This is a genomic window from Cedecea neteri NBRC 105707 = ATCC 33855 (assembly GCF_001571265.1).
Classification (GTDB): Bacteria; Pseudomonadota; Gammaproteobacteria; order Enterobacterales; family Enterobacteriaceae; genus Cedecea; species Cedecea neteri.
Window position 1 is genome coordinate 1 of record NZ_BCTL01000026.1, and the last position, 56,986, is coordinate 56,986.

Annotated in this window: 55 protein-coding genes (1 of these 55 cut by a window edge); 29 read left to right on the forward strand and 26 right to left on the reverse strand. The window is 51.5% G+C overall.

Going from position 1 to position 56,986, the window contains the following annotated elements; translation table 11 throughout:
* Positions 1-100: 100 nt before the first annotated feature.
* Both mobB and mobA read right to left on the reverse strand, forming a co-directional pair.
* On the reverse strand, positions 101-625 hold the full coding sequence (gene mobB, locus CNE01S_RS11925) for a molybdopterin-guanine dinucleotide biosynthesis protein MobB (protein ID WP_061276237.1): 525 nt from the start codon (positions 623-625) through the stop codon (positions 101-103).
* A complete protein-coding gene (mobA, locus tag CNE01S_RS11930) occupies positions 607-1,191 on the reverse strand; it encodes a molybdenum cofactor guanylyltransferase MobA (protein ID WP_072279137.1) in 585 nt (194 codons plus the stop codon). Before mobA ends, mobB begins: the two co-directional genes overlap by 19 nt.
* 73 nt (positions 1,192-1,264) lie before the next feature.
* Between mobA and CNE01S_RS11935 the strand changes: the two genes are divergently transcribed.
* From CNE01S_RS11935 to dsbA, 3 genes are all read left to right on the forward strand, one after another.
* Positions 1,265-1,534, forward strand: coding sequence for a YihD family protein (locus CNE01S_RS11935; protein ID WP_045780867.1), 270 nt, complete (start codon positions 1,265-1,267; stop codon positions 1,532-1,534).
* A gap of 76 nt (positions 1,535-1,610) precedes the next feature.
* Positions 1,611-2,597 carry a serine/threonine protein kinase gene (locus CNE01S_RS11940; RefSeq protein ID WP_061276239.1) on the forward strand — a complete coding sequence of 329 codons (987 nt, stop codon included), beginning with the start codon at positions 1,611-1,613 and terminating at the stop codon, positions 2,595-2,597.
* Positions 2,598-2,624: 27 nt separating this feature from the next.
* Positions 2,625-3,248, forward strand: a complete 624-nt coding sequence (dsbA, locus tag CNE01S_RS11945) for a thiol:disulfide interchange protein DsbA (RefSeq protein ID WP_061276241.1) — start codon at positions 2,625-2,627, stop codon at positions 3,246-3,248.
* Between the two features lie 15 nt (positions 3,249-3,263).
* On the opposite strand, the gene yihG is transcribed toward dsbA, so the two are convergent.
* The gene (gene yihG, locus CNE01S_RS11950) at positions 3,264-4,172 is read right to left on the reverse strand and encodes a 1-acylglycerol-3-phosphate O-acyltransferase, YihG family (RefSeq protein WP_061276243.1); all 909 of its coding nucleotides are present in this window, start codon (positions 4,170-4,172) and stop codon (positions 3,264-3,266) included.
* Between the two features lie 446 nt (positions 4,173-4,618).
* On the opposite strand from yihG, the gene polA reads away from it, so the two are divergent.
* Positions 4,619-7,405 (forward strand): DNA polymerase I, encoded by a 2,787-nt coding sequence (gene polA, locus CNE01S_RS11955; RefSeq protein WP_061276245.1) that lies wholly within the window; start codon positions 4,619-4,621, stop codon positions 7,403-7,405.
* Between the two features lie 164 nt (positions 7,406-7,569).
* Positions 7,570-7,617: a small protein SpfP gene (gene spfP / locus CNE01S_RS26055; RefSeq protein ID WP_071892919.1), complete on the forward strand. Its 48-nt coding sequence runs from the start codon at positions 7,570-7,572 to the stop codon at positions 7,615-7,617.
* A 120-nt stretch (positions 7,618-7,737) separates the two neighbouring features.
* Here spfP and yihA read toward each other — a convergent pair whose 3' ends face one another.
* Positions 7,738-8,373, reverse strand: a complete 636-nt coding sequence (yihA, locus tag CNE01S_RS11960; protein ID WP_038477245.1) for a ribosome biogenesis GTP-binding protein YihA/YsxC — start codon at positions 8,371-8,373, stop codon at positions 7,738-7,740.
* 449 nt (positions 8,374-8,822) lie between these two features.
* Between yihA and yihI the strand changes: the two genes are divergently transcribed.
* Both yihI and hemN read left to right on the forward strand, forming a co-directional pair.
* Positions 8,823-9,335: a Der GTPase-activating protein YihI gene (gene yihI, locus CNE01S_RS11965; RefSeq protein ID WP_061276248.1), complete on the forward strand. Its 513-nt coding sequence runs from the start codon at positions 8,823-8,825 to the stop codon at positions 9,333-9,335.
* Positions 9,336-9,525: 190 nt separating this feature from the next.
* Positions 9,526-10,899 (forward strand): oxygen-independent coproporphyrinogen III oxidase, encoded by a 1,374-nt coding sequence (gene hemN / locus CNE01S_RS11970; RefSeq protein ID WP_061276250.1) that lies wholly within the window; start codon positions 9,526-9,528, stop codon positions 10,897-10,899.
* Between the two features lie 46 nt (positions 10,900-10,945).
* Here hemN and glnG read toward each other — a convergent pair whose 3' ends face one another.
* The 3 genes from glnG to glnA all read right to left on the reverse strand — a co-directional run bounded on the left by glnG (position 10,946) and on the right by glnA (position 15,089).
* The gene (gene glnG, locus CNE01S_RS11975) at positions 10,946-12,361 is read right to left on the reverse strand and encodes a nitrogen regulation protein NR(I) (protein ID WP_061276252.1); all 1,416 of its coding nucleotides are present in this window, start codon (positions 12,359-12,361) and stop codon (positions 10,946-10,948) included.
* An 8-nt stretch (positions 12,362-12,369) separates the two neighbouring features.
* Positions 12,370-13,419 carry a nitrogen regulation protein NR(II) gene (glnL, locus tag CNE01S_RS11980; protein WP_038477234.1) on the reverse strand — a complete coding sequence of 350 codons (1,050 nt, stop codon included), beginning with the start codon at positions 13,417-13,419 and terminating at the stop codon, positions 12,370-12,372.
* A 260-nt stretch (positions 13,420-13,679) separates the two neighbouring features.
* Complete coding sequence (glnA, locus tag CNE01S_RS11985) at positions 13,680-15,089, reverse strand: glutamate--ammonia ligase (RefSeq protein WP_061276254.1); 1,410 nt, start codon at positions 15,087-15,089, stop codon at positions 13,680-13,682.
* Between the two features lie 376 nt (positions 15,090-15,465).
* On the opposite strand from glnA, the gene typA reads away from it, so the two are divergent.
* From typA to fabY, 5 genes are all read left to right on the forward strand, one after another.
* Positions 15,466-17,292: a ribosome-dependent GTPase TypA gene (typA, locus tag CNE01S_RS11990; RefSeq protein WP_008457395.1), complete on the forward strand. Its 1,827-nt coding sequence runs from the start codon at positions 15,466-15,468 to the stop codon at positions 17,290-17,292.
* A gap of 150 nt (positions 17,293-17,442) precedes the next feature.
* Positions 17,443-18,039, forward strand: a complete 597-nt coding sequence (gene yihX, locus CNE01S_RS11995; RefSeq protein ID WP_039299067.1) for a glucose-1-phosphatase — start codon at positions 17,443-17,445, stop codon at positions 18,037-18,039.
* On the forward strand, positions 18,036-18,908 hold the full coding sequence (locus tag CNE01S_RS12000; RefSeq protein ID WP_061276256.1) for a virulence factor BrkB family protein: 873 nt from the start codon (positions 18,036-18,038) through the stop codon (positions 18,906-18,908). The genes yihX and CNE01S_RS12000 overlap by 4 nt, the downstream gene beginning before the upstream one ends.
* Positions 18,905-19,342: a D-aminoacyl-tRNA deacylase gene (gene dtd / locus CNE01S_RS12005; RefSeq protein ID WP_038477220.1), complete on the forward strand. Its 438-nt coding sequence runs from the start codon at positions 18,905-18,907 to the stop codon at positions 19,340-19,342. The genes CNE01S_RS12000 and dtd overlap by 4 nt, the downstream gene beginning before the upstream one ends.
* Positions 19,343-19,379: 37 nt before the next feature.
* Complete coding sequence (gene fabY, locus CNE01S_RS12010) at positions 19,380-20,321, forward strand: fatty acid biosynthesis protein FabY (RefSeq protein WP_061276257.1); 942 nt, start codon at positions 19,380-19,382, stop codon at positions 20,319-20,321.
* Between the two features lie 13 nt (positions 20,322-20,334).
* Here the strand turns inward: fabY and CNE01S_RS12015 are convergent, their stop codons facing one another.
* Positions 20,335-22,017 (reverse strand): AsmA family protein, encoded by a 1,683-nt coding sequence (locus CNE01S_RS12015; RefSeq protein ID WP_061276259.1) that lies wholly within the window; start codon positions 22,015-22,017, stop codon positions 20,335-20,337.
* Positions 22,018-22,139: 122 nt separating this feature from the next.
* Positions 22,140-23,531, reverse strand: a complete 1,392-nt coding sequence (locus tag CNE01S_RS12020) for a nucleobase:cation symporter-2 family protein (protein ID WP_061276261.1) — start codon at positions 23,529-23,531, stop codon at positions 22,140-22,142.
* 229 nt (positions 23,532-23,760) lie between these two features.
* Between CNE01S_RS12020 and gltS the strand changes: the two genes are divergently transcribed.
* Entirely contained in the window at positions 23,761-24,963 is a 1,203-nt protein-coding gene (gene gltS / locus CNE01S_RS12025) for a sodium/glutamate symporter (protein WP_061276263.1), read from the forward strand.
* Here gltS and recG read toward each other — a convergent pair.
* Genes recG through gmk form a run of 5 tightly spaced genes read right to left on the reverse strand, consistent with a single transcriptional unit; the run spans position 24,960 to position 30,831 of the window.
* Complete coding sequence (recG, locus tag CNE01S_RS12030; protein WP_061276265.1) at positions 24,960-27,041, reverse strand: ATP-dependent DNA helicase RecG; 2,082 nt, start codon at positions 27,039-27,041, stop codon at positions 24,960-24,962. The genes gltS and recG overlap by 4 nt on opposite strands.
* Before the next feature lie 3 nt (positions 27,042-27,044).
* Positions 27,045-27,734 (reverse strand): tRNA (guanosine(18)-2'-O)-methyltransferase TrmH, encoded by a 690-nt coding sequence (trmH, locus tag CNE01S_RS25595; RefSeq protein ID WP_061276267.1) that lies wholly within the window; start codon positions 27,732-27,734, stop codon positions 27,045-27,047.
* A 4-nt stretch (positions 27,735-27,738) separates the two neighbouring features.
* Positions 27,739-29,859: a bifunctional GTP diphosphokinase/guanosine-3',5'-bis pyrophosphate 3'-pyrophosphohydrolase gene (spoT, locus tag CNE01S_RS12040; protein WP_061276269.1), complete on the reverse strand. Its 2,121-nt coding sequence runs from the start codon at positions 29,857-29,859 to the stop codon at positions 27,739-27,741.
* Between the two features lie 18 nt (positions 29,860-29,877).
* Entirely contained in the window at positions 29,878-30,153 is a 276-nt protein-coding gene (rpoZ, locus tag CNE01S_RS12045) for a DNA-directed RNA polymerase subunit omega (protein ID WP_008457417.1), read from the reverse strand.
* A gap of 54 nt (positions 30,154-30,207) precedes the next feature.
* A complete protein-coding gene (gene gmk, locus CNE01S_RS12050; RefSeq protein ID WP_039299088.1) occupies positions 30,208-30,831 on the reverse strand; it encodes a guanylate kinase in 624 nt (207 codons plus the stop codon).
* 256 nt (positions 30,832-31,087) lie between these two features.
* Between gmk and ligB the strand changes: the two genes are divergently transcribed.
* Complete coding sequence (gene ligB, locus CNE01S_RS12055) at positions 31,088-32,779, forward strand: NAD-dependent DNA ligase LigB (RefSeq protein ID WP_061276380.1); 1,692 nt, start codon at positions 31,088-31,090, stop codon at positions 32,777-32,779.
* On the opposite strand, the gene CNE01S_RS12060 is transcribed toward ligB, so the two are convergent.
* Positions 32,773-33,390, reverse strand: a complete 618-nt coding sequence (locus CNE01S_RS12060; RefSeq protein WP_061276271.1) for a trimeric intracellular cation channel family protein — start codon at positions 33,388-33,390, stop codon at positions 32,773-32,775. The genes ligB and CNE01S_RS12060 overlap by 7 nt on opposite strands.
* Positions 33,391-33,576: 186 nt before the next feature.
* Here CNE01S_RS12060 and CNE01S_RS12065 point away from each other — a divergent pair, with 186 nt between their 5' ends.
* Complete coding sequence (locus tag CNE01S_RS12065) at positions 33,577-33,966, forward strand: hypothetical protein (RefSeq protein ID WP_061276273.1); 390 nt, start codon at positions 33,577-33,579, stop codon at positions 33,964-33,966.
* Between the two features lie 36 nt (positions 33,967-34,002).
* Here the strand turns inward: CNE01S_RS12065 and CNE01S_RS12070 are convergent, their stop codons facing one another.
* Positions 34,003-34,866: a YicC/YloC family endoribonuclease gene (locus CNE01S_RS12070; protein WP_061276275.1), complete on the reverse strand. Its 864-nt coding sequence runs from the start codon at positions 34,864-34,866 to the stop codon at positions 34,003-34,005.
* Positions 34,867-34,991: 125 nt separating this feature from the next.
* On the opposite strand from CNE01S_RS12070, the gene rph reads away from it, so the two are divergent.
* Entirely contained in the window at positions 34,992-35,708 is a 717-nt protein-coding gene (rph, locus tag CNE01S_RS12075) for a ribonuclease PH (RefSeq protein ID WP_008457427.1), read from the forward strand.
* Positions 35,709-35,772: 64 nt separating this feature from the next.
* The gene (pyrE, locus tag CNE01S_RS12080) at positions 35,773-36,414 is read left to right on the forward strand and encodes an orotate phosphoribosyltransferase (RefSeq protein WP_061276277.1); all 642 of its coding nucleotides are present in this window, start codon (positions 35,773-35,775) and stop codon (positions 36,412-36,414) included.
* Between the two features lie 34 nt (positions 36,415-36,448).
* Here the strand turns inward: pyrE and slmA are convergent, their stop codons facing one another.
* The 3 genes from slmA to coaBC all read right to left on the reverse strand — a co-directional run bounded on the left by slmA (position 36,449) and on the right by coaBC (position 38,813).
* On the reverse strand, positions 36,449-37,045 hold the full coding sequence (slmA, locus tag CNE01S_RS12085; RefSeq protein ID WP_039289144.1) for a nucleoid occlusion factor SlmA: 597 nt from the start codon (positions 37,043-37,045) through the stop codon (positions 36,449-36,451).
* A gap of 120 nt (positions 37,046-37,165) precedes the next feature.
* Positions 37,166-37,624, reverse strand: coding sequence for a dUTP diphosphatase (gene dut, locus CNE01S_RS12090; protein WP_034808728.1), 459 nt, complete (start codon positions 37,622-37,624; stop codon positions 37,166-37,168).
* Positions 37,602-38,813, reverse strand: coding sequence for a bifunctional phosphopantothenoylcysteine decarboxylase/phosphopantothenate--cysteine ligase CoaBC (gene coaBC / locus CNE01S_RS12095; protein ID WP_096754216.1), 1,212 nt, complete (start codon positions 38,811-38,813; stop codon positions 37,602-37,604). Before coaBC ends, dut begins: the two co-directional genes overlap by 23 nt.
* 165 nt (positions 38,814-38,978) lie before the next feature.
* Here coaBC and radC point away from each other — a divergent pair, with 165 nt between their 5' ends.
* The 4 genes from radC (at position 38,979) to mutM (ending at position 41,173) form a co-directional block, all read left to right on the forward strand.
* Positions 38,979-39,656 (forward strand): RadC family protein, encoded by a 678-nt coding sequence (gene radC, locus CNE01S_RS12100; protein WP_061276382.1) that lies wholly within the window; start codon positions 38,979-38,981, stop codon positions 39,654-39,656.
* Positions 39,657-39,870: 214 nt separating this feature from the next.
* Positions 39,871-40,107, forward strand: coding sequence for a 50S ribosomal protein L28 (gene rpmB / locus CNE01S_RS12105; protein ID WP_008457442.1), 237 nt, complete (start codon positions 39,871-39,873; stop codon positions 40,105-40,107).
* 20 nt (positions 40,108-40,127) lie between these two features.
* Positions 40,128-40,295 carry a 50S ribosomal protein L33 gene (gene rpmG / locus CNE01S_RS12110; RefSeq protein ID WP_002436700.1) on the forward strand — a complete coding sequence of 56 codons (168 nt, stop codon included), beginning with the start codon at positions 40,128-40,130 and terminating at the stop codon, positions 40,293-40,295.
* A gap of 68 nt (positions 40,296-40,363) precedes the next feature.
* Entirely contained in the window at positions 40,364-41,173 is an 810-nt protein-coding gene (gene mutM, locus CNE01S_RS12115; protein ID WP_061276281.1) for a bifunctional DNA-formamidopyrimidine glycosylase/DNA-(apurinic or apyrimidinic site) lyase, read from the forward strand.
* Here mutM and coaD read toward each other — a convergent pair whose 3' ends face one another.
* Positions 41,174-41,653: a pantetheine-phosphate adenylyltransferase gene (gene coaD / locus CNE01S_RS12120; RefSeq protein WP_061276283.1), complete on the reverse strand. Its 480-nt coding sequence runs from the start codon at positions 41,651-41,653 to the stop codon at positions 41,174-41,176. It lies immediately after the preceding gene.
* Positions 41,654-41,661: 8 nt separating this feature from the next.
* Positions 41,662-42,939 (reverse strand): lipid IV(A) 3-deoxy-D-manno-octulosonic acid transferase, encoded by a 1,278-nt coding sequence (gene waaA / locus CNE01S_RS12125; protein ID WP_061276285.1) that lies wholly within the window; start codon positions 42,937-42,939, stop codon positions 41,662-41,664.
* 428 nt (positions 42,940-43,367) lie between these two features.
* Here waaA and rfaQ point away from each other — a divergent pair, with 428 nt between their 5' ends.
* From rfaQ to CNE01S_RS12155, 6 genes are all read left to right on the forward strand, one after another.
* A complete protein-coding gene (rfaQ, locus tag CNE01S_RS12130) occupies positions 43,368-44,384 on the forward strand; it encodes a lipopolysaccharide core heptosyltransferase RfaQ (protein WP_425430215.1) in 1,017 nt (338 codons plus the stop codon).
* Positions 44,385-44,395: 11 nt separating this feature from the next.
* Positions 44,396-45,520 carry a glycosyltransferase family 4 protein gene (locus tag CNE01S_RS12135; protein ID WP_061276287.1) on the forward strand — a complete coding sequence of 375 codons (1,125 nt, stop codon included), beginning with the start codon at positions 44,396-44,398 and terminating at the stop codon, positions 45,518-45,520.
* Positions 45,513-46,310 carry a lipopolysaccharide core heptose(I) kinase RfaP gene (rfaP, locus tag CNE01S_RS12140; protein WP_061276289.1) on the forward strand — a complete coding sequence of 266 codons (798 nt, stop codon included), beginning with the start codon at positions 45,513-45,515 and terminating at the stop codon, positions 46,308-46,310. Before CNE01S_RS12135 ends, rfaP begins: the two co-directional genes overlap by 8 nt.
* A gap of 89 nt (positions 46,311-46,399) precedes the next feature.
* Entirely contained in the window at positions 46,400-47,782 is a 1,383-nt protein-coding gene (locus CNE01S_RS12145) for an O-antigen ligase family protein (RefSeq protein ID WP_061276291.1), read from the forward strand.
* The gene (locus CNE01S_RS12150) at positions 47,779-48,795 is read left to right on the forward strand and encodes a glycosyltransferase family 9 protein (RefSeq protein WP_061276293.1); all 1,017 of its coding nucleotides are present in this window, start codon (positions 47,779-47,781) and stop codon (positions 48,793-48,795) included. Before CNE01S_RS12145 ends, CNE01S_RS12150 begins: the two co-directional genes overlap by 4 nt.
* Before the next feature lie 236 nt (positions 48,796-49,031).
* Positions 49,032-49,979: a glycosyltransferase family 9 protein gene (locus CNE01S_RS12155; RefSeq protein WP_245874343.1), complete on the forward strand. Its 948-nt coding sequence runs from the start codon at positions 49,032-49,034 to the stop codon at positions 49,977-49,979.
* Between the two features lie 39 nt (positions 49,980-50,018).
* Here CNE01S_RS12155 and rfaC read toward each other — a convergent pair whose 3' ends face one another.
* Genes rfaC through rfaD form a run of 3 tightly spaced genes read right to left on the reverse strand, consistent with a single transcriptional unit; the run spans position 50,019 to position 52,982 of the window.
* Positions 50,019-50,984 (reverse strand): lipopolysaccharide heptosyltransferase RfaC, encoded by a 966-nt coding sequence (gene rfaC / locus CNE01S_RS12160; RefSeq protein ID WP_061276297.1) that lies wholly within the window; start codon positions 50,982-50,984, stop codon positions 50,019-50,021.
* Positions 50,984-52,033 carry an ADP-heptose--LPS heptosyltransferase RfaF gene (rfaF, locus tag CNE01S_RS12165; RefSeq protein ID WP_061276299.1) on the reverse strand — a complete coding sequence of 350 codons (1,050 nt, stop codon included), beginning with the start codon at positions 52,031-52,033 and terminating at the stop codon, positions 50,984-50,986. The genes rfaC and rfaF overlap by 1 nt, the downstream gene beginning before the upstream one ends.
* Before the next feature lie 16 nt (positions 52,034-52,049).
* Positions 52,050-52,982, reverse strand: a complete 933-nt coding sequence (gene rfaD, locus CNE01S_RS12170) for an ADP-glyceromanno-heptose 6-epimerase (RefSeq protein WP_061276301.1) — start codon at positions 52,980-52,982, stop codon at positions 52,050-52,052.
* A 215-nt stretch (positions 52,983-53,197) separates the two neighbouring features.
* Between rfaD and kbl the strand changes: the two genes are divergently transcribed.
* Both kbl and tdh read left to right on the forward strand, forming a co-directional pair.
* Entirely contained in the window at positions 53,198-54,394 is a 1,197-nt protein-coding gene (gene kbl / locus CNE01S_RS12175; RefSeq protein ID WP_061276303.1) for a glycine C-acetyltransferase, read from the forward strand.
* Between the two features lie 10 nt (positions 54,395-54,404).
* Positions 54,405-55,430: an L-threonine 3-dehydrogenase gene (gene tdh, locus CNE01S_RS12180; protein ID WP_061276305.1), complete on the forward strand. Its 1,026-nt coding sequence runs from the start codon at positions 54,405-54,407 to the stop codon at positions 55,428-55,430.
* Positions 55,431-55,469: 39 nt separating this feature from the next.
* Here tdh and CNE01S_RS12185 read toward each other — a convergent pair whose 3' ends face one another.
* Both CNE01S_RS12185 and envC read right to left on the reverse strand, forming a co-directional pair.
* Entirely contained in the window at positions 55,470-56,360 is an 891-nt protein-coding gene (locus tag CNE01S_RS12185) for a divergent polysaccharide deacetylase family protein (RefSeq protein ID WP_245874494.1), read from the reverse strand.
* Between the two features lie 48 nt (positions 56,361-56,408).
* Positions 56,409-56,986: the 3' portion of a murein hydrolase activator EnvC gene (envC, locus tag CNE01S_RS12190; protein ID WP_061276309.1), read on the reverse strand. Its footprint extends 685 nt past the window's final position; the window shows 578 of its 1,263 coding nt (coding positions 686-1,263); the start codon falls outside the window, past its right edge — the gene reads right to left on this strand; its stop codon occupies positions 56,409-56,411.

Genomic DNA, 56,986 nt, shown 5'->3' on the forward strand with positions numbered 1-56,986 from the left:
CTGCCAGGCATCAAATAAAACAGAAAACCTCAGCCTGACGGCCGGGGTTTTTTGCTTTTTACAGATTTTAAAACGCCGCAAGCGGCATCTTTTCAGCCCGTTATTGCTGTTTTGCCCACTCATAGATGAAATCAGCCACCCCTTCTGCATTATTAATATCCAATACAGGTACGGAAATGGCCAAAGGTACGTTACTGGCTACAGCGATGACACAGGGATCGATCTCTAATTCTTCCGCTTTATGACCCGTTTCCTGCCTGAATAGCAGGATTTTCGCCACCGGCTCGTGTTTAAAACCCTCGACAAGAATAAGATCCAATCTGCTGCTGTCCATCCTTGAGGCAAGGTAATGCAGATCCAGGTCCGGCACTTCGGGTGTTTCCGTCATTAACGCCCAGCGCTTCTGGCTGGCAACGATGGTTTGCGCTGCGCCAGCTTTGCGTAGCTCATAGCTATCCTTACCCGGTTTATCCACATCCATATCATGATGCGTATGTTTGATGAGCCCTGGCCTGATGCCTTTAGAGAGTAACGATGGGATTAGCTGCTTTAGCAATGTGGTTTTTCCTGTCCCGCTCCAGGCCGCTATTGCCAGCAGAGGGGGGGCTATTCGTTTTTCTGCCATCGTGAAAGCTCATCGAGAGTGTTTATATTGGTAAAACATGTGGCCTGGCCATCGAAAGAGACTGAATGCCCGCCAACGCTAAGTAAAAACTGCATCACTCGCCTTTCGCCAGCGAGCAGATATTCTCTCAATGGCAAACAAAGCGAATGATGAAGCATTGCTACGCCGGGGTGATCTCGTTGCCCATCATTGGCCCAGATTGCCAACGCGTTACCACGCGCTTGCCAAAGTTTGCAGGCAAGATCGGCGGGAATATTGGGAGTATCGCAAGGGCAAAATAGCAGCCACTCGCTTTCTGTTTGCTCCATAACGGCTAACATACCGGCCAGCGGTCCTTGATAGTCAGCAATAGCGTCCTGGATAACCTGAGCTCCACTTTTCCGGTAAATCTCGAGATTCCTGTTGGCGCTGATAACCACATCACCTACCTGTGGTTTTAATACCATGAGGACATGCTGGAAAAGTGGCTGGCCGTTAAGCGGGGCTAATCCCTTATCATTGCCGCCCATTCTGCTTCCCCTGCCACCGGCTAACACAACGCCGGTGACCTTTGTTAATCGCTGCACGAATATCGCCTCTTTTAATGTGGGTTTGAGCCTGCTAACGTGTTGCTTTTCACATGTGATAAGGAACACCAACATGAAATGTAAGCGCCTGAACGAACTTCTTGAGCTGCTTCAGCCCGCCTGGCAGAAAGAGCCAGATCTCAACTTGATACAATTCTTGCAGAAACTGGCCGCTGAGTCAGGCTATCGCGGTGAACTGACCGATCTCACTGACGATGTACTGATCTACCACCTTAAAATGCGTGATTCTGCAAAAGATGACGCTATTCCGGGTCTTAAAAAAGACTATGAGGAAGACTTTAAAACGGCTCTGTTACGCGCACGTGGTGTGATTAAAGAGTAAAAGCTTGTAAGTCGAGACACTTAAGCGGTTTTGAAATGTTATCCTGAAGTATTCGTATTTACTTCCGGTTGCCGGGATGACAGACAGCGCTTTTAATTTCCAGACTCTACATCCGGATACTATCCTCGATGCTCTTTTTGAACAGGGCATTCGGGTTGATTCGGGGCTGACGCCGTTAAACAGTTTTGAAAACCGCGTTTATCAATTCCAGGATGAAGATCGCCAACGGTTTGTGGTGAAGTTTTATCGTCCACATCGCTGGTCAGCGGCGCAAATTGAAGAAGAACATCAATTTGCGCTGGAGCTTCAGGCTGATGAAGTGCCTATGGCTGCTCCCCTCCGTTTTGCTGGAAACACACTCCTGCAGCATCAGGGGTTTATGTTTGCCGTGTTCCCAAGCCTGGGAGGACGACAGTATGAAACCGATAACCTCGACCAAATGGAATGGGTGGGCCGCTATCTTGGCCGCATTCATCAAACGGGTCGCCAGCAACTCTTTCAACACCGCCCAACCTTTGGCCTGGATGAATATCTTTTTCAGCCGCGCGAACTATTTGAATATAGCGAGCTTATTCCCCGCACCCTTAAGAAATATTTTCTGGCGGCAACGGATGCGCTGATAGAGGAAGTGAAACGTACCTGGCATACTGATTTTGAACCGCTGCGTCTGCACGGCGATTGCCACCCTGGCAATATCCTCTGGCGCGATGGGCCCCTGTTTGTTGACCTTGATGACGCTCGTAATGGTCCGGCTGTACAGGATATCTGGATGTTGCTTAATGGCGATAAGGCCGAACAGCGCATGCAGTTAGAAACCATTGTTGAAGCTTACGAAGAGTTTTCGTCGTTTGATACCGGCGAGCTAACTCTGATTGAACCGTTGCGTGCCATGCGCATCATCTATTATCTCGCGTGGCTGATGCGACGCTGGGATGACCCCGCATTCCCCCGAAATTTCCCCTGGTTTAGCGAGGAGGATTTCTGGAGAAGACAGACTGCAACCTTTACAGAGCAGGTCCGGGTTCTTCGAGAACCACCATTACAATTAACGCCAATGTATTAATCAGTAAAATTCAGGAGAGAGTTGATTATGAAGAAGATTTGGCTGGCGCTGGCGGGCATGATCCTGGCATTTAGCGCTTCTGCAGCACAGTTTACCGACGGTAAACAGTACGTCACCCTGGATAAACCGGTCGCCGGCGAGCCACAGGTATTAGAGTTTTTCTCATTCTACTGCCCGCACTGCTACCAGTTCGAACAGGTTCTTCATGTTTCTGATAACGTGAAGAAAAAGCTGCCGGAAGGCACCAAAATGACCAAGTACCACGTTGAGTTCCTGGGCCCATTGGGCAAAGATCTGACTCAGGCATGGGCAGTGGCTATGGCGCTGGGCGTGGAAGATAAAATTACGTCCCCAATGTTTGAAGCCGTTCAGAAAACTCAAACCGTGCAGAACGACGCAGATATCCGCAAGGTGTTCATCGATGCGGGCGTGAAGCCGGAAGAGTACGATGCGGCCTGGAACAGCTTCGTGGTTAAATCTCTGGTTGCACAGCAAGAGAAAGCGGCAGCCGATCTTCAGCTGCAGGGCGTACCGGCCATGTATGTTAATGGCAAATATCAGCTGAACATGCAGGGAATGGATACCAGCAGCATGGATATCTTCGTGCAGCAGTATGCTGACACGGTGAAATACCTGGTTGAGAAGAAATAAGATTAAAAAAGCCGGTCATTGACCGGCTTTTTTATCCCCAGAGAGTAGCGTTTCCAACTGCTTATCTTTCTCGCTCCACAGCATATTTAGCCAGAGCTGAAAACGGCGCTTAAAGCTTTTATCGTTAACGTAATCTCCATGCAGTTCTTCGGTAATGGGCACTAAAGAGACTCGCACAACGATTTTTGTCATTTTGCCTGACAGCATATCGTAAAACGGCAGCCGATTATTCTCCGGGTAACACAGCGTGACGTTCAGCATCTTATCAAACTGTTTGCCCAGTACATTCATTGCCATCGCTATACCGGCCGCTTTCGGCGGCAACAGATAGTTAAACGGCGAACGGGTCTGTCCCTTTTTCTCTGGGGTGAAGCGCGAGCCCTCAACAAAATTCACAATCGTTGTGGGATGGGCGCGAAACTTCATGCAGGAACGACGTGTGGTTTCGACATCTTTGCCGCGTCGCTCCGGGTGGCGCAGTAAATAAGCTCGCGAGTAGCGTTTCATAAACGGCATATCCAGCGCCCAGCAGGCCAGCCCCATAAAGGGAACCCAGGCAAGCTGCTGCTTAAGAAAATATTTGTTCATGGGGATATGTTTGCGAAATAACACGCAAAGGATCACGATGTCTGCCCAGCTCTGATGGTTGCAGATTAACAAATACCAGTTCTTTTTATTCAGTCCCTCTAGTCCCTCGACATCCCATTTTAAATAAGGGTTGAGGCGGAGCAGCAACGCTAACCCTTCGCACCAGCAGTACATCATGAAGTCAGCAAATACCGAGATCGAGCGCCAGATAGCCGGAACAGGCAGCATTAGCTTAACGATCCCGGCCAAAATGATAGGAACAGAGCAGGCGATCGTGACCAGAATAGTCAGTGCAATACTCAACACCAATGTGATCGCGGCGAGTAATCTCGACATAGGTAATTTTTTGCAGGTTAGGGTGTATAGGGTGCTGGTATTAGCGGCAATAAGAGGCGGATTTTATCAGAAAACCTATAATGACGACTCGCCAAATGAACAGGATTTTCATGAATCGCATTTATGGGTAGAACAATGGCCCATTGTTTCTTACTCGTCTGAGTATATATCCACATCAAACGATCGTTAGTTAATTCATCGAGGCTAAACTAACATTCATTTAACTTACTGAAATTAAAATGCATTTAATGGCATCATGATAGAGATAATGTCATGAAATTAGTTAGTTAAAAAAATATACACAAAGTTATCCACAAAACCGATCTTGCGCAGGATCTTCCGATCCTGGAATTCTTTTCAGCATATTGCGCCCAATAGTTCATGTTTTTGGCCAGGCTATGGCATCCTTTAGCAATACATTAATCACAGGCATGGAACGGAACATTATGGTCCAGATCGCAGACAACCCGCTTATCCTCGTTGATGGCTCCTCCTATCTTTATCGGGCATATCACGCCTTCCCACCGTTGACGAACAGCCGTGGCGAGCCAACGGGGGCGATGTATGGCGTGCTGAACATGCTGCGTAGCCTGATTTTGCAGTATCAGCCAACGCACGCGGCCGTGGTGTTTGATGCCAAAGGCAAAACGTTCCGTGATGAGCTTTTTGAGCACTATAAATCCCATCGCCCGCCGATGCCGGACGATTTAAGAGCGCAGATTGAGCCGCTGCACGCGATGGTGAAAGCGATGGGCCTGCCGCTTCTGGCTGTATCCGGCGTTGAAGCCGACGATGTTATCGGTACGCTGGCGCTGGAGGCTGAAAAAGCCGGTCGTCCGGTGTTGATCAGTACCGGCGATAAAGACATGGCGCAGTTGGTGACGCCGGGCGTGACGCTGATTAACACCATGACCAACACCATTCTTGGGCCGGAAGAGGTGCAGGCAAAATACGGCGTGCCTCCGGAACTGATTATCGACTTCCTGGCGCTGATGGGGGACTCTTCGGACAATATCCCTGGCGTACCGGGCGTGGGTGAAAAAACGGCGCAGGCGCTGCTTCAGGGGCTGGGTGGGCTGGATACGCTTTACGCCAACCCTGATAAAATTGCTGAACTTTCCTTCCGTGGTGCGAAAACCATGGCCGCTAAGCTCGAACAAAGCAAAGAGCTGGCTTACCTCTCCTATAAGCTCGCCACTATTAAGACTGACGTTGAGCTGGAACTAGGCTGTGAGCAGCTTGAAGTTCAGCAGCCAGCGGCAGAGGAACTGCTGGCACACTTTAAGCAGTATGAATTCAAACGCTGGATAACGGACGTAGAAGCCGGGAAATGGATGCAGGCCAAAGGGGCTAAACCGGCCGCTCAGCCGCAGAAAACCGCTGAGATTGAAGCCGAACCTGAAGCGCCGGCCAGCCAGCTCTCTTATGACAACTACGTCACTATTCTTGATGAGAACGTACTTATTGAATGGATTGAGCGGCTGAAAAAAGCGCCGCTCTTTGCGTTTGATACCGAGACCGACAGCCTGGATAACGTCAGCGCTAACCTCGTGGGGCTTTCCTTTGCCACAGAACCGGGTGTGGCCTGTTATATCCCCGTTGCCCATGACTATCTCGATGCGCCGGAGCAGATTTCTCGTGAGCGGGCTCTGGAACTGCTTAAGCCGCTGCTGGAAGACGAGAAAGCGCTGAAAGTCGGGCAAAACCTGAAATACGACCGCGGCATCATGCAAAACTATGGCATTGAGCTGCGTGGCATCGCTTTTGACACCATGCTGGAATCCTACACGCTGGACAGCGTTGCGGGCCGCCATGATATGGACAGCCTGGCCGATCGCTGGCTGAAGCATCAAACTATCTCGTTTGAAGAGATTGCCGGCAAAGGCAAAAAACAGCTGACCTTCAACCAGATCGACCTGGAAACTGCCGGGCGCTATGCGGCAGAAGATGCCGACGTCACCCTGCAGCTGCATCTGAAGATGTGGCCAAAGCTCGAGAAGGTTGCAGGCCCACTTAACATCTTTAAAAACGTCGAAATGCCGCTGGTAACGGTGATTTCACGCATTGAACGCAACGGCGTGAAAATCGACCCGGCTATTTTGCACGCGCATTCTGGCGAGCTAACCAAGCGCCTGGCCGAGCTTGAACTGAAGGCGCATGAAATCGCGGGAGAAGAATTCAATCTCTCTTCTACGAAGCAGCTGCAAACCATTCTTTTTGAAAAGCAGGGTATTAAGCCGCTGAAGAAAACGCCAGGCGGCGCGCCGTCGACGTCTGAAGAGGTACTTGAAGAACTGGCGCTGGACTATCCGTTGCCGAAAGTGATTCTGGAATACCGTGGCCTTGCGAAGCTGAAATCCACCTACACCGACAAGTTACCGCTGATGATTAGCCCGATAACCGGGCGTGTGCATACCTCTTATCACCAGGCGGTCACGGCCACCGGGCGTCTATCTTCTACCGACCCTAACCTGCAGAACATCCCGGTTCGTAACGATGAAGGTCGCCGTATTCGCCAGGCCTTTATTGCGCCTGAAGATTACGTGATTCTTTCTGCGGACTACTCGCAGATTGAACTGCGCATCATGGCCCATCTCTCCCGCGATAAAGGCTTGTTAAGCGCCTTTGCCGAAGGAAAAGACATCCACCGCGCCACAGCCGCAGAAGTGTTTGGTCTGCCTCTGGAAAGCGTTACCGGCGAACAGCGCCGCAGCGCGAAGGCGATTAACTTTGGTCTGATCTACGGGATGAGTGCCTTTGGCCTTTCCCGCCAGCTCAACATCCCGCGTAAAGAGTCCCAGAAGTATATGGATCTCTACTTTGAGCGTTATCCGGGCGTGCTGGAGTATATGGAGCGCACGCGTGCCCAGGCGAAAGAGCAGGGTTATGTAGAAACGCTGGATGGCCGCCGCCTCTATCTGCCGGATATCAATTCCAGCAACGGCGCTCGTCGTGCCGGTGCGGAGCGTGCCGCGATTAACGCCCCGATGCAGGGAACCGCCGCAGACATCATCAAGCGTGCGATGATCGCCGTTGATGCCTGGCTGGAGAAGGATAAACCGCGGGTGAAAATGATCATGCAGGTACACGATGAATTGGTGTTCGAAGTGCACAAAGATGACGTGGAAGCTGTGTCTAAAAAGGTGCATGAGCTGATGGAAAGCAGCATGAAGCTCGACGTACCGCTGCTGGTGGAAGTGGGTAGCGGTAAGAACTGGGATGAGGCGCATTAATACTCAATGCTCAGGTCACGTTTTTGTAACTAAGCAACATAAGTCATAGCTTTTTGTGATGATGATTCAAGAATGTGATGCAAAAAGTGAAAAAAAACTACAAAAAATGCTTTTTTGAGCGATTAAAAAGGAGTAAAGTTATTCGCGTAGGGTACAGAGGTAAGATGTTCTATCTTTCAGACCTTTTACTTCACGTAATCGGATTTGGCTGAATATTTAGCCGCCCCAGTCAGAAATGACTGGGGCGTTTTTTATTGCGCGAAAGAAAAGAAAAACGCGGCCTGGGCCGCGCTGTGGACTAAGAGTAAACCTCCAATTCGGAGAGGGAATAATTACTCTTCAGCCGCTTCTTCTTCCACTGCAGGAGGAAGATCGTTGTACCAGCTATCCAGCTTCAGACGCAGTTTATCAACGCCGGTTTTCTTCAGGGAAGAGAACGCTTCAACTTCGATATTCCCGCCAAATGCCAGAACCGCTTCACGTACCATATTCAGCTGCGCCTTACGCGCGCCCGATGCCAGCTTATCGGCTTTGGTCAGCAGCAGCATCACTTCGATATTGCTGGCTACGGCCCACTGAATCATCTGTTGGTCGAGATCTTTCAGCGGATGGCGAATATCCATCAGCACGACGAGGCCTTTCAGGCTGTTACGCTTTTGCAGGTATTCACCTAGCGCACGCTGCCACTTGTGCTTCACCTCTTCAGGGACTTCGGCATAGCCGTAGCCAGGTAAATCCACCAGACGTTTGCCTTCGGCAACTTCGAACAGGTTGATAAGCTGAGTACGACCAGGGGTTTTACTGGTGCGAGCCAGGCCTTTCTGATTGGTCAGCGTGTTCAGCGAGCTGGATTTACCCGCGTTAGAGCGGCCTGCGAAAGCAACCTCAATACCGGTATCAGAAGGCAGATGGCGAATGTCCGGTGCGCTAAGCACGAACTTAGTCAGTTGATAGTTCCAGTTTTTCAAAACGGTTGTCTCCGTCAGGTAAGCATTTGCCGGGGATTATACCTGAACGAGCGGAAAACGCCGTGTTTCTCGCCAGAAGCATAAGGCTTACAGTGGAGTGGATCGATTTTGTAAGTCATTTGCTATAGCAAATGGCAGATATCCCGGTGAATATTCGTCACTATAAATTAAATAGTTGTTTATTTTCAGATAATTAACTTAATAGCTCATCGTAAGGTAAGTCATGCTCACGAGTGGCTACCTTGTTAAAGACAAGCGTAGCGGTAAAGTGGGTGTGTCGGCGAAGGAAGGACAGGGTTGTCTCGAGCTAACATGGAATATTTGCTCCTTTACGGGGGCCAGAATAAGAAAAAGGCGGCGGGTTAACCTGTCGCCTTTTTTCTTTGCTTGCTTTCTGCTAGATTCCGCCGCAATTCTATACTGAATAAAATGGCTTAAGACGACTTATCATGAAGCAACCAAACTCGGCACCACAAGGTAAAAAACCGGCAAAAGTACGCCGTAAATCGCGCGAAGAGATTGACCAGGAAGCGCGTGAGCGCAAGCGCCAGAAAAAACACAGTGGCCACGCAGCGGGTAGCCGCGCTAACGGCGAAAGCCAGGCAAAAGGCGGTAAATCCTCGGGACAGGTGAAAGACCCTCGTATTGGCAGTAAAAAACCAATTCAACTGGGCGTAACCGATGCGGCACCGGTCGCTAAACAGCACAAACCTAAGAGCGAGAAACCTATGCTAACACCACAGGCTGAGCTGGATATGCTGGAAAACGATGAGCGCCTGGATGGGCTGTTGGAGCGTCTGGAAGCAGGCGAAACCCTGAGCAAAGAAGAGCAATCGTGGGTTGATGCGAAACTCGACCGTATCGACGCGCTGATGGCTGAACTCGGCATCGCCTGGGAAGACGATGAAGAGGAAGAAGAAAAAGCTGACGATTTAATGCGTCTGCTGAAGGGCGGTAACTGACGCCTACTCCTATGGGATTACCTGTTCTTATTATGGTTATTCCGCTGGTGTGTTATCTGCTGTGGTTATTCGTTAAACTACGGCGGCTGTCGCGGCTGCAGAATTTGCTGCGGCGAAGGGTTATGGCTCGCGGAACGAGCGGGCCAGCTTCGCCTCGTCGGCGCCGGCGACAACACCGCAAGGAGTGAGTATGTCTGAGCAGTTAATCGACTGGGATCTGGCTCTGATCCAGAAATATAATTATTCAGGGCCGCGTTACACCTCTTATCCGACCGCGCTGGAGTTTTCTGAAGCTTTTGGCGAGCCGGAATTTTTGCAGGCGGTTGCCCGTTACCCGGAGCGCCCGCTGTCGCTCTACGTGCACATCCCGTTCTGCCACAAGCTTTGCTATTTCTGCGGCTGCAATAAGATTGTGACCCGCCAGCAGCATAAAGCCGATCAGTATCTCGATGCCCTGGAACAGGAAATCATCCATCGTGCGCCGCTGTTTGCCGGCCGTCGCGTTAGTCAGCTTCACTGGGGCGGCGGGACGCCAACTTACCTGAGCAAAGCGCAAATCAGTCGCCTGATGGCGCTGTTGCGCGGTAATTTCCGCTTCAATGATGACGCCGAGCTGTCCATTGAAGTTGACCCGCGTGAAATCGAGCTGGACGTGCTCGATCATCTTCGGCTGGAAGGTTTTACCCGCCTCAGCATGGGCGTTCAGGACTTCAATAAAGAAGTGCAGCGTCTGGTTAACCGCGAGCAGGACGAAGAGTTTATTTTCGCGCTTATTCAACGTGCGCGGGAGCTGGGTTTTACCTCCACCAATATCGACCTGATTTACGGCCTGCCAAAGCAAACGCCGGAAAGCTTTGCCTTTACGCTTAAGCGCGTGGCCGAGCTAAGCCCGCATCGTCTGAGCGTTTTTAACTATGCGCACCTGCCGACGCTGTTTGCCGCCCAGCGCAAGATCAAAGACGCTGACTTACCGAGTGCCCAGCAGAAGCTGGATATCCTGCAGGAAACTATCGCTTCGCTAACCGGCTCAGGCTATCAGTTTATCGGGATGGATCACTTTGCCCGTCCGGATGATGAACTGGCTATCGCCCAGCGTGAAGGCAAACTGCACCGTAATTTCCAGGGCTACACCACTCAGGGCGATACCGACCTGCTGGGGCTTGGCGTGTCGGCCATCAGCATGATTGGCGATTGCTACGCGCAGAATCAGAAAGAGTTGAAGCGTTATTATCAGCAGGTGGACGAGCAGGGTAATGCGCTGTGGCGCGGTCTGGCGTTAACGCGTGACGATTGTATTCGCCGTGACGTGATTAAGGCGCTGATCTGTAACTTCCAGCTTAACTTCGCTGAGATTGAGCAAACATGGTCGCTGGCGTTTGTTGACTACTTTGCGGAAGAGCTGGGCCTGTTGGCTCCGCTGGCGAAAGATGGGCTGGTGGTGATAGACAGTCAGGGTATTCAGGTAACCGGCAAGGGGCGTCTGCTGATTCGCAACGTTTGCATGTGCTTTGATACCTACCTGAGGCAAAAGGCGCGTCTGCAGCAGTTTTCGCGCGTGATATAAAAACGGCGGGGTTTAGCCCCGCCGTTATTTTACCCTTCGCAAAGCGCTATTCCATTCCCAGCTCTTTTAGCTTACGAGTCAGCGTGTTTCGCCCCCAGCCCAGCAGGCGAGCCGCTTCTTGTTTATGCCCCTGAGTATGTCTCAGCGCAGTGGTTAGCAGCGTGCGTTCCATTTCCGGCTGAGCCTCAGAAAGCAGATCCTGATGCCCTGAACGTAGCGCTCGTTCCGCCCACTGTGCCAGCAGCATGGCCCAGCTGTCTGGGTTGGTCTGCGTAACCCCGCCGCTTTCAGTCACTGTCGTTTCAAACAGCTCGCTCGGGAGATCCTGAATAAGCACTTCCTGACCAGCCGCCATCACCGTCAGCCAGCGACAGGTGTTTTCCAGTTGGCGCACGTTGCCGGGCCAGGCCAGGCGCGTTAAGGCATTTTCCGTTTCCGGATGCAGCAGTTTTGCTTCAACACCCAGCTCGCGTGCGGCCACCTGCAGGAAGTGACGTGACAGGCGAGGAATATCTTCCCTGCGTTCACGTAGAGGCGGCAGGTGTACGCGGATCACGTTCAGGCGGTGGAACAAGTCCTCACGGAACTTCCCTTCCTGAACCCGCAGCTCGAGGTTCTGGTGGGTTGCGGCAATAATACGCACATCGACTTTAACGGCCGCATAGCCGCCAACGCGATAAAACTGGCCGTCGGCCAACACGCGGAGCAGCCGAGTCTGTACGTCCAGCGGCATATCGCCTATTTCATCGAGAAACAGCGTGCCGCCGTCAGCCTGTTCAAAACGCCCCTGACGAATCTGGTTGGCGCCGGTAAAAGCGCCTTTCTCATGGCCAAACAGCTCTGACTCGATCAAATCTTTGGGAATAGCCGCCATATTAAGCGCGATAAACGGCGATTTAACCCGCGGGCTATGGCGATGCAGGGCATGAGCTACAAGCTCTTTGCCGGTCCCTGATTCACCGTTAATCAGCACGCTGATGGACGAGCGTGACAGGCGGCCAATAATACGAAACACGTCCTGCATCGCCGGGGCTTCACCGATGATGTCGGTCGTTGGCCCGTTATCCGGTGCATTACGAGGCTGCTGCTGCTCCTGATAATGGCTGATGGCGCGTTCAACCAGCGCCACTGCCTCATCGATATCAAACGGTTTTGGCAGATAGTCAAAAGCACCCTGCTGATAGGCGCTAACGGCGGCGTCTAAATCCGAATGGGCGGTCATTATGATGACCGGCAGCATAGGGTGGCGCTGTTTAATCTGTTTTAACAGGGCAAGACCGTCCATGCCGGGCATACGAATATCCGACAGCAGCACATCTGGGGTTTTGGTCGCCAGCGCGTCCAGCACCTCGTTGCCATTTTCAAAGGTGGTGCAGATCAACCCGGCTCCGGTTAACGCGCGCTCCAGTACCCAGCGGATGGAGCTATCGTCGTCAACGACCCAAACTATCCCTCGTTGCATAAAGACCTCTACTTCCGAATAGGCAGGTAAACCGAAAATTCGGTATGACCAGGCCAGCTGTTGAATTCGATTTTCCCCGAATGCTGGTCGATAAGGCTACGTGCTATGGAAAGACCCAGCCCGGTGCCACCTTCTCGCCCGCTGACCATCGGGTAGAACAACGTGTCCTGCAAATGTGCCGGAATACCCGGGCCGTTATCTTCAACGTCTATGCGTGCTGCGAGACGATAGCGCGAGCCGTGAAGCGTCAGCTGGAAAGCCGTGCGGGTGCGTAAGATAATCTCACCGCCTTCACTACCCAGCGCCTGCAGCGCATTACGAACGATATTCAGCAAAACCTGCTCTATCTGGTCCGGATCGTGCGCAAACTCCGGCAAACTTGGATCGTAATCCCGCACGAGAGTCACGTTGTCCGGCAGCTCCATCGATACCAGCGTCACAACGCGCTCGGCAACTTTGTGAATGCTTTCGGTGACGTGCATCCCCGGCTGCTGGGGGCCTAACAGGCGGTCGACCAGATTTCTTAAGCGATCGGCCTGTTCAATAATCACTTTGGTGTATTCAGTCAGCGAAGGATCCGGCAGCGCTTTACTCAGCAGCTGTGCCGCCCCCCGCAGCCCGCCAAGCGGGTTTTTAATTTCATGCGCCAGCCCGCGGACTAAGTCTCGGGCGGCAATCTGCTGCGCATGCTGCAGCTGTTCCTGGCTCAGGCGACGCTGATTATCCATCGGCGCCATTTCCATCAGGATGTAACCTTCCGGCAGCTTTTGCGCCGTCAGGGAGAGAATGTGCGATCGGCCATCAATGACCAGCGTAACCTCGTTGTCGGTAAACCCCTGGCCCGCCATCAGGCTTTCCTGCATGACGCCAATGTTCAACGAGAAATAACTCAATAGATCCGGCAGAGGCGTGCCGTACAGCTTGCGTGAGCTCTGCGCCAGCAGTTGCTGAGCCGCAGGGTTGGCGTAATGTACCGCCAGCTCGTCATCCACGAGCAGGATGCTGTTGATGAGAGAATTCAGAATCTGCCCAGCATCGGGCAGCGCGCCAGTTGCCATACAGCAGTCTCCGTGCACCGTTTTAGTGCATTATAGTCTTTGGGTGACAAAAAACAGCGTCACAGGGGGATTCCGGTGGAGAAAAAAGCCCATCCGGAGATGGGCCAAAGTTTCCACGGCAACAAAAAACTCCTAACGCCCTTCGCGCCACAGCTGCGTTGGCTGCCCTTACTCACCCTGGTCACATAGTTACCTATGCTTCCAGGGATTCACTCAGTTGCCGTCGTGCTGCAACGCGAAATTCGTTGGATTTCTAAATATTAGACGCTGTAGTACAGCTCGAACTCTACCGGATGCGGAGTCATGCGTACGCGGTCGTTTTCTTCGATACGCAGCGCAATGTAAGCATCGATAGCGTCGTTGGTGAATACGCCACCTGCAGTCAGGAACTCACGGTCTTCGTTCAGAGCATTCAGTGCTTCTTCCAGAGAACCTGCAACCTGTGGGATCTCTTTCGCTTCTTCAGGCGGCAGGTCATACAGGTTTTTGTCCATGGCTTCGCCAGGGTGGATCTTGTTCTTAATGCCGTCCAGGCCTGCCATCAGCAGCGCTGCGAAGCACAGGTATGGGTTAGCCGCTGGATCCGGGAAGCGTACTTCGATACGACGTGCTTTCGGAGATGCAACAACCGGGATACGGATAGAAGCAGAACGGTTACGGGCAGAGTAAGCCAGCATAACTGGAGCTTCATAGCCTGGGACCAGACGCTTGTAGGAGTTAGTGGTTGGGTTCGCCAGGGCGTTGATCGCTTTAGCGTGCTTGATAACACCACCGATGTAGTACAGCGCTTGCTCGGACAGGCCTGCGTATTTGTCGCCGGAGAACAGGTTTACGCCGTTCTTGGACAGGGACATGTGGCAGTGCATACCGGAACCGTTATCGCCAAACATTGGTTTAGGCATAAAGGTCGCGGTTTTACCGTAGGCGTGAGCAACGTTATGTACAACGTATTTGTAGATTTGAATTTCGTCAGCTTTTTTGGTCATGGTGTTGAAGCGGGTAGCCACTTCGTTCTGACCCGCGGTCGCCACTTCGTGGTGGTGAGCTTCAACAACCAGGCCCATCTGCTCCATGGTCAGACACATAGCAGAACGCAGGTCCTGAGAGGAGTCGACCGGTGGAACCGGGAAGTAACCGCCTTTCACGGCTGGACGGTGACCTTTGTTACCGCCTTCGTATTTGGTGCCGGTGTTCCATGCGCCTTCGATATCATCGATAGCCACGTGGGAGCCGGAGATAGAGCTGCCGAAACGGATGTCGTCGAACAGGAAGAATTCTGGCTCTGGCCCGAACAGAACGGTATCTGCAATGCCGGTAGAGCGCAGATAGTCTTCAGCGCGTTTTGCAATGGAACGCGGGTCACGGTCGTAGCCCTGCATGGTACCTGGCTCGAGAATGTCGCAGCGGATAATCAGGGTAGAGTCCGCGAAGAACGGGTCGATAACCGCCGTGGTTGGGTCTGGCATCAGCACCATGTCGGATTCGTTGATACCTTTCCAGCCACCAATCGAGGAGCCGTCAAACATTTTGCCTTCTTCGAAGAAGTCAGCATTTACCTGATGAGCAGGGATAGTGACGTGCTGTTCTTTACCTTTAGTGTCGGTAAAGCGCAGATCAACAAACTTAACTTCATGCTCATTCAGCATCGTCAAAACGTGTTCAGCGGACATACTTAAACTCTCCCGGATTGGTGTAGTCGTCGTGGTAACGAGGTAATCAAACACTTCTTAATGTGGCTTTTCGCCATAAAATGTTTAAAGCGAAATCTGTGCCAACTTTTAAATCACCCTAAAAAGGCGCTATCATGCGCACCATAGTGCAAAAGGGCTGCACCAGGATGAATAATTTGCACCAATATAGTGCTTCAGCATGAAACCTGAGCACCATATTGGTGCAATTTACGTTATGGCTCCCTTTTTAGCTCCGTGAAAGCGATCACAAACCCTTACTTTCTGCATTGTTTGTAAAGGTTCTTTGTGATCCTGTTCTGTCCTTCGATTAATACGTGTACAATAACGCGCTATTTCTAATGCCTGAGGCAAAGTTGTGATCGAAAATCTGCGTAATATCGCCATCATCGCGCACGTTGACCACGGTAAAACTACCCTGGTTGATAAGCTGCTGCAGCAATCTGGTACTTTCAGTAACGAACGTGCTGAAGCCACTGAACGCGTGATGGACTCCAATGACCTGGAGAAAGAGCGTGGGATTACCATCCTCGCTAAAAACACCGCTATCAAATGGAATGACTACCGTATCAACATCGTTGATACCCCAGGACACGCCGACTTCGGTGGTGAAGTTGAGCGCGTAATGTCAATGGTTGACTCCGTTCTGCTGGTGGTTGACGCAATGGATGGCCCAATGCCGCAGACGCGCTTCGTAACCAAAAAGGCGTTTGCCCATGGTTTGAAGCCGATCGTGGTTATCAACAAAGTTGACCGCCCTGGCGCGCGTCCTGACTGGGTTGTGGATCAGGTCTTCGACCTGTTCGTTAACCTTGATGCGACCGACGAGCAGCTCGACTTCCCAATCATTTATGCATCCGCACTGAACGGCATCGCGGGCATGGATCACAATGACATGGCAGCGGACATGACTCCACTGTACCAGGCCATTGTCGATCGCGTACCGGCACCGAACGTTGACCTCGACGGTCCACTGCAGATGCAAATTTCCCAGCTGGACTACAACAACTACGTTGGCGTTATCGGCATCGGCCGCATCAAACGCGGTAAAGTGAAGCCAAACCAGCAGATCACTATCATTGATAGCGAAGGGAAAACCCGTAACGGTAAAGTTGGTAAGGTTCTGACCCACCTGGGTCTGGAGCGTATCGAGTCTACCGAAGCCGAAGCGGGCGATATCATCGCCATCACCGGCCTGGGCGAGCTGAACATCTCCGACACCATTTGCGACCCGCAAAATGTTGAAGCGCTGCCAGCACTGTCCGTAGATGAACCAACCGTTTCCATGTTCTTCAACGTCAATACCTCTCCGTTCTGCGGTAAAGAAGGTAAGTTCGTGACCTCTCGTCAGATTCTGGATCGTCTGAACAAAGAGCTGGTACACAACGTTGCGCTGCGCGTTGAAGAAACCGAAGATGCGGATGCATTCCGCGTATCCGGTCGTGGTGAGCTGCACCTTTCCGTTCTTATCGAAAACATGCGTCGTGAAGGTTTCGAGCTGGCGGTATCCCGTCCGAAAGTTATCTTCCGCGAAATCGACGGCCGTAAACAAGAGCCGTTCGAAAACGTAACGCTGGATATCGAAGAGCAGCATCAGGGTTCCGTGATGCAGGCACTCGGCGAGCGTAAAGGCGACCTGAAAAACATGAATCCGGACGGCAAAGGCCGCGTGCGTCTTGACTACGTGATTCCAAGCCGTGGTCTGATTGGCTTCCGTAACGAATTCATGACCATGACCTCCGGTACCGGTCTGCTGTACTCCACCTTTAGCCACTATGACGATATCCGTCAGGGCGAAGTTGGCCAGCGCCAGAACGGCGTACTGATCTCTAACGGTCAGGGTAAAGCAGTTGCGTTTGCGCTGTTCGGTCTGCAGGATCGCGGCAAGCTGTTCCTGGGCCACGGGGCTGAAGTTTATGAAGGCCAGATCATCGGTATTCACAGTCGTTCTAACGACCTGACCGTAAACTGCCTGACCGGTAAGAAGCTGACCAACATGCGTGCTTCCGGTACTGACGAAGCGACCACTCTGGTTCCTGCGCAGAAAATGACCCTGGAGCAAGCTCTGGAGTTCATCGATGACGACGAACTGGTAGAAGTAACTCCGTTGTCCGTGCGTATTCGTAAGCGCCACCTGACTGAAAACGACCGCAAACGTGCAGGTCGTGGTAGCAAAGAAGCGTAAGTTTCTTTTCTGCAGTCTGCTGAAGCCCTGCCTGTAAAGGCGGGGCTTTTTTTATTTTATCTCTCAGAATGCTCAACGTCGCCTTCCTCTGATAGTCAAAGTCAGCCTTTCCCGCTACAGTTATTTCTCCATGTCGGAAAGGAGGTGCGCATGCTGTATATCTTTGATTTAGGTAACGTCATCGTTGATATCGACTTTAATCGCGTGCTCGGAGTCTGGAGCGATTACAGTCGGGTGCCGTTAGCCAACCTGCAGAAAAGTTTTGCGATGGGAGAAACCTTCCATCAGCATGAACGTGGGCAAATAACGGATGAAGTGTTTGCCGAACGCTTATGCCATGAAATGGACGTTGCGCTGAGCTACGAACAGTTTGCCGCGGGCTGGCAGGCTATTTTCATTGGCTTGCGCAAAGAAACAATTGGCGTCATGCAGAAGCTTCGCGAGCAGGGACATCGCGTGGTGGTTCTTTCCAATACCAACCGCTTGCACACCGGTTTCTGGCCTGACGAATACCCGGAAGTGGCGCAGTCGGCCGATAAAATTTACCTCTCCCAGGAAATGGGGATGCGCAAGCCGGACGCAGAAATCTACCTTAAAGTGCTACAAGAAGAGGGCTTCTCCGCCGATCAAGCGGTATTCTTCGATGATAATGCCGATAATATTCACGGTGCACGAGCGTTAGGCATCACGAGCATACAGGTGATCGACAAGCAGACTATTCCCGACTGGTTTGCTAAACAGGGATGAGCAAAAGCGTGCCCCGCAAAACTGCGCATCGCCTCAGGCCGCTCTGGGCCTGGGGCAAACTGCTGTGGCAGCGTATCGATCAGGACAACATGACGACCCTGGCCGGCAACCTTGCCTACGTGTCTTTGCTGTCACTGGTGCCGCTGGTGGCGGTCGTATTTGCGCTGTTCGCCGCGTTTCCGATGTTTGCCGATATCAGCGTTCAGCTGCGCCATTTTGTCTTTGCCAATTTTATGCCGGCCACCGGGGACGTGATTCAGCGCTACATCGAACAGTTTGTCGCGAACTCCAATAAAATGACGGCGGTTGGGGCCATTGGGCTGATCGTAACCTCGCTGCTGCTGATGTATGCGGTGGACAGCGCGCTGAATACCATCTGGCGCAGTAAACGCGTGCGGCCAAAAGTCTACTCCTTTGCCATTTACTGGATGATCCTGACGCTTGGCCCATTGTTGGCCGGGGCGAGCCTGGCAATTAGCTCTTATCTGCTTTCTCTACGCTGGGCGTCAGAACTTAACAGCATGCTGGATGAAGTCCTGCGCATTTTTCCTCTACTACTTTCCTGGCTTGCGTTCTGGCTACTCTATAGCCTAGTGCCGACGACCAGCGTGCGGGCAAAGGACGCCATGATAGGCTCGTTGGTTGCCGCGTTACTGTTTGAGCTGGGCAAAAAGGGCTTTGCCCTCTATATCACCATGTTCCCCTCTTACCAGCTGATTTACGGCGTGCTGGCGGTTATCCCCATATTATTTGTCTGGGTCTACTGGACCTGGTGTATTGTGTTGCTGGGGGCGGAAATCACCGCCTCGCTGGGCGACTACCGTAAATTGCGACAAGCTGCAGAGCAGGAAGAACTGGAAGAACCATGATTGCATTAATTCAGCGCGTAACCCGTGCCAGCGTCACCGTGGAGGGTGAGGTAACGGGTGAAATTGGCCCCGGACTTTTGGTGTTGTTGGGTGTCGAAAAAGAAGATAACGAGCAGAAAGCCAATCGCCTGTGCGAGCGCGTTCTGGGGTATCGAATCTTCAGCGACGAACAGGGCAAGATGAACCTGAACGTCCAGCAGGCCGGCGGCAGCCTGCTGGTGGTGTCTCAGTTTACGCTGGCTGCTGACACTGAACGCGGGATGCGGCCGAGCTTCTCCGGTGGCGCAGCGCCACAGCAGGCTGAAGCTCTCTATGAGTATTTTGTCGGGCGCTGCAAGCAGCAGGGGATAGAAGCTCCTACCGGGCGATTTGCCGCCGATATGCAGGTTTCGCTAATTAATGACGGGCCGGTGACGTTCTGGCTGCAGGTATAATCCTCGCCATCCGGCTCGCGCAACGAGAGAACAATTTATGTATCACCTTCGTGTGCCACAAACAGAAGAAGAACTAGATCGTTATTACCAGTTTCGCTGGGAAATGTTGCGTAAACCACTGCACCAGCCTAAAGGTTCCGAACGCGATGCCTGGGATGCAATGGCGCATCACCAGATGGTGGTTGATGAAGAGGGCAATACCGTTGCCGTAGGCCGTCTTTATATTAATGCCGACAACGAAGCCGCGATCCGGTTTATGGCAGTACACCCTTCGGTTCAGGACAAAGGCTTAGGTACGCTGGTGGCAATGGCGCTGGAGTCCGTAGCGCGGCAGGAAGGCGTTAAGCGCGTAACCTGCAGCGCACGTGAAGATGCCGTGGCGTTTTTCTCCAAGCTGGGCTTTGTTAACCAGGGCGAAATCACAACCCCGCAAACCACGCCTGTACGCCACTTCCTGATGATCAAACCCGTTGCTACGCTTGACGATATTCTTCATCGGGGTGACTGGTGTGGGCAGCTCCAGCAGGCCTGGTACGAACATATTCCGCTGAGCGAGAAAATGGGCGTGCGTATTCAGCAGTATACCGGGCAGAAATTTATCACCACGATGCCGGAGACGGGCAATCAGAATCCTCACCATACGCTCTTCGCGGGGAGCCTGTTCTCGCTGGCCACCTTAACCGGCTGGGGGCTTATCTGGCTGATGCTGCGTGAGCGGCATCTGGGCGGGACGATTATTCTGGCCGATGCCCATATCCGCTATAGCAAACCGATCACAGGGAAACCGGGGGCAACCGCCGATTTAGGGTCTTTGAGCGGCGATCTGGACAGGCTTGCCCGTGGCCGTAAAGCTCGCGTTGCGCTTGAGGTTGAGCTTTACGGCAATGATACGCCCGGCGCGGTGTTTGAGGGCGTCTATCTGGTGCTGCCTGCCAAACCGTTTGGCCCCCTGGAAGAGGGCGGAAACGAAGAGGAGTAGGTCAGGATGCAGACTACGCGCCGGGAACATCGCCATTGCGCATTGTCTGCTTAACCTGTTGTCCGCTGGCGCTGGTGGCCTGCAAGATGCCATTTACGGTGGGCTTCAGGGCAGTACCTGCGGCTATCTGGCCGGTCGCTGAAAGCTGCAGATTTCCATTCCCCTCCAGCGGCAGAGCAGGCCATCCCCAGGCGTGTAACACATTCACCGGCACGCTCTGGCCCTTCAGGCTAACGCTCACCGCTCGCTGTGGCGTCTGGCTCACGTTTGCCGTGGCTTCCAGTAAGCCTTCACCCGCGAAGGCGCTCAGCTCGGTTATCGCCACCTGGCTCTGATTCGCCGTTAGCGACAGCGACGGTCGCCGTACATCAACGCGATTAAAGGTGGCCGCTGCGGCATTAAACGAGGCATTGCCGGACCAAATTCCCCACTGATGGTCCCGTGCCAGCTGGATATTCGTTGCGGTGCCATCCAGCCCGGTGAACTGGAACGGCCATGCCGGGTCGATATCGATAATCAAATTACGGTTAGCGGAGAACTTTTTCACCGTAACGCTATTCAGCCAGTCAGGCAGTTTCTCCATCCACAGAGTTTTCCAGTTGGATGGAAGCGTGTACTCAAGCCCGCCTACGACCACTTCATCCATCACCGCTTGATTGCCGTCGCGCAGCCATTGCCCGGAAGCGCGAACCAGGCCGCCTTCCCAGCGTGAACTGAATTGCCTGAGCGTAGCGGCAGCCGGAGCAAAATCGACGTTGACGATCGGATCCTGCAAATGCAGCGAGCCGTTGATGAATTCACTGGCGTTCATCGACAGCTGGCCGTCATCGCTTTGCCAGCCACCGTTAGCCAGCGTCAGATTGCGCAGGCTTAGGGCGAGGTCGCTCACCGCCCACTCTTTCCCTTCCAGCCGCGCATCGGTTATTTCAAGGCGATCGATGGTTAACGAGGGAACCGACGTCACCGGCGCAAGAAAATCAGAGAGTGATTTTGCCGTTTGTAGGCGAATATCGTTCAGGCGCAGGCTGCCAACCTGCCATGAGCCGTCGGCATTACGGTGGGCATTGCCCGTCAGCGAGCCGCGAGCAACGTCCGCCCCGATAGTGGTCAGCGTGACCTGTTCATTATCCAGGTTTCCCTGCAGCAGGACGTTGTTGGCGTTGACGCCGTTGAGCGTGAGAGAACCCGCGCTGAAGGCAATAGTGGCTTTATTCCCCAGCACTTTCCCGGCCTGAGGCTGCCAGGGCGAAACACCGCCCTCAACGCGCTGAGCGCTGAGATTCCACTCGCTATCCGGGCTGTTAATCGCCATATCCTGCAGCTGCAGCTTATCTGCCTCTAGCGGGAGTGGAACGGCATTTGCGCTGAGATTTAACGTCCCTTGCTGGAGCAAAATAGTGTCGACATAGAGAGGCTGAGAAAACTGTCGCGTACTCAGGCCAATATCCACATTCTTCGCGACCAGCGTTGCGGGCTGGCCTGCGCGGCCAAAAGTGACGTTATGAAACATCAGGTGAGTGGGCGAAGACCAGTCGTGTTCCATCTCATTGAAAGAGAGATGGTAGTTGGTTTTTTCATTCACCCAACTGCTGATTTGGCCAGCGCCCCAGCGGGTTTGCAGCAGAATATAAAAGGCAACCAGCGCCAGTATGACAAGGCCCAACAGGATAAGAACCAGCTTTCCGAGGAATTTCATTGCCTTCCGCTCCATTGAGTTTCTCTAAGGGTGTTATGCCCCATTTACCGCTATAGCTCAAGGAAGGGATTGTCAAAGGAGGTTTCGCGCCGGCATAAAAACATTGCCGGCGCGTGAGAGGATTATTCTTTTTCTGGAGGGAAAATCAGGTTCAGCACGATGGCCGTGATCCCGCCGGCAGCAATGCCCGAAGAGAGCAGCGTTTTCAGCCAGTCCGGGGCGAACTGCAGGATCAGCGGCTGCTGGGAGACGCCAAGACCAACAGCGAGCGACAGGGCGATAATCATAATCGCGCGGCGGTTAAGCGGCTCGCGGGAAACAATACGCACGCCGGAAGCGGCAATGGTGCCGAACATAACAATCGTTGCACCGCCGAGAACGGGCTCAGGGATATGCTGCACAAAGCCGCTTACCGCCGGGAACAGACCAAGCACGATCAGCATCAGCGCGACGACAAAACCGACATAGCGACTGGCAACGCCGGTCAACTGAATGACGCCGTTATTCTGACCAAAGCAGGAGTTCGGGAAGGTATTGAACACGGCAGAAACGCAGGAGTTGAGGCCGTTTGCCAGCACGCCGCCCTTCAGGCGCTTCATATACAGCGGGCCGGAAACCGGCTGCTCTGACACGTCGGAGGTAGCGGTGATATCGCCGATGGTTTCCAGCGAGGTCACCATAAAGACCAACATCAGCGGGATAAGCAGGCTCCAGTCGATGCCAAGGCCATAATACAGCGGCGTCGGAACCATAATCAGATCGGTATTAGCTGCCTGGGTCGCGGCTGGCAGCATGTCCAGCGCCCAGGCCAGCAGGTAGCCCACGGCCATTGCGATAACCAAAGAGGCTACGCGCAGGTACGGGTTACGCTGGCGGTTTAGCAGGATAATAACCAGCAGAACCGCGCCCGCCAGCAGCAGGTTTTTCGGGGCGCCAAAAGTATGGTCAGCCATTGCGCCGTAGCCGCCGCCGATAGAGGTCAACCCAACCTGAATCAGCGACAGGCCGATAATCATCACCACCACGCCGGAAACCAGTGGCGTAATAATGCGACGGGCCAGGTGCAGGACGCGAGAAATCAGCATTTCCGTGCAGCTGGCAAGCATCAGGGTACCGAACAGCGCTGCCATCATCGTCGGCACGTCCGCACCGCCGTTTTTCAGCGCCATGCCGCCCATAATCAGCGGTGAAACAAAGTTAAAGCTGGTGCCCTGAATCGACAGCAGGCCTGAACCTACCGGCCCCCAGGCCTTGATTTGAATAATCGAAGCCACGCCAGAGGCAAACAAAGACATGCTGATAATGTGCTGAGTGTCCGATGCCGGTAACCCCAACGCCTGGCAAATTAACAATGCCGGGGTAATCACTGCCACAAACATAGCCAGCAGGTGCTGACAGGCGGCGAAAAGCGTTTGTGGAAGCGGCGGGCGATCTTCAAGGCGATAGATTAGTTCGCTCGGATGAGTCTGCGCAACCGGTTGCGCATTTTCTGACTCTACGGCATTGACGGACATCAGAGGTTATCTCGTGGCTGGAAAAGCGCTGATTTTAACGGACTGAACGGCAAAAGCAAACGATTGCCAATAAATGAAGATAAGAGTGAAATGTCATAAATCAGCCATTAGTTATAACTGATGCGCATTTTTTGGTTAAAATGTGCCTGCTGGTTTCCTGAACGACGGAAAAACAGCGAAAGATAATTAAGCGCGCGATTGATGGATGCGCAATAAAAGGAGCACTGCAATGTTTCATCTTGATACCCTTTCTACCCTGGTGGCCGCCACGTTAGTCCTGCTTCTGGGGCGCAAAATGGTCCACTCCGTCCCTTTTCTCAAGAAGTACACCATTCCTGAACCCGTCGCTGGTGGGCTGCTGGTCGCCGTTGCGCTGCTGATCCTGAAAAAAAGCATGGGCTGGGAAATTGAGTTTGATATGAGCCTCAAAGATCCTTTGATGCTCGCCTTTTTTGCCACGATCGGCCTGAATGCCAATATCGCCAGTTTGCGCAAGGGCGGGAAAGTGGTGGGGATCTTCCTGTTTATCGTTGTTGGGCTGCTAGTGATGCAGAACGCGATTGGCATCGGTATGGCCAGCATGCTGGGGCTCGATCCGCTGATGGGGCTGCTGGCAGGCTCGATAACCTTATCCGGCGGGCACGGTACCGGTGCGGCCTGGGGCAAGCTCTTTACCGAGCGCTATGGCTTCCAGAACGCCACCGAGGTTGCTATGGCCTGTGCGACCTTTGGCCTTGTGCTGGGCGGTTTAATTGGTGGTCCGGTTGCTCGCTATCTGGTGAAACATTCTTCTACGCCGAATGGTGCCCCCGATGATAATGAAATTCCCGGCGCGTTTGAAAAGCCTGACGTGGGGCGGGTAATTACGTCCCTGGTGCTGATTGAAACCATCGCCCTGATTGCTATCTGCCTGACGGTAGGGCGCGTCGTTGCTGGATTATTGCAGGGCACGCTGTTTGAGCTACCGACCTTTGTCTGCGTGCTGTTTATTGGCGTGATCCTCAGCAATTTGCTTGCGGCCGTGGGCTTTTACCGCGTCTTCGAACGGGCAGTTTCCGTGCTGGGCAACGTTTGTCTGTCGCTGTTCCTGGCGATGGCGTTAATGAGCCTTAAACTCTGGGAGCTGGCCTCTCTGGCATTGCCGATGCTGGCTATTCTGGCCGTTCAAACGCTGTTTATGGCGCTATATGCCATTTTTGTCACCTGGCGTTTGATGGGCAAAAACTACGATGCGGCGGTGCTGGCCGCTGGTCACTGTGGATTTGGTATGGGCGCTACGCCAACGGCTATCGCTAACATGCAGGCAATTACCGAGCGGTTCGGCCCATCACATATGGCTTTCCTGGTGGTACCGATGGTGGGGGCGTTCTTTATCGACATCGTGAATGCGGTGGTGATCAAGCTGTTCCTGATGCTGCCGCTGTTTGCTTAAGCGTTGGAGTAGCGTTCGGTTTCCGGCATCCAGCGTTCAATCAGCGCCTTAGCCTGTTCAGGATAGCGTTCGTGGATATGGCGCGCCAGGCGCTGAACCTGCGGGATCATCCCCTGGTCCCGCAGCAGGTCGGCTACTTTGAATTCTGCGTTACCCGTCTGGCGAGTGCCAAGCAGCTCGCCAGGCCCTCGAATCTCCAGGTCTTTTTGCGCAATCACAAAGCCATCGTTGCTGTCTCTCAGCACCTGCAGGCGAAGCTGCGCCGTTTTGGAGAGCGGGGATTTGTACAGCAGTACGCAATGAGAGGCTACCGCGCCACGGCCTACGCGGCCGCGCAGCTGGTGGAGTTGCGCCAACCCTAAACGCTCGGGGTTTTCGATAATCATCAGGCTGGCGTTGGGCACATCCACACCGACTTCAATCACCGTTGTGGCGACCAGAAGATGCAGTTCACCTTGCTTAAAGGCCTGCATCACCGCCTGTTTTTCCTGCGGCTTCATACGCCCGTGCACCAGGCCAACATTCAGCTCCGGCAGGGCGGTTTTTAGCTCCTCCCAGGTGACTTCTGCCGCCTGAGCTTCCAGCAATTCAGACTCTTCAATCAGCGTACAAACCCAGTAAGCCTGGCGTTTTTCGTCGCGGCAGGCGTTGCGTACTCGCTCGATTATCTCGCTGCGTCGGGTGTCCGCTATTGCCACGGTAGTGACCGGCGTTCGCCCAGGAGGTAGTTCATCGATGACGGACGTGTCCAGGTCGGAATAGGCGGTCATCGCCAGCGTGCGCGGAATAGGGGTCGCGGTCATGATCAACTGATGAGGGTGGAAGCCCTGAATCTGGCCTTTTTCCCACAGCGCCAGGCGTTGGTGCACGCCAAAGCGGTGCTGTTCATCAATGATAACCAGCGCCAGCCCGGCAAACTGTACCTGTTCCTGGAAAATAGCGTGAGTGCCGACCACCATTGAAACCTGACCGCTGGCAATCGCTTCCTGTTGCGCAATTCTGGCTTTCCCTTTCTGCTTCCCGGCCAGCCAGCCCACTTCGATGCCTAATGGTTCAAACCACAGACGGAAGTTATTGGCGTGCTGTTCCGCCAGCAGCTCGGTAGGCGCCATCAGGCCAACCTGCTTCCCGTGAGCAATAGCTCTCAGCGCGGCAAGTGCGGCAACCAGCGTTTTTCCGGAACCCACATCGCCCTGTACCAGGCGCATCATGGGGACGTCCAGCGCCATATCGCGTTCTATTTCTGCCACGACTCGCGCCTGTGCCCCGGTAGGTTTAAAGGGCAGGGCAGCAAGCAGTTGGTTTTTTAGCTCGTCGTGATTGACCAGCGGCAGCGCATGGTAACGCTGTGCCCCGGCGCGTAGTGCCAGCATGCTCAGGTTATGGGCAAGCAGTTCTTCGAGAATAAGCCGCTGCTGCGCAGGATGTTTGCCGGTTTCCAGGTCGGCAAGTTTCATGTCCGGCGGCGGTCGGTGCAGGGTGCGCAACGCTTCCGGCAGGCTCATCATCCCCTGGCTGAGTTCTGCGGGAAGAAGCTCGGTAATCGCGCAGGTATCCAGCAGCTCAAGCGCCTGATCGGTCAACTTACGCAAGGTGGCCTGACGGATGCCCTCGGTGGTTGGGTAAACCGGCGTGAGCGTTTCTTGTAGATCAGGCGTGCTGAGATCGCCCTGAATGCGGTATTCAGGGTGGAACATCTCGGCGCCGTATTTGCCACGTTTGGCTTCACCGTAGGCGAGCACACGCTTGCCGGCGGAAAGGCTGTTCTTCATTGCGGCGTTGAAATTGAAGAAACGTAGGGTAAGAATGCCGGTGCCGTCGCTAATCTGGCAGGTCATCATCCGGCGACCGCCGAAGGTGATATTGCAGTTCAGCACTTCACCTTCCACCGTGGCGTAAAGGCCCGGCTGGAGATCGTTAATGGGGTAAAGATGGGTACGGTCTTCGTAGCGAAGTGGCAGGTGCAGCAGTAAATCCTGAATCGTGTGCAGGCCGATTTTGGCCAGCTTGCCGCTCTGGCTGGCGCCCACTCCGGCAAGCGTGCTTAACGGTATGGCATCCAGCAGGCGGCCTTTCATGGCTTACTTCGCAGACTGCATCGTTGCCCACCATGCAGCATCAGCTTCTATCTCACCCTGCTGATTCACATGTGGGTACGGTAAGCCTTTACGGCGGGAGACGTTCGCCAGCACAGGGTAACCGCCTTCAAACAGCAATCTCTGCTGCTCTGATTCCGGTAACGTACTGTTTTCACGCTGATACATGCCTGCATTTTGGCGCTGGCGCTGGGCTTCGTAAAGAATCAGCGCCGAGGCGACGGACACGTTCAGGGACTGCACCATACCGATCATAGGAATGATAATGTCCTGGTCAGCAAGCGCTAGCGCCTCTTCGGTAATGCCGGTTTTTTCCTGCCCCATCAGAATGCAGGTTGGGCGCGTATAGTCTATCTCACGGAAATCGACGGCTTTATCGGAAAGATGAGTAGCCAGAATCTGCATACCGCTGCTTTTTAGCTGAGTAACGGCTTCGCCGATTGTCTTGTGTGTTTTGACTTCAACCCAAGAATTGCTTCCTGCAGCGGAAGACGCCATGGTACGCATCCGGTTGCCTGGCCAAACGGCGTGCACTTCATGCACGCCTACGGCATCGGCGGTACGGATGATGGCGGAGACGTTATGGGGCTTGTGCACCTGCTCCATACACACGGTCAGGTCCGGCTGGCGTCTGGCGAGCATCTCGCAAATACGCGCATAACGTTGAGGATTCATAACACTAGTTTCTGTTGCGGGTAACTTTAATCACATCCGGCATCACGCGAATTTTGCGCATGATGTTCGCCAGATGGACGCGATCCCGGGCGGTCAGACGAATAAAGGCGCTGTACACGCGGCCGTCTTTCTCTTCGGTATTCAGGCTTTGAATATTAGAGCCAGCGGTATTGATTGCTGCGGTGAGGTTCGCCAGCGCGCCCTGGTGGTTAAACATGTCCACCTTGATCTCGGTGATGAACTCCTGCTCGGTCTCTTTATCCCACTCCACGGCCATAAATTTCTCAGGCTCTTTCTGGTAGCCACGAATATTTCGACAGGACTCATGGTGGATAACCAGCCCTTTGCCTGGGCTGACATGGGCGACGATAGGATCTCCCGGAATTGGGCGGCAGCATTTGGCGAAGGTAATCAGAACACCGTCTGCACCTTTGATTGGCAAGTTGCTGTGGTTTGCTGCAGGTACCGTGCCTGACTGAGTGGCAACCGGTGATTCCCCTTGCAGATTTTTCGCCACGACGACGCTCATTGCATTGCCGAGACCAATTTCAGCCAGCAGGTCATCAAGCGACGCGAGCTTCATGCGGTCCAGTTCACGCTGGAGACTTTCGGCCGGAATTTCAGCCAGTTTACGGCTGCCACCAAGAGCATGGTTGAGCAGGCGACGCCCTAAACTGACGGAATCATCACGCTTCAGGTTCTTCAGCATTTGGCGGATTTTGGCGCGCGCTTTGGAGCTGACAACAAAATTAAGCCATGCGGCGTTTGGACGCGCCCCCGGTGCGGTGATGATTTCGATAGTTTGCCCGCTGGTCAAAGACTGTGAAAGCGGGTACGGCTGGCGGTCGACACGGGCACCCACGCAGGCGTGGCCGATATCGGTATGCACGGCGTAGGCAAAGTCCACCGGCGTCGCGCCAGCGGGCAACTCTACAATGCGGCCTTCCGGGGTGAAAACGTAAATCTCATCCGGGAACAGATCGGATTTTACGCTCTCGATAAATTCAAACGAACTACCGGCGCTTTGCTGCAGCTCTAACAAGCTCTGCATCCAGCGCTGAGCGCGGATTTGTGCCGTTGTGCTGCTTTCGCCTTGCTCTTTATAAGCCCAGTGAGCAGCAACCCCCATTTCCGCCATCTGATCCATATCTTCCGTACGGATCTGCACTTCAACCGGGACGCCGTGCGGCCCAATCATTGAGGTGTGCAGAGACTGATAGCCGTTCGCTTTCGGAATGGCGATGTAGTCTTTCACTCGGCCTGGACGAGGTTTGTAGAGGCTGTGCATCTGCCCGAGGACGCGGTAGCAGGTATCCATGTCGTGGACAATGACGCGGAATGCGTAGATGTCCATGATTGAATGGAAACGCTGCTCTTTTAGCGTCATCTTGCAGTAAATGGAATAAAGGTGCTTTTCGCGGCCGCTTACACGACAGGCAATGCCTGCCTCCTGAAGACGCCCGTCGATTTCAGAGAGGATTTTTTGGATCATCTCTTTGCGGTTACCTCGCGCCGCTTTTACCACTTCTTTAATGACGCGGTAGCGGTTCGGATAAAGCGCTTCAAAGCCAAGCTCTTCCAGTTCGGTTTTCAGATGATGAATACCGAGGCGGTGAGCGAGCGGGCTATAAATTTCGAGGGTTTCACGGGCAATACGGCGACGTTTATCCGGGCGCAATGACCCAAGCGTGCGCATATTGTGCGTGCGGTCAGCAAGCTTGATCAAAATGACGCGGATATCCTGCACCATCGCCATGATCATTTTGCGGAAGTTTTCGGCCTGAGCCTCTTTCTTATCGCGGAACTTCAGTTTGTCTAGCTTAGAAACCCCTTCCACCAGTTCGGCAACGCTTTTGCCAAACAGTTGTTCCATATCCTGGTAGGTGGCCGGGGTGTCTTCAATCACGTCATGCAGAAGCGCTGCCATGAGCGTTTCATGGTCGAGTTTCATCTCGGCCAGGATACAGGCAACGGCGACGGGATGGGTGATGTAGGGTTCACCGCTTGAACGAGTTTGTCCCTCGTGAGCATCACGTGCGACAAGGTATGCCTGCCGGAGGCGCTTAATTTGCTCCTCTGGCAGATAACTTTGAATCAGCTGATTCAGGCTTTCAAACAGATACAAGGGCTACCCGCAGGCTAATTAACGACGACCTTCAGCAATAGCAGTTACGGCCTGCAGTTCTGCGGCTTCCTGCTCTTGCTGTTCCTGGCGCTCACGAACATCGAGAATCTGGTTGGTGATCAACCCTTCTTCGATTTCACGCAGTGCGATAACGGTCGTTTTATCGTTTTCTTCCGGTACCAGCGGATCTTTACCGCCAACCTGCATCTGACGAGCGCGACGCGCGGCCACAAGTACCAGGTCAAAACGGTTACCAATTTTCTCTACAGCGTCCTGAACGGTTACGCGTGCCATAATTAAAATGCTCCACAGGTGAAGAAATGACTGGGCATGATACTGAAACTGGTGTCAGTCTGCCAATAGTTTGCTGATTAAAGCGTCATGTCGCATCTTTTGGCGACCCATTCGTAGACGCTCGGCACGAATGATTATCTTTAAATCAGACAGGGCGGTATCGAAGTCATCATTAACGATAAGGTAATCATACTCTGCATAGTGACTCATTTCCGCAACGGCTTGCGCCATGCGTTTTGCAATCACCTCTTCGCTATCCTGACCACGACCACGCAGGCGGCGGTCCAGTTCGTCTTTTGACGGCGGCAGAATAAAGATGCTGCGGGATTGCGGCATTTTCTGACGAATCTGCTCTGCACCCTGCCAGTCGATATCCAAAAATACATCCACGCCGGTTGCCAGTACATTTTCGATCGCCTGGCGCGACGTACCGTAGTAGTTACCAAATACTTCTGCATGCTCGAGGAAAGCGTCTTCAGCAATCATCTGCTGGAATTCGTCTTTGCTGACAAAGAAGTAATGTTCCCCATGATTTTCTCCAGGGCGCACACCACGGGTGGTATGAGAGATGGAAACCTGGGTGTCATACAGCGGTTGTGTCTTTAACAAAGCCTGGATGAGGCTGGATTTACCCGCGCCACTTGGAGCGGAAACAATATAAAGCGTGCCTTGAGCCATGAGTTCTAACTTAATCGGTATGCATAAAAGGAAGAGCGTCTACCGGCATATTATACACACCGCTGCCTTAGTACGTAGGTTTTGTCATTGTCTGACTCGTTTTTTCTCGTGCTTTACGCGATGTTTTCCGCTTTTTTGCCACTCGTGATGCAACGAAGTTAGTTTTTAGGGAGGCACCTCGTATGCGAGATCTTTCATGCTCGTGATTGATGCCGGACCTGGTTATATCTCCCCTGAGAATAACAATGGGGGCAGCATGAAAGGGACAGTATTAGCATTTATCGTTGCTTTACTTAGCACCATGTCCACCGTGTCGGCATCGTGTCCGGCGTGGACTGATGTCAGAACGCAGAAGGAGATAGAAAGGCTCGCACATCAGCTAGTTATTTGGGATGACGCCTATTACCAGCAGGGAAAGAGTTTGGTGAGTGATGCCGTTTACGATGACTTAAAAGAGACACTGTCCGCCTGGCGGCGCTGCATTAAACAGGGAAAAGAGGCTGAATCTGCAAGGATGGGCTGGGCAGGAAACTCGTCTCACCCTGTTGCGCATACAGGGCTAAAAAAGTTACCGGATAAACGTGCCGTCGAGTTATGGACTGCAGGCCGACAAAACTTATGGGCACAGCCCAAAGTAGATGGGGTGGCTATCACATTGGTCTATCAGCACGGGCGGTTGGTGAAAATGCTCAGCCGCGGCGATGGCATAAAGGGAGAGGACTGGACGCATAAGGCTGCCGGTATTGCTGCAATTCCTCCTCAGGTTTCTGGGCCACTTGCGAACAGCGTATTGCAGGGAGAGCTTTTCCTGAAACGAGACGGCCATATTCAAAGCAAGGCTGGCGGAGTCAATGCGAGGTCTAAAGTTGCCGGAGAAATGCTGCGAACTGGGGCGGTTAGCGATCGAAACGCGCTGGGCATTTTTATCTGGGCCTGGCCTGATGGCCCCGAAAGCCTTGCTGAAAAAGGTCGTATATTGCGTGACGCAGGCTTTTTATTAACGTCTGAATGGTCCAAACCAGTAGCAGATATTGATGAGATTGCTCGCTTACGCGAGGGCTGGTTTCATCAACCGCTTCCTTTTGTCACGGATGGCATTGTGATTCGTCAGGAACGTGAACCCGAGGCTAAATTCTGGCAACCGGGGCACGGGGAATGGGCGATTGCGTGGAAATATCCTCCCGCTGAGCAAGTCGCCGTGGTACGTAACGTTGAATTTACCGTGGGGCGAACGGGTAAGGTGTCAGTTGTGCTTGAACTGGAAGAGGTCCAGCTCGACGATAAACGCGTTCGGCGCGTGAATATCGGTTCGCTAAAACGCTGGCAAGAATGGGATGTTGTGGCCGGTGATAAAGTAAAAATTAGCCTCGCGGGTCAGGGAATACCTCGGATGGACGAAGTCGTCTGGCGCGTCAGCCAGCGAGACACGGCCATACCGGAAAGGGTGGCTTTTACACCGGTGACTTGCCTTTATGCTTCATCTGAATGTGCAGAGCAATTTATTGCCCGTCTGACGTGGATGAGCCAAAAGCCCGTTCTGGATTTGGCCGGTGTTAGTCAAAGTACCTGGCGGCATTTGCACATGACGACACGCTTTCAGCACATTTTCTCATGGTTGGAACTGAACAAGATGACGCTGTCTGATTTGCCGGGAGTTTCAGTGAAAAAATCCGAGTTGCTATGGCATCAATTTTCTCTGTCCCGAAAACAGCCGTTTATTCGCTGGGTATTGGCGTTAGGGATGCCGCTGCCGAGAAGTGCGCATGACTCTCTTAAAAACAAACACTGGCAGCAGCTTGGTGGCTGGGATCAATCCCGATGGCAGGCTTTACCCGGGGTGGGGGCTAAGCGAGCAAGGCAGTTAGTCGATTTTATGAAGCACCCACAGGTGGTTGGGTTGGCCACTTTCCTCGGCCAACAAAGCATCCCGGGTTTTGGTCATCAGTGATCGGCGTGCTTGTAATGAAATACGGGCAGGCCAAGGCGCAGACGGAGCGCAAGCAACCGAGCGGTAAATCCAAACAGTAAGGTGGCAATCACCACTACGTCATGGCTGCTGACGTAGTGCTGCAGCGCGATATAAAGCACGGCTGAGGCAAAAGCGATACCGGCATACAGTTCTTTCTGGAACACCAGGGGAATACGTTTGCAGAACATATCCCTCAATACACCCCCAAAGACGCCGGTGACAACGGCGGCAATGGTCGCAATGATTGGGCCTTCGCCCATATCCAGAGCAACCTGCGCACCGATGATAGAAAAGACAACCAGCCCCAGCGCATCAAGTACCAGGAAGAGTTTGCGAAGGTGTGGCATCACCGGGGCCATGATAGTGGTGAGTACTGCCGCGATGGCAACAATCACTACGTACTCAGGGTGTTTCACCCAGCCGAGGGGATAGTGACCCAGCAGAATATCGCGAACTGAACCACCGCCTAGTGCCGTGGCCGTGGCGATAATAATGACGCCAAAAGTATCCATGCGGCGACGGCCAGCGGCCAATGCCCCGGTCATCGCTTCCGCCGTGATACCTATCAGATAAAGGATGTGTAGCAGCATGTTTACCCCCTCAGAATACCGGCAGAGGGTAACGTTTTGTGCGCCATATCACGATTGAGATTTTCTAAGTTGAATGAAAAAGGATTAGTTTTATTTATCCAAAATAAGAAAATTGTTCTTTGTTTGCGGGTAATGGTTGGTTTTTATGATTGTTAATGGATTAGTAAAATCATTCAAGGAGAGGCAATGAAGATATCGGAGATGTTAAAAGCGCTAGCAAATGGCGTCAATCCAGAAACTGGAGAAGGGTTTGGTGCCGAATCAACAGCCAATAGGCCGGAAGCGATAAGAATGCTGTTTGCCCTGGCAGAGGAGCTGTCGGCTACTCCGGAAAAGCAGAAAAAAACAAAGCCGACGCCGGAGGAAAAACAGCAGCGTAACCTTGCTGAGGGGCGCCCGGCAAAGTCTTACTTCCCCTGGACTGAAGAAGAGAAAGCAATCCTGGCGGAACGTTTTGGGCAAAGTGAGGCGATTGAAGCCTTAGGTGGTGAGTTTGGTCGTTCTGCGCGTGCGGTGGCTATTCAGCTAGAAAAGATGGGGCTCATTACGGCGGAGCAGCTTTTAGCGTATACGTAAAAAGAAAAAGCCTGCTGAACGCAGGCTTATATGGCATTACTCGATGTTCTGAATCTGCTCGCGCATCTGCTCGATCAAGACTTTCAGCTCGATAGCCGAACTTGTGATGTCTGCATTGATAGACTTAGAGGCCAGCGTGTTCGACTCGCGGTTAAACTCCTGCATCATAAAGTCGAGGCGGCGGCCAACGGCTTCTTTCTTTTTCAGGATGTTGTAGGTCTCTTTGACGTGGGCTTCCAGGCGGTCCAGCTCTTCAGCGACGTCAATACGCTGTGCCATCAGCACCAGTTCTTGCTCAAGTCGGTTGTTCTCAAGCTGTACTTCGGCCTCTTCCAGCTTGTTGACCAGACGCTCCCGCTGCCATTTCACAACTTCTGGCATTTGAGCGCGGACTTTAACCACCTCTGCGCTAACGCCTTCCAGGCGTTGTTCAATCAGTGCTTTCAGCGCCTGACCTTCGGTTTCGCGGGCAACAATAAAATCATCCAGCGCGCCATCAAGAGCGGAAAGAATTTCAGCGGTAATGGCATCAAGATCTTGCTCCTGAGCTGCCATTACGCCTGGCCAACGAAGAATATCAACCGGGTTGATTTCGCCTTCATCGCTTTGCATTTTGACCCAGTTAGCGGCCTCAACCAGCTGCTTAGCCAGATTTTCATTAAGAATCAGCGATCCTTGTGCGCGGGCATCGGGTTCAAAGCGCAGGTTGCATTCAATTTTGCCGCGTGTGAGGCGGTTGCGAATACGTTCGCGAGCGACGGGCTCAAGACTGCGGAACTGTTCCGGCATGCGGATATACGTTTCGAGATAGCGCTGGTTTACCGAGCGTAATTCCCAGGAGGCGGAGCCCCATTCACCTTTTACTTCACGCCGGGCGTAGGCGGTCATACTGCGGATCATAGTACGTACCCGTTTTCAGCTAATGTATGGGGGGATTATAGCCATCAGGGGTCTTGCAGGATAGGAATAAGCGCCTGAAGTCCGTATAATGCGCAGCCACATTCGTTTTAGCCGGAGATAAGCCCATGCGTCCATCAGGTCGTAGCGCCGAACAAGTGCGCCCAGTTACCTTGACCCGTCATTACACTAAACACGCTGAAGGTTCCGTGCTTGTCGAGTTCGGTGATACCAAAGTACTGTGCACCGCGACCCTTGAAGAAGGCGTGCCTCGCTTCCTGAAAGGCCAGGGCCAGGGCTGGATCACCGCGGAATACGGTATGTTGCCGCGTGCAACCCACAGCCGTAATGCCCGTGAAGCGGCAAAAGGCAAACAGGGTGGCCGTACTCTTGAGATTCAACGTCTTATCGCTCGCTCTCTGCGTGCAGCTGTGGATTTAAAAGCGCTGGGTGAATTTACCATTACGCTTGACTGTGACGTTCTGCAGGCCGACGGCGGTACCCGCACCGCTTCTATCACTGGTGCCTGCGTGGCTCTGGCCGATGCGCTTAATGGCCTGGTTGCCTCCGGCAAGCTGAAAACTAACCCAATGAAAGGCATGGTGGCTGCGGTTTCTGTTGGCATCGTCAACGGTGAAGCTCTCTGCGATCTGGAATATGTCGAAGACTCGGCAGCCGAAACCGATATGAATGTTGTCATGATGGAAGACGGGCGCATGATTGAGGTGCAGGGCACCGCGGAAGGCGAGCCGTTCTCCCACGAAGAGCTACTGGCGCTACTGGCGCTGGCTCGAGGGGGAATTGATTCCATCATCGCGTCGCAGAAGGCGGCGTTAGAAAATTAATTTTTAAAAGCGACTGAGAAGTCGCTTTTTTTATGTCCGTATCACAATGCTAAGGAGTGAATCCATGAAACCGTATAAGCGCCAGTTTATTGAGTTTGCGCTTAACAAACAGGTACTCAAGTTTGGCGAATTCACGCTGAAATCCGGGCGTACGAGCCCCTATTTCTTCAACGCCGGGCTGTTTAATACCGGGCGCGATCTGGCGTTATTAGGGCGTTTCTATGCAGCCGCACTGATGGATTCCGGTATCGACTTCGATCTGCTCTTCGGCCCGGCCTACAAAGGCATTCCTATTGCTACCACGACGGCGGTTGCGCTGGCGGAGCATCACGAGCGCGATGTGCCTTACTGCTTTAACCGTAAAGAAGCGAAAGACCACGGTGAGGGCGGTAACCTGGTGGGCAGTGCGCTACAGGGTCGCGTTATGTTGGTGGATGACGTGATCACGGCCGGGACCGCTATTCGTGAGTCAATGGAGATCATTGCTGCTAACGGTGCAAGCCTGGCAGGGGTACTCATTTCTCTCGACCGTCAGGAACGTGGCCGCGCCGAAATCTCTGCCATTCAGGAAGTTGAGCGCGATTATCAGTGCAAAGTCATCTCGATCATCACACTTAAAGACCTGATTTCTTACCTGGAAGAGAAGCCTGAAATGGCGGACAAGCTGGCTGCAGTGCGTAAATATCGCGAAGAGTTTGGCGTATAAATCTGCTAGCAAAAAGGGCCTTTCGGCCCTTTTATTAGTAAAGCTGAGCGGCAATCAGCGGCCAGCGGGTATCAAAATCATCCGTGGGCAGATAGCGGAAATCACTTCTCACAAATCGTGACAGCATGCCTTCACAGAAAGCCAGCAACTGACTCGCCAGCAAAGCCTCATCGGTGCTAAACCCTTCGCCTTCGCGCATTTTCTTTTCGCGCATAACCTGGCGCAGCTGAACCTCAATGCGTTCAAAAAGCTGGTTGATACGATCCTGCAGGCGATCCTGTTCAAACATCAGCGCGTGGCCGGTAAGAATGCGCGTCAGACCAGGGTTCCGTTCACCAAAACCCAACACCAAAAGTACGATCAACCGCAGGCGGGCCAGCGTGTCTTTTTCATCTTTCAGAATCAGGTTGATACGAGTAATCAGGCTATCTTCGATAAACTCAATCAGGCTATCGAACATTTTCATTTTGCTGGGAAAATGCCGATAAAGTGCGGCTTCGGACACGCCAACGGTTGCTGCCAGTTTAGCGGTCGTAATGCGTTGGCTGCCGTCGCTGGATTCGAGCATTTGGGCCAGAGACTGAAGTATTTCCTCGCGACGATTCCTTTTCGCGGTCTGTTTTTCTGCCATGTTCTAAAATACCCCTGAAAAATACCTTGTCAGGTAAGCACCGAACCGCGCCCGCAAACGCCTGGTTCGCGGTCTGTTTTAACGTTATCTGCGCGGTAGGGTTACGTTGATAAAACGGTATTACTGGCGGCCTGAATGGCCAAAACCGCCTTCGCCACGGTCGCTGGCGTCAAAATCTTCGACCAGGTTAAATTCGGCCTGTACAACAGGTACAAAGACCATCTGCGCAATGCGTTCGCCCGGCTGAATGGTGAAGCTGTCCTGGCCGCGGTTCCAGACAGAAACCATCAGCTGGCCTTGATAATCGGAGTCAATCAGCCCCACCAGGTTACCCAGCACAACGCCGTGTTTGTGGCCCAGACCGGAGCGAGGCAGGATAACCGCGGCCAGGGAGGCGTCCGCAATGTGAATAGCCAGGCCGGTTGGCAGCAGCGTTGTTGCACCAGGTGCAAGTTCTACGGCGTCATCCAGGCAAGCACGCAGGTCAAGACCGGCAGAGCCGGAGGTGGCATAGGTTGGCAGTGGGAACTGCTGACCAACACGCGGGTCGAGAATTTTAACGTCGATTTTTTTCATCATAGCGGGTAATGATCTCGTCCAGTAAAAGGTGGCCAAGGAGTGCTTTACGCTCAAGCGGTAAGACTTTGTCTCCCTCCTGCCAGAAAAGGTGCAATGCGTTGCTGTCACTATTAAACCCTTGATTATTCTGAGATACGTCATTGGCGCAGATCAGATCCAGGTTTTTAGCGGCACGCTTTTTCCGGGCGTATTCTTCCACATTATTTGTTTCGGCGGCAAACCCTACTACATAGGGCCGCCCTTCGGAAAGTGCCGCGACCCCGGCGACCACATCCGGGTTCTTAACCATTTTCAGCGTAATTTCATCGCCTTGCTTTTTAATCTTCTCGTCAGCAACAACCGCAGCGCGGTAGTCGGCAACGGCGGCGCAGCCAATGAATATATGCTGCCCGTCGACGCGGTTTTGGACCACCTCATTCATTTCCAGCGCCGTAGTGACGTCAATGCGGTTGACCCATGCTGGAGTAGGCAGATTTACCGGGCCGGAAATCAGGGTGACGTTGGCCCCGCGTGCGGCGGCGGCGGCGGCTATAGCAAACCCCATCTTTCCAGAGCTGTCGTTCGTAATGTATCTGACGGGATCAAGGCGTTCGCGAGTGGGGCCGGCGGTAATCATGACGTTCAGATGTTGCAGATCTTTGACTACGGAGAAATGTTCAACGGCCATATCAACGAGCGTTAGCGGATCCAACATGCGGCCTGGCCCGATATCCCCACAGGCCTGGCTTCCGCTATCCGGACCCCAAATCAGGAGGCCACGAGAGCTTAGCACGTCCAAATTATGTTGGGTGGCTGCCGCACGGAACATTTGTTGGTTCATTGCCGGAACAACGGCAACCGGGGCAGCTGTTGCCAGGCAAATAGTGCTGACAAGGTCGTTTGCCATTCCTACTGCTACGCGCGCAATCAGGTCTGCTGTCGCAGGTGCGAGTATCACTAAATCTGCCCATTTGCCGAGTTCGATGTGGCCCATTGCGGCTTCTGCCGCGGGATCTAGCAAACTGTCGGACACCGGATAACCGGACACTGCTTGCAAACTTAGTGGCGTGATGAAGGCCTTCGCCGCCTCGGTCATTACCACTCGTACATCCGCTCCGCGATCGCGCAGACGACGAACCAGCTCAGGTGTTTTATAGGCAGCAATACCGCCGCTGACACCAAGAACAATTTTCTTGCCGGAAAGTCCCATCATGATTTTTATCCGTTGGAAGTCACAGTCGAATGGCCATTTTATCACAATCCCTGACATGCGCCTTTTTGCAGTTTGCGAGGCGTTACGCAAGACCAAAACCTGCGGGTCGCCGGATAAGAAAAAAGTCCGCATGATGGGAGTGATGAGAGAGGAAGAGGTATGATGAACAGGGATCTTGAGATTGAAAAAGCGCATTTACCCAGGGAAAAACTGCTGCAATTCGGCGTCGGTTCTCTCACGGACACTGAGTTGCTGGCGCTCTTTCTGCGCACGGGCCACCAGGGAATGCACGTTCTTGTTTTTGCCAATATGCTGTTGCGTGAGTTTGGTTCCCTGCACCGCTTGTTGTCGGCAGATTATTCCCACTTCAAGAACGTGAAGGGGATTGGCGAAGCAAAATACACTCAACTAAACGCAATTGCCGAGCTGGCGAGGCGTTATTATTCTTCTCAGGGCGTTAAAGAACTCTCTTTGCTTACGCCTGGGAAAGTGCGGGAGTATGTTCAGAGTCAGTTGACGACTGAACAGCGTGAAATCTTTATGGTGCTGTTTTTGAATAATCAGCATCAGGTTATTAAATGTGAGCGTTTGTTCGCCGGAACGCTAAGCCACGTTGAGGTTCACCCGAGAGAAATTGTCCGCGAAGCGATGAAATGCAACGCCGGTGCCATTATACTGGCGCACAACCACCCGTCAGGTAAGGCCGAACCCAGTAAAGCAGACCGGGCTATTACGGAACGTATCGTAAAAGTTTGTCTGTTTATGGAAATTCGAGTGCTTGATCATCTGGTTATTGGTCACGGAGAATACGTTTCTTTCGCTGAACGAGGGTGGATTTAAGCCGTCAGGCGCGATCCATAGGGATCTTTGTCTGTTCGGGACTTGAGCACATGCCTCACACAGCGTATACTACGCCACCTTTGAGAATCTCGGGTTTGGCATTATGCGCCTGGCACTGTGGTTCACATTGAACCGCCAGGGACCAGGCTTGCAGCCTGACGAGGCGCCTAACCCTATACGAAGCTCGAGCTAATTTGATTTTTGGAGAATAGACATGTCCCGAGTCTGCCAAGTTACTGGCAAGCGTCCGGCGACCGGTAATAACCGTTCCCACGCACTGAACGCGACTAAACGCCGTTTCCTGCCGAACCTGCACTCTCACCGTTTTTGGGTTGAGAGCGAGAAGCGTTTTGTCACCCTGCGCGTATCTGCTAAAGGTATGCGTGTAATCGATAAGAAAGGCATCGATACAGTTCTGTCCGAACTGCGTGCCCGTGGCGAAAAGTACTAAGTACTTAGAGGAAATAAATCATGGCTAAAGGTATTCGTGAGAAAATCAAGCTGGTTTCTTCTGCTGGTACTGGTCACTTCTATACCACCACGAAGAACAAACGTACTAAGCCGGAAAAACTGGAACTGAAAAAGTTCGATCCAGTTGTCCGTCAGCACGTTGTATACAAAGAAGCCAAAATTAAATAATTCTGGTAACTTTGTTGAAGAAACCCGGCTCAGGCCGGGTTTTTTTATGTCTGCTTTCCGGAGGAGAGATGCCTGAATTACCAGAGGTAGAAACCAGTCGACGCGGTATCGAGCCGCATCTGGTGGGTGAAACCATCTTGCATGCCGTTGTACGTAATGCCCGGCTACGCTGGCCGGTTTCTGAAGAAATACATGCTCTGAGCGATAAGCCGGTGTTGAGCGTGCAGCGTCGCGCGAAGTATTTGCTGCTGGAGCTCCCGGACGGCTGGATAATCATTCATCTGGGAATGTCCGGCAGCCTGAGGATCCTCGCGGAGGAGCTTCCCGCGGAAAAACACGATCATGTTGATCTGATCATGAGCAACGGCAAAGTCCTGCGCTACACCGATCCCCGCCGTTTTGGGGCCTGGCTGTGGGTTAAAGAGCTTGAAGGTAGCAATGTACTGTCTCACCTTGGGCCAGAACCGTTGAGTGAGGCATTCAGTGCAGAATACCTTCGCGAAAAATCGGCCAAAAAGAAAACGGCTATTAAGCCCTGGCTGATGGATAACAAATTGGTTGTTGGGGTAGGGAATATCTATGCCAGCGAATCTTTGTTCGCGGCGGGGATCCATCCTGACCGCAGCGCGCAGTCGCTATCCCAAAAAGAGTCTGAAACCCTGGTCGCAGCAATCAAAGCAGTATTACAACGCTCAATAGAGCAAGGTGGAACGACTTTAAAAGACTTCCTCCAGTCTGATGGCAAACCGGGCTATTTTGCTCAGGAGCTGCAGGTCTATGGGCGAGAAGGAGAGCCTTGTCGGGTATGCGGTACGCCGATTGTCGCCGCTAAGCACGCTCAGCGTAGCACTTACTATTGTCGTCGCTGTCAGCGATAGCTATTTAAGCCTTTCGAGAAGCGCTTTACAGACATGTTCTGGCAGGAAGTGAGCGACATCTCCGTGATGGCGTGCCACTTCTTTGACCAGAGAAGAGGAAACAAACGACCATTCTTTGGATGGCATCAGGAATACGCTTTCCAGTTCTGGCATGAGATGGCGATTCATGTGCGCCAGCTGCATTTCATATTCAAAATCTGCTGCGGTACGTAACCCACGAACTAGCACGTTTGCCTGTTGCTTGCGTGCAAAGCTAGCCATTAAATCGCTGAAGCCCAGAACCTGAACGTTGGGTAAATGTGCAACCGCCTGCTGTGCAAGCGCGACGCGTTCATCGAGGGTGAATAAGGCGTTCTTGCTGGGGCTTGCCGCAATGGCAAGGATCACCTGATCAAACATACTGGCTGCACGGGTAACGATATCAATATGACCGTTGGTGATAGGATCGAACGTCCCCGGATAGATTGCCCGCTTTTGCATATCTGACCTTAGTGTGTTTTAGGGGGGAGATAAGGTTCCAGTAGCTGCAACAGGCGCTGTAATGCACCCTGGTTCTGGTAAAGCACTTCCACAGCATGGCGCCCGTAGAAGTTACGATAATCCTCATCTGTGAGCAAAGACGCAATCTCTTTTACTAATGACTGCTCGTCGGTCACGGTGATTAGGCCATCGGCCTGCGACAGACGTGCACAGATATCTTTGAAATTGAAGGTATGTGGGCCCATTAACACTGGAATAGCGTGTGCGGCTGGTTCGAGCGGATTATGGCCACCTCGTTCAACTAACGAACCACCAACAAAGGCCAAATCAGCAATCCCATATAGCAGCATCAGCTCACCCATTGTATCGCCAATGACGACCTGCGTACTGGAGGACGGAACTTCCCCAGAAGAGCGAGTGATGAAGCTCAATCCTGCATTTCTGACAAGGTTAATGGCGTCAGGGAAGCGTTCCGGGTGGCGCGGAACCAGAATCAGCAATAAATTAGGAAACTGCTGTAAAAGCGACTGATGAGCCTGAACGATAATGCTTTCTTCGCCTTCATGCGTGCTGGTGGCTATCCAGACAGGGCGGTGCGGTGCCCACTGGCGGCGAAGCGTGACGGCACGAGCGGCCAGTTGAGGTGTCACAGAAATATCAAATTTAAGGCTGCCGGTAACCGTCAATTGGCTTCGTTTTGCACCTAGCGAGATGAAGCGTTCACCGTCTTCTTCATTCTGTGCGGCGATCAGCGTAATGCGCTGCAGTAGCGTTCGGACAAAGTCACCAAGTTTTGCGTAGCCTTTCGCCGAGCGTGCGGAAAGTCTGGCATTGGCAATCACTAGCGGAATATAGCGTTTGTGTAGCGCGGCGATCAGGTTCGGCCAAAGTTCGGTCTCCATAATAAGCACTAGCTTTGGATCGACTTTATCCAGGAAACGATTTAGCGCACACGGCAAATCGTAAGGCAGATAGACGTGCTGGACGTCTTCTCCGAAAGCGGACATGACCCTTTCTGAGCCAGTTGGTGTCATTGTCGTTACGGTAATCGGTAACTCTGGATAGCGGTGGCGAAGAGCGCGAACCAGAGGGATTGCGGCCAGCGTTTCCCCCACTGAGACCGAATGCAGCATGATGCCGCCGGGCTTGAGCGGCTTTTTATAGAAGCCGTAGCGCTCGCCAATGCGTTTGCGGTATGCCGGGGCTTTACGACCGCGCACCCACAATCGCAGCCAAATGAGTGGCTGTATGAGGTAAAGCAGTATGGTGTAAAGCAATTGGAGCATAGGACACGGCTGGCATTATGAATGTGCTGGGGATTCTATGTATTTAACCTGAGCTTTGCCATTACTTTTGCGGGATTTGGGCTAAAACCGGATGGATGCCTCCAGCCGACGGTATGTCAGCTATGTATTGCACCTAAATTTTTGAACGGGTGAATAGTGCGAAAGTCAAAAGTGGGGTGATAGTTTGGTTGAATAAGAGAGGATTGATTTAATTATATTATTTATCATTGATTTATGCTGTTGTCTGTATCCTTCGGCATGGGTAGAGATAAGTGATACACTACGCACGAAAATGGACACGTTGTCAGTGAACAGGTAGCTGTAGAGCCTGGGGCGGTAGCGTGCTTTTTTTGTTTAAACAATTCCGGAACCTCATACCAAAAGAGCCTCTTGTGGAAAAGCTATTCAAAAATATCTTGATCATTAAAATGCGATTTCATGGGGACATGTTGCTGACAACGCCAGTAATCAGTACTGTAAAACGTAACTACCCCGACGCAAAAATTGATGTGTTACTGTATGATGATACAAAACCAATTTTGTCAGAAAATTCAGAAATAAATACGCTGCTGGGTATTAGCAATAAAAAACAATCAACCAGAAATAAAGTAGATAATTTTTATCACTTGTTAAAAACATTACGCAAAAATAAATATGATTTAGTGATAAATTTAACCGATCAATGGGTGATAGCTTTATTAGTTCGTTTCCTCTCTGCTGGTATAAAACTTTCTCACGACTTTCCTCATCGTCAAAAGGCTTTCTGGGTAAATAGCTTTACTCATCTCGTTCCTATTGTTGGCGATCATGTTGTTGAGCGAAATTTGTCTGTACTTGCCCCTTTGGGAATCAAAGACTATGTTACTGAGCTTTCAATGCATTATAAAGAAGCTGACTGGGATAATATCCAGGAGCAACTGAATAAGCTTGATGTCACGCAGCAGTACATTGTGATTCAGCCTACGGCAAGACAGATTTTTAAATGTTGGGATAACATTAAGTTTAGTAAGCTAATTGACTATATTCATGATTGTGGGTACTCAGTTGTTCTGACTTCAGGACCAGGTAAGGAAGACTTGGATTGTATCCATGAGATCGCTACTGAATGTAGAATAGCGCCAGTGACAGCATTGGCTGGTAAAACAACATTTCCTGAATTGGCTGCTCTAATTCAACACGCGGCTTTATTTGTCGGTGTCGATTCTGCGCCTATGCACATTGCGGCTGCCGTGCATACGCCTATTATATGCTTGTTCGGGGCGACAGATCATATTGCATGGCGCCCCTGGACTAATAATATGATTTTGCTTTGGGCTGGAAACTATCAGGCCATGCCTTCAAGAGACAACCTCGATCGTAGTAAAAAATATCTCTCGGTTATTCCAGCGGAAGATGTCATTAAAGCTGTGAATCAGGTTTTAAATGGCGACGTTCTCCGCGCATAGGGAAATTCATTATGATTATTGCAATTTGTCTTTATAAATATTTCCCTTATGGTGGATTGCAGCGTGATTTTATGCGAATCGCCTCGACTATTGCGAATCGTGGGCATCACGTTAGAGTCTATACTCGCTCATGGCAAGGAGAGCGTTCACCTGATTTTGAGTATGTTGATGTCCCTGTCTCAGCATATTCAAATCATAAGCGTGATAAGCAGTACTCAGCATGGGTATTAGCGCATTTATCCCAGCATCCTGTAGATTGTGTTCTTGGTTTCAATAAAATGCCAGGGCTGGATTATTATTATGCTGCAGATATCTGTTATGTTGCAAAAGTCGCAAAAGAAAAAGGTTTCTTTTATCGTTTAACCGGGCGATATAAACATTACTCTAAGTTTGAGGATGCTGTATTCCATCGGGGCGGGAAAACAAAGCTGCTTATGCTTACCGGTAATCAAATAAGTGATTTTAAACGCTTTTATAATACCGAGCCAGAACGTTTTCAGCATCTCCCGCCGGGTGTTTATCCGGACCGAAAATACAGTAATCAGGAGCATAATAGCAGAAATATTTATCGCGAAAAAAATGGCATAACCGATGATTGTTTTCTGGCGCTCCAGGTCGGCTCTGATTTCTCAAGAAAAGGAGTCGACCGATCTATAGTAGCTCTTGCAGCATTACCTGAAGAAATACGTAAGCGAACCAGGTTATTTGTTGTTGGCCAGGATGAACCCCGCACATTTGCCGCCTTAGCCGAAAAGTTAGGGGTAAAAGATAATGTACATTTCTTCGCTGGCCGGGATGATGTTGCCAGTTTAATGACGGCAGCAGATATATTAATTCATCCGGCTAAACAAGAAGCGGCAGGGATTGTATTGGTAGAAGCGATTGCCGCTGGTTTGCCTGTATTGGTGACCGAGTGTTGTGGCTATGCACATTATATTGCTTCAGCCCAATGCGGCGTTGTGTGCGGTGAGCCCTTCCAGCAGGATGTCCTGAATCAGGCAATGTATGAAGCATTGTCTGACGCCTCTCTTCGGGAAGAATGGAGAAGGAATGCCAGACATTATACTGATACTCAAGATCTTTTTAGCTTACCAGAACATGTAGCGGATATAATCACAGGTAAAATTGATGGTTGAATTAAAAGAGCCGTTTGCCACGCTGTGGCAGGGAAAAAACCCATTTGTTGAGGTGAAAAAGCTTCAGGGTGAAGTTTTTCGTGAATTAGAAACCCGCCGTACGCTGCGTTTTGTCTGTGGGGAAAAAGAATATTTTCTTAAATGGCACTCTGGTACGACTTATCATGAGGTCTTTAAGAATTTACTGTCTTTTCGTCTACCTGTTCTTGGTGCTGATAGAGAATGGAAGGCAATACATCGCCTGGCTGAGTTAGGCGTCGATACTATGCAGGGTGTTGCCTATGGAGAGAGGGGATGGAATCCTGTTAAAAAAACATCATTTATTATTACGGAAGCACTAACGCCGACAGTGAGTCTGGAAGATTATTGTGATAGTTGGCGTGACAACCCTCCCAGTCTAAGTATTAAAATCCTACTAATACAGCGTGTTGCTGAGATGGTTCGCAAGATGCATTTAGGCGGAGTTAATCACCGGGACTGTTACCTTTGCCATTTCCTGTTACATTTACCCCTTGGCGTTAATGCAGAGAGTTTGAAAATATCTGTCATAGATTTACATCGGGCACAAATAAGAAAAAAAGTGCCCTTGCGTTGGCGCAATAAAGATTTAATTGGGCTTTATTTTTCATCATCAAAAATTAAGATAACTGACCGCGATGTATATAGATTCTTAAAGGTTTATTTCAATAGTAATTTGAGAGAAATCTTAAAAAGAGAGCATTCTTTCATTCGTCAGGCATCTGAAAAAGCTAAATATATTGCTGAGCGAACTGTGCGTAAATCTTTGTAGTGTCAGTTTTTGATGATGCAGAATCTACAGCTTAAATGATGAAGTTAGATTCTACATCACAAGTTAAATTTTAAATTTATAGGGTTTATATGTTTTCAAGTGCTAATGTACAGCGTTATAAGAATAAATATACTGTATGTTTATTGCTTTTATCATTCTTGATTCTGTGTTTTATTTGGCCTGTTCAAAGTAACATCCTGCCCGCAAACAGGAACTTTATAATTTACCTCAGTGTAATTCTCACTCTATTTCTATACAGTAAGAAAAAATACATTCAATATGAATTAGATCAGGGCGGCAGATATGGTATCTATTTGCTTGTTGCCTTTCTGGTATTTACATTAGTCAACGGTTTTTTTGTTGCCCCCAATCTCTTAGAAATGGTCAGAAGCTGGCAAGGGCAATATTTACGGGCTGGATTATTGTTCTTTGTTGGGCTGTATTTATATCCGATTTGTAGTTATCACTTTAAAGGCTTTAACAAAAACAAGCTGTTTTCGTACGTTATACTTTCTTCTTTGATTATAGTCTTTATTCAGTTGCTACAATTCTTATATTTTTATCTTAAAACTGGTGAGCTTTTGTGGGGCGAGACATGGAGTGTTCCTAGCCGTACTGAAATGAGCTTTCAGATCAATCTTGTAACGGGTTTACTACTGGCCGAGATAGCTTGTAGAGTATTCCTGCATCGTCAGTTTCTAATATTTAAAACATGGTTAATTACCACTGCTATTATTTTGTGTTTTATCTGTTCAGTCATCATTAAAACCCGCTGGGGAACTGTTGGGATGATTGGTAGTACAATTTCTATTTGCTTTTTTATTGCGTTAAAGGAATTGAGTAAAAAAAACCTGCCAAAGCTGCTTTCAGCATTTGTATTAATAACTATCACCGTCGGCGCTATAGGTTACACTTCCTGGCATCAGGACAGTCGTTGGAAAACCCTGAGTATGGATATGGTGGCGGGTTGGAACATCGATATGCATAGCCGCTGTTATAATGGTTTTGATGGTCCAGCGATGCAGGATAAAAATGGGCGAATCATGGACGATTCGAATAGCTGTCGAGCATCTTTTTTCCATCAGGGAATTGAGTTAATTACAGAAAATCCATTTGGTAGCGGCCCGCGTAAAGATGCCTTCTTAGTGCTCTTACAAAAAGAATTTAATGACCCAATTATTCAACAATCCAATAGTCATTATGGGTTAATCGATGTTACGCTTCAGAATGGTGTTCTCGGGTTAATTATCTGGTTAGCATTTGTTTTTTCTATGATACTGATTGGATGGAGAAAGTTTTCACGTGAATCGAATGTTATTGGTCTGTATTTGTCATTATTTACGGTGAGCTTCTTATTCCGCTCTAGTGTGGATAATATGATGCGAGATCATTTCCTTGAGCAAAATTTGGCTCTGACTGGACTGATGCTTGGTTTGATTTTTACTCCAAAAATGTCTCGGGATGAAAAATGAAAGTGTTAATTATTCGTAGAGATAATATCGGTGATTTGATATTAACAACACCACTTATTTCTACGCTTGCAAAAGAACTGAATTGTAAAGTGGGTTTATTGGTTAATACCTATAATAAATCTATTCTTGAGCATAATCCCAATGTAGGAAAGGTTTTTTTGTACAGTAAACTTCATCATCGTACGGAGGGGACGTCAAAAATAAATGTTCTCTTCCAGAGACTGAAGACTATTATTAGCTTGCGCCGTGAGAAATATGATGTTGCGATCGTTGCGAAAGAGCGTTGGGATAAACGTCCATTATTGTGGGCTAAGTTATCCGGGGCGAAAAGAGTTATCGCGATAGGTAACAACTGTCCAGATAGCATCACTGATGCAATTCCCGAAACGGAAGAGAAGCTGCACTTAGTTAACTTATTGGCCAGGCTGGGGACTCCTCTTGGTTGTACATCGGCACCGGGTCCATTAGAGCTGTATGTTACGGAAGAAGAAGTTAATGCGATCAAGTCAAAAATAAACTTTCCTGAAGATAATCTACCGGTATATGGCTTACAAATTAGCTCTCGTAGAATCGAGCAGCAGTGGCCAAAAGAGCTTTTTGTTGAATTTGCTCGTCGATTAGCAGAAAGAGAGTCTTGCCATATTCTTCTGTTTTGGTCACCAGGAAAATCTGATAATCAACAGCATCCTGGTGATGATGAAAAAGCTGAATTTATTCTTGAGCAATGTGCAGATCTTCCAATTATTGCGGTAAAAACAAAGAATGTGCGTGAGTTAATGGCCGGAATGGCGTTATGCGACCAGATTGTCACGAGCGATGGTGGTGCATTACATATTGCTGCTGGTGTGCAGAAACCTATCGTTGCGTTGTTTGGTAATAGGGCCGAATGGCTTTGGACGCCATGGGGCGTACCGTTCGAAATGTTGCAGGGCAGGGATTACGATGTCAGAAATATCAGTGTTGATGATGTGATGAACCGCTTCGTTGCATTACGTGAACGCGTGAAAGATTAATAAAATCAAGCCTGATAAGGCAATGATATCTCAATCTGTTTTAGAATAATTTAAATGGGTATTGCTTAATGATTAGAGCATTTAGGAAAAGGATCCAGCTATGGCTGGTTAATTTTTTTCTAATTATCTACACTCGTCAAAAGGATCTGTATTCAAGTCGACGTGTATTTGAACTCGATGATAAGAGCGATTTCAATAATATACTAATATACTCTTCTACCGCTCTTGGGGATTTTATGATGAATTCCCCTGCCATTCATGAGATTAGAAAGAGATACCCTTCTGCAAATATTACCTTAGTGTGTAATAAGAAAATGTATAGTTTTCTTAAGGACGGGGCAGAGTGGGATAATTTAATCGATTGGGATAACAAACTTACTACACTTTTTAAATTAGTGAAGGAAATTAAAAAGCATGGTTCCCCTGAGTTAACCGTTATTCTCCATTCTCATACGCCATATGATTTCTTAAGTGCTATATTGTCCGGTACGAAGTATGTTTTCGTGGATAATGATAAGCAAGATTTGCCGCTTGTCAGCAAATGGGCGACGAACCGTATTAATAAATTTGTAGGGCACACTATTCAGCGGAAGTTGGAGTTAATTTCTCCCCTGTTAGACTCAAAACCTGATAACAGTATGCGTCTTCCATTTTCGGTAGAAAAGACCATTACTGAAAGTGATGCTAACTATAGGTGGATTGGTTTCCAGATGGGGGCTTCATCCTATAAAAAATGTTGGCCCGTTCAGCGATTTGCCACACTAGCAAGCCAACTCTTTACTTCTCCGGATGTGAGAATTGTACTGATAGGGGCGCCGAATGAGCGTCCTTTGCAAGACGAGTTCATGCAAAATCTGGATCCTTGCTTCCATGACAGAGTGAGACCTTTGATTGGCGAAACGACGCTAAAGGAATTAATCCAGGAAGTTAAAAATATGGATCTGTTGGTGACTTCTGATACCGGGCCTATGCACCTTGCGGTGGCGATGCAGATACCTACCGTCAGTATGTTTGTTATTACTTCCCCTTATCTGTATGGACCTTTCCAGGATCCACAATTACATTCGGTCATTTATAAAGCCTATACTGTTCTGGATGAATTGAAATATAAGTCAGCGCTAGAGAAAATTAGCTGTGATGAAGTACTGAGCCGGATAACAGACTACTTTAATAAGAAGGCATAAATACTATACACCCTGATGTTGCCCAGGCATTCGGGGTGTTTATTTGAATGTGCTCTGAATTTTTTCTAATACTTCTCGTGAGGAGAGTTTTGACATCTTGTCGTCTGGGGCGTTACACACTTCCTGGTTTTTCCCATACCCGCCAATCAGCCCCGGATCTGTCGGTCCGTAAAGCGTGATATTCGGGCGGTCTAATGCTGCGGTAAGATGGCTTAATCCTGTATCAACGGAAACCACATATTTTGCCCCCGCCAACACTTTGGCCACTTCTTCAAGCGTCATTTTCGGTAAGACGTCTACAAAATCAAACCCTTCCGCCAACCGCTTTGCTCTCGCTTCTTCATGTGGCGCTCCCCACGGAAGCTTAATGCGAACCCCTGAACCCTCCAGCAGGCCAATTAGCTCACGCCAGTGCGTCTCCGGCCAGTGTTTATCATCTCGTGTAGTCGCATGTAAGAATACGGCATATTGACCATTACCCGCGTTCAGCGAGTTCAGGAAATGCGGTGCGATTGCATAATCGCCCTGCCGATCGGATTGGGTATATCCCAAACTCTTAGCAAAAAGCTCACGCACGCGTTCTACGGCGTGTTGCTGCCTGGCCACGCTATGTCTTACGTTGTAGAACAGACTGGCTAATGGCTCACGTGCGCTGTTCCAGTCCATGCCGTGTTTTCTACCCTGTGCCTTACGAGTGACCAGCGCGGCACTCTTTACCAGGCCTTGAGCATCGATAATGCAGTCATATTCTCGGGCCTTCAGTGCCTGGTAGAATGCTTTGCGTTCGGCGCGTGTTTTCGACGAAAACCAGCTTTTACGCCAGCGACGGATCGCAACCGGGAATACTTTATCCACGGCCGGGTGCCAGCTCGGGATCTGGGCAAAGCCTTCTTCAACTACCCAATCGAATTTGATACCCGGAATGGCATGCATCGCATCCGTCAGCGCAGGAAGAGAATGGAGCACATCGCCCATGGAGGACGTTTTAACGAGAAGTACACGCATCAGTCTTCCTTGCTGCTGGTTAGCAGTTCAGTCAATGTCACCAGCACACTTTCGGGCGTAATATCGATCAGGCTCTGATGATATCCTTCCTCAGCATCGCCTTTACGGACTTTATGATAGCCACCGATCAGGCGAATAACCCTCGCTTTATGGGAAAGCGGTGGCGTGAAATCTGGGCTGCTAGGGCCATAAAGTGCCACCAGTGGGCGGTCGAGTGCTGCCGCGACGTGCATCAGGCCGGAGTCATTAGTGACTACGCCCTGGCAAGCTGCGAGCAAGATAACGGCCTGCTCAAGCTGGGTATCTCCAGCAAGGTTGCGGCACCATGCCTGTTGCTCAGTGCTGAGGGCAGCAAGAATCTCTTTACCCGCGTCTTTATCTTTGGCGGAGCCGAAAAGCACAACCTGATAGCCAGCATCAATGAGTTTTGCCGCGAGCGCGGCATAATGATAGTGCGGCCACCGTTTTGCCGGGCCGAACTCTGCCCCGGGGCAGAAACCTATCATCGGGCGCTGTTGCTCAAGGTTAAAGGCGGCACAGGCCTGTGTTTTTTCACCTTCACTAACGTGCAGTTGAGGCCACAGCATTGGCTGCGGGAGATCTTTAGCCGACTGCATTACACCCTTGTCGTAACCTAAGGCGACGTAGCGTTCTACCATTAAAGGCCAGGCTTCTTTATCCAACTTGCGGCTGTCATTTAGCAGGCCATAGCGCATTTCGCCCAGCCAGCCGGTGCGATGGGGGATGTTGGCAAAAAAGGGAACCAGTGCGGATTTGAACGAGTTTGGCAGGACGTAAGCGCGATCGTAGCGCTTATCTCGAAGGCTATGACCGAGACGGCGACGTTCTGCGATTTGCAGCGCACCGTGACCCAGTGGCATAGCAATCGCTTCGTTCACTTCCGGCATACGCGATAATAGCGGACGGCACCACGCGGGTGCCATCACGTCAATGATCGCCTGGGGATAGCGTGCCTTGAGCGTGCGATAGAGACTTTGCGACATCATCATGTCGCCCACCCATGACGGGCCAATCACCAGAATCTTCATACTTTCCCTGTGCAGCTTATGCGTCGCGATTTAACCATGTCATGTATTCCGCAACCCCTTCGGCTACGGTTTTGAACGGCTTGTCGTAACCCGCTGCGCGCAGATTGGTTAAGTCAGCTTCCGTATAAGCCTGGTAGCGGCCCTTCAGCTTGTCCGGGAAAGGAATGTACTCGATGCTACCTTTGCTGTGGTACGCCAGCGCAGCGTCCGCCACGGCCTGGAAGGATTCTGCACGGCCGGTACCACAATTGAAAATACCGGAAACGCCATTTTGCCAGAACCACAGATTAACGGCGGCCACATCGCCCACATAGATGAAGTCACGCTTGAAGCCGTCACTGCCTTCAAAGAGTTTAGGGTTTTCACCGTTATTCAACTGGGTGTTGAGATGGAAGGCAACGCTTGCCATGCTGCCTTTGTGGCCTTCACGTGGCCCATAGACGTTAAAGTAGCGGAAACCGGTCACCTGAGAGTTAGCTTCTGGCAGGATCTGGCGCACATATTCATCAAACAGGAATTTTGAGTAACCATACACGTTCAGCGGTTGTTCATATTCGCGTGATTCGATGAAGTCTTTATTGCGCCCGCCGTAGGTCGCGGCGGAAGAAGCATACAGGAACGGAATTTCACGCTCCAGACAGTAGTGCAGAATTTCTTTCGAGTACTGATAGTTGTTGTCCATCATGTACTTGCCGTCCCACTCGGTGGTGGAGGAGCAGGCACCTTCATGGAAGATGGCGTCGATATCACCGAACTCTTCCCCGGCCATAATCTGGATCAGGAAATCTTCCTTATCCATGTAGTCGGTGATATCCAGGTCAACCAGGTTAACAAATTTAGTCCCGTCTTTGAGGTTATCCACCACCAGGATATCGCGGTAGCCTTGTTCGTTCAGGGATTTAATAATGTTGCTGCCGATCATGCCGGCGCCGCCAGTAACGATAATCATAAGTTCAACCTTTAAAAAGTGGGGCTTTCAGGCCATACACCTGATGCGCTAATGGCTCTTATCATACCATTACAATTAAAGACCCGCCTAATGAGCGGAAGTTTTTCACCCTCGTGATTTATCCTGCAAAAATCAGATTCACTGAAGCGTAATCTCGTCTCCTGGTATAGGTTTGGGTAATATATGCCGAAATTTGCCATGCCTGGAGAATCGCGATGCGCGAAGATTTTTACAAGCAGTTGACCTCCCAGCTCGAGACGGCTCGTGCGGAAGGGTTATTTAAAGAAGAGCGTATTATCACCTCCGCCCAGCAGGCGGATATCACCGTTGCCGATGGCAGCCACGTTATCAACTTCTGCGCCAATAACTATCTGGGTCTTGCTAACCATCCGCTGCTGATTGAAGCGGCTAAACAGGGGATGGATAAACATGGTTTTGGTATGGCTTCTGTCCGCTTTATCTGCGGCACTCAGGACAGCCATAAACAGCTGGAAAGCAAGCTGGCAGATTTCCTGGGAACGGACGATGCGATTCTGTACTCCTCCTGCTTCGACGCCAACGGCGGCCTGTTTGAAACCCTGCTCGGGCCGGAAGACGCCATCATCTCTGATGCGCTAAACCACGCTTCAATTATTGACGGTGTTCGCCTGTGCAAAGCGCAGCGCTATCGCTACGCCAATAACGACATGCAGGAGCTGGAAGCTCGTCTGAAAGAGGCTCGTGCGGCCGGTGCCCGCCACGTGATGATCGCCACCGACGGCGTGTTCTCAATGGACGGTGTGATTGCTAACCTGCAGGGCGTCTGTGACCTGGCGGATAAGTACAACGCGTTGGTGATGGTCGATGACTCTCACGCTGTGGGCTTTGTCGGTGCCAACGGGCGCGGCACGCATGAATACTGCGATGTTATGGACCGCGTTGATATTATCACCGGTACGCTGGGCAAAGCACTCGGTGGCGCTTCAGGTGGCTATACCGCGGGTCGCAAAGAAGTTATCGAATGGCTTCGCCAGCGTTCCCGTCCTTATCTGTTCTCGAATTCACTCGCGCCGGCTATCGTTTCCGCCTCTATCAAAGTCCTGGAAATGCTGGAGTCAGGCGAAGAGCTGCGTGAGCGCCTGTGGTCAAACGCTCGCCTGTTCCGTGAAAAAATGAGCGCAGCCGGGTTTACGCTTGCTGGTGCCGATCACGCCATTATTCCAGTAATGCTTGGCGAAGCGGTTGTCGCCCAGAACTTTGCGCGTGAACTGCAAAAAGAAGGTATTTACGTCACCGGTTTCTTCTACCCGGTGGTGCCAAAAGGTCAGGCGCGTATCCGCACCCAAATGTCGGCGGCGCATACCCCTGAGCAAATTGAACGTGCGGTAGATGCGTTTACGCGCATCGGTAAGCAACTAGGCGTTATCGCTTAAGGGAGCGGTCATGAAAGCATTAGCAAAACTGAAGGCGGAAGAAGGCATCTGGATGACGGATGCCCCTAAGCCGGAAATGGGTCATAACGACCTGCTGATCAAAATTCGTAAAACGGCGATTTGCGGGACCGACGTCCATATTTACAACTGGGATGAATGGTCGCAAAAAACCATCCCTGTTCCTATGGTTGTAGGTCACGAATACGTAGGAGAAGTAGTCGGCATTGGTCAGGAAGTGAAAGGCTTTAAGATTGGCGATCGTGTTTCCGGCGAAGGGCATATTACCTGCGGCCACTGCCGTAACTGTCGCGGCGGGCGAACCCACCTGTGCCGCAACACCACCGGTGTTGGTGTGAACCGTCCTGGCTGTTTTGCTGAGTATTTGGTTATCCCGGCGTTTAATGCGTTCAAAATTCCGGACAATATTTCTGATGACCTGGCTTCCATCTTCGATCCGTTCGGCAACGCAGTGCATACCGCGCTTTCGTTCGATCTGGTGGGCGAAGATGTGCTGGTGTCCGGCGCTGGCCCTATCGGGATCATGGCTGCGGCAGTAGCAAAGCATGTTGGTGCTCGTAACGTGGTGATTACCGATGTGAACGAATACCGCCTGGAGCTGGCGCGCGAAATGGGTATCACTCGCGCAGTTAATGTCAGTAAAGAAAGCCTGCAGGACGTGATGAGCGAACTGGGGATGACCGAAGGCTTTGACGTGGGGCTGGAGATGTCCGGTGCACCGCCGGCGTTTCACACGATGCTGGATACCATGAACCACGGTGGTCGTATTGCTATGCTGGGGATCCCACCGTCAGATATGTCTATCGACTGGACCAAGGTTATCTTTAAAGGGCTGTTTATTAAAGGTATCTACGGCCGCGAGATGTTTGAAACCTGGTACAAGATGGCTGCACTGATTCAGTCCGGCCTGGATCTGTCCCCGATTATCACCCACCGCTTCTCTATCGATGAGTTCCAGAAAGGCTTTGACGCGATGCGCTCCGGGCAGTCCGGCAAAGTTATCCTGAGCTGGGATTAATCATTAAACCAGAGGGCCTTACGCCCTCTGGTTTTTCAATCATGCCTGTTTGTCCCAACCTTGCCACTGATGCTGGAGGTATTTCACCAGCGCGCTCTCGGCAATACTTTCGCTGATAACTTTGAAGTAGGTGATGGCGTACACCGGCTCGATAGGCTGCTTCGGCTTACACAGCTTCACGCCACGGAATGGATTACGCGGCGGGGGCAGTTTGCCCGGCTGCGTATTATTTGGCGTCGAGGTATCTACCTGTGGTTCATTAAGCAGGCTGCTCGGGCGTACCAGAGTAATGTCCGGTGGAAGGTTATAGACCATCTGCTGGAGAACGCGAACGGTTGAAGGGTGGGGGTGACCGATAGCAATTGCCGACCCGGTTTTGCGTGCGAGCTGGATCGCGCGGTTGAACTGAAAGCGAATATCCGCTTCGTTCTGAGTATCGTCGAGAAAGACTTTCCTTTTAATCACTTTGACACGAGTTCCGGCCGCGGCCCGCGTGGCCTGGCTGTTGCCAATGGTCATGCTGTCCAGGAAATAGAGATTGTACTGCTCCAGCGACTGCATCACCTTTTGCATGCCGAACAGGCTGGAGGTCATCGCACTGCCCATATGGTTATTCATCCCAACTGCATAAGGGACTTTGTTCACCGCGTCGCGAATAATTCTCTCGATCTCGCTGCTGCTCATGTCCGGGCGGAGCGTATCCTTCTCTAGCGGCTGCTTGCTTAGTGGTGCCATCGGCAGGTGGATCAAGACTTCGTGCCCGGCGTTATGGGCTTTGGTGGCCATTTCGCGAGCATGTGGCGCGTTGGGTAGCACGGCGACGGAGACGTTAGTCGGCAGGGCCAGCACTTGGTTTTCCTGCTGAGGACGATAGCCAAAGTCATCAATGACTATCGAGAGCTTACCGGCCCATGCGGAGGTTGCCAGCATTAGCCCGCTGGCGGCGGCAAAAAAAACAGTGCGGAACTGAGGCAAAACTTATCTTCCCAACCACGGTTGTGGATTCACTGCCTGGCCCTGGCGGCGGATTTCGAAATAGAGTGACGGACGGCCCTGGCCGCCACTGCTACCAACCAGTGCGATAGGTTGCCCGGCACGCACCTGGGTGCCGACGCTGACCAATGCGCTCTGGTTGTAGCCGTAGAGACTCATATCGCCTTTACCGTGTTCAATAACGACGACAAGGCCATAGCCCTGCAGCCAGTCGGCAAGGATCACGCGCCCGTCGGCAATGGCTTTAACTTCCGTGCCTTCTGACGCCGCAATAACGATACCTTTCCAACGTAGCTCACCTTGCAGCTGTTCGCCATAACGATGCAGTAACGAACCGCGAACCGGCCAGTATGCCTGCCCGCGCGGTGACCCGAGGCCGCCGGTTCTCGACATCAGCGAACGTTCGCTTTCGGTTGGCTTGTAGGTTGTGCCTTTATTGGACGCTTCCTGCTGCTTGTTACGAACCTGCTCTGCTTCGCGTGCCTCACGCTCGGCGCGAGCTTTTGCCGCGGCTTCTGCGCGGGCGATCTGGCTCTGCAAGCGCGCCTGGTTCTGGCGCATTT

Coding starts and splice junctions, on each gene's coding strand:
- recG (WP_061276265.1), bottom strand. CDS start 27,041: ATGAAAGGCCGCCTGCTGGATGCCATACCGTTAAGCACGCTTGCCGGA.
- CNE01S_RS11935 (WP_045780867.1), top strand. CDS start 1,265: ATGAAATGTAAGCGCCTGAACGAACTTCTTGAGCTGCTTCAGCCCGCC.
- gltS (WP_061276263.1), top strand. CDS start 23,761: ATGTTTCATCTTGATACCCTTTCTACCCTGGTGGCCGCCACGTTAGTC.
- rpmB (WP_008457442.1), top strand. CDS start 39,871: ATGTCCCGAGTCTGCCAAGTTACTGGCAAGCGTCCGGCGACCGGTAAT.
- coaD (WP_061276283.1), bottom strand. CDS start 41,653: ATGCAAAAGCGGGCAATCTATCCGGGGACGTTCGATCCTATCACCAAC.
- CNE01S_RS12070 (WP_061276275.1), bottom strand. CDS start 34,866: ATGATCCGCAGTATGACCGCCTACGCCCGGCGTGAAGTAAAAGGTGAA.
- CNE01S_RS12145 (WP_061276291.1), top strand. CDS start 46,400: ATGTTTTCAAGTGCTAATGTACAGCGTTATAAGAATAAATATACTGTA.
- waaA (WP_061276285.1), bottom strand. CDS start 42,939: ATGCTCCAATTGCTTTACACCATACTGCTTTACCTCATACAGCCACTC.
- yihG (WP_061276243.1), bottom strand. CDS start 4,172: ATGTCGAGATTACTCGCCGCGATCACATTGGTGTTGAGTATTGCACTG.
- glnG (WP_061276252.1), bottom strand. CDS start 12,361: ATGCAACGAGGGATAGTTTGGGTCGTTGACGACGATAGCTCCATCCGC.
- tdh (WP_061276305.1), top strand. CDS start 54,405: ATGAAAGCATTAGCAAAACTGAAGGCGGAAGAAGGCATCTGGATGACG.
- yihX (WP_039299067.1), top strand. CDS start 17,443: ATGCTGTATATCTTTGATTTAGGTAACGTCATCGTTGATATCGACTTT.
- CNE01S_RS12015 (WP_061276259.1), bottom strand. CDS start 22,017: ATGAAATTCCTCGGAAAGCTGGTTCTTATCCTGTTGGGCCTTGTCATA.
- rfaQ (WP_425430215.1), top strand. CDS start 43,368: ATGCGATTTCATGGGGACATGTTGCTGACAACGCCAGTAATCAGTACT.
- mutM (WP_061276281.1), top strand. CDS start 40,364: ATGCCTGAATTACCAGAGGTAGAAACCAGTCGACGCGGTATCGAGCCG.
- CNE01S_RS12060 (WP_061276271.1), bottom strand. CDS start 33,390: ATGCTGCTACACATCCTTTATCTGATAGGTATCACGGCGGAAGCGATG.
- dut (WP_034808728.1), bottom strand. CDS start 37,624: ATGATGAAAAAAATCGACGTTAAAATTCTCGACCCGCGTGTTGGTCAG.
- trmH (WP_061276267.1), bottom strand. CDS start 27,734: ATGAATCCTCAACGTTATGCGCGTATTTGCGAGATGCTCGCCAGACGC.
- CNE01S_RS11940 (WP_061276239.1), top strand. CDS start 1,611: ATGACAGACAGCGCTTTTAATTTCCAGACTCTACATCCGGATACTATC.
- gmk (WP_039299088.1), bottom strand. CDS start 30,831: ATGGCTCAAGGCACGCTTTATATTGTTTCCGCTCCAAGTGGCGCGGGT.
- glnA (WP_061276254.1), bottom strand. CDS start 15,089: ATGTCCGCTGAACACGTTTTGACGATGCTGAATGAGCATGAAGTTAAG.
- polA (WP_061276245.1), top strand. CDS start 4,619: ATGGTCCAGATCGCAGACAACCCGCTTATCCTCGTTGATGGCTCCTCC.
- dsbA (WP_061276241.1), top strand. CDS start 2,625: ATGAAGAAGATTTGGCTGGCGCTGGCGGGCATGATCCTGGCATTTAGC.
- hemN (WP_061276250.1), top strand. CDS start 9,526: ATGTCTGAGCAGTTAATCGACTGGGATCTGGCTCTGATCCAGAAATAT.
- rpoZ (WP_008457417.1), bottom strand. CDS start 30,153: ATGGCACGCGTAACCGTTCAGGACGCTGTAGAGAAAATTGGTAACCGT.
- CNE01S_RS12000 (WP_061276256.1), top strand. CDS start 18,036: ATGAGCAAAAGCGTGCCCCGCAAAACTGCGCATCGCCTCAGGCCGCTC.
- coaBC (WP_096754216.1), bottom strand. CDS start 38,813: ATGGGACTTTCCGGCAAGAAAATTGTTCTTGGTGTCAGCGGCGGTATT.
- rfaP (WP_061276289.1), top strand. CDS start 45,513: ATGGTTGAATTAAAAGAGCCGTTTGCCACGCTGTGGCAGGGAAAAAAC.
- CNE01S_RS12065 (WP_061276273.1), top strand. CDS start 33,577: ATGAAGATATCGGAGATGTTAAAAGCGCTAGCAAATGGCGTCAATCCA.
- pyrE (WP_061276277.1), top strand. CDS start 35,773: ATGAAACCGTATAAGCGCCAGTTTATTGAGTTTGCGCTTAACAAACAG.
- CNE01S_RS12020 (WP_061276261.1), bottom strand. CDS start 23,531: ATGTCCGTCAATGCCGTAGAGTCAGAAAATGCGCAACCGGTTGCGCAG.
- CNE01S_RS12135 (WP_061276287.1), top strand. CDS start 44,396: ATGATTATTGCAATTTGTCTTTATAAATATTTCCCTTATGGTGGATTG.
- kbl (WP_061276303.1), top strand. CDS start 53,198: ATGCGCGAAGATTTTTACAAGCAGTTGACCTCCCAGCTCGAGACGGCT.
- glnL (WP_038477234.1), bottom strand. CDS start 13,419: ATGGCAACTGGCGCGCTGCCCGATGCTGGGCAGATTCTGAATTCTCTC.
- fabY (WP_061276257.1), top strand. CDS start 19,380: ATGTATCACCTTCGTGTGCCACAAACAGAAGAAGAACTAGATCGTTAT.
- dtd (WP_038477220.1), top strand. CDS start 18,905: ATGATTGCATTAATTCAGCGCGTAACCCGTGCCAGCGTCACCGTGGAG.
- slmA (WP_039289144.1), bottom strand. CDS start 37,045: ATGGCAGAAAAACAGACCGCGAAAAGGAATCGTCGCGAGGAAATACTT.
- ligB (WP_061276380.1), top strand. CDS start 31,088: ATGAAAGGGACAGTATTAGCATTTATCGTTGCTTTACTTAGCACCATG.
- CNE01S_RS12150 (WP_061276293.1), top strand. CDS start 47,779: ATGAAAGTGTTAATTATTCGTAGAGATAATATCGGTGATTTGATATTA.
- rfaF (WP_061276299.1), bottom strand. CDS start 52,033: ATGAAGATTCTGGTGATTGGCCCGTCATGGGTGGGCGACATGATGATG.
- CNE01S_RS12155 (WP_245874343.1), top strand. CDS start 49,032: ATGATGAATTCCCCTGCCATTCATGAGATTAGAAAGAGATACCCTTCT.
- rph (WP_008457427.1), top strand. CDS start 34,992: ATGCGTCCATCAGGTCGTAGCGCCGAACAAGTGCGCCCAGTTACCTTG.
- yihI (WP_061276248.1), top strand. CDS start 8,823: ATGAAGCAACCAAACTCGGCACCACAAGGTAAAAAACCGGCAAAAGTA.
- rfaD (WP_061276301.1), bottom strand. CDS start 52,982: ATGATTATCGTTACTGGCGGCGCCGGCATGATCGGCAGCAACATTATT.
- rpmG (WP_002436700.1), top strand. CDS start 40,128: ATGGCTAAAGGTATTCGTGAGAAAATCAAGCTGGTTTCTTCTGCTGGT.
- radC (WP_061276382.1), top strand. CDS start 38,979: ATGAACAGGGATCTTGAGATTGAAAAAGCGCATTTACCCAGGGAAAAA.
- CNE01S_RS12185 (WP_245874494.1), bottom strand. CDS start 56,360: ATGCTGGCAACCTCCGCATGGGCCGGTAAGCTCTCGATAGTCATTGAT.
- mobB (WP_061276237.1), bottom strand. CDS start 625: ATGGCAGAAAAACGAATAGCCCCCCCTCTGCTGGCAATAGCGGCCTGG.
- rfaC (WP_061276297.1), bottom strand. CDS start 50,984: ATGCGTGTACTTCTCGTTAAAACGTCCTCCATGGGCGATGTGCTCCAT.